Raw genomic sequence first — 56179 nt, 5'->3', positions numbered from 1 at the left:
GCCTGGAACCAGGCCTTGAGGCCGAGGGGCACGACGAAGAGGGGGCTGCCGCCGGGCTGGTGGGCCAGCGTGCGGCAGGAGGGCAGGTCGAGGTGGTCGTAGTGGTTGTGCGAGACGACGACGGCGTCGATGTGGGGCAGCTCGGCCAGGGCGACGCCCGGCGGCTGCTCGCGCTTCGGGCCGGCGAAGGAGAAGGGCGAGGCGCGCTCGGAAAAGATCGGGTCGGTCAGCAGGCTCAGGCCACCGAGCTGGGCCAGCACGGTGGCGTGGCCTATCCAGGTCACGGCCGGCTGCTGGGTGGCGCCGTGGTTGGCGTGGATGAAGGCCAGGTCGGCCGGCTGCGTCGGGATGGGTGCCAGCGGCCGCTTGGGCAGGCCCTGCCGCGCGGCATGCCACTTCCAGCGGATCACCTCGGCCAGGGACTTGGGCTCGAAGTCGCCGCGGTTGTTCTGGAAATGCCCGTCGCGGTGATGGGCCGGCTTGCTCACTTCGTCACGATGTCGCGATGGAAGAAGGCCATGCGAGCCAGCAGCTGGTTCTGCGTGGCGAAGGGGACGTTGGCCTTGTCCATGGCGCGCTGCAGATGCTCGACCAGGGTGTTGAAGTCGCCCTTGCCTATGCCCAGGTGGGCATGCGCGTCCTTCATGCCGACACCGTCGTAGATGCAGGGGCCACCGGCGACGACGCAGAAGTAGTCGGCCAGCACGCGCTTGAGGTGCTTCATGTTGATGCCGTCGAAGAAGTGCGCGATGCGCGCGTCCTGCAGCATGCTGTCGTAGAAGTCGTTGGTGAAGGCCTGAATGGCCTCCCTGCCGCCAAGCTCGCGGTAGAGGCGGTCGTCGGCCGGGATGGGCGCCGTGCCGGGCATGACCGTGCCGGGCTGGGACTGCGCCTGGACCAGCGGTGTCGCCAGGACCAGGGCGAGGGCAGTGAGCAGCAGGCGGAACTTCATCGTTCGGGCGTTGGGAGGACGACGGGCCAGTCTAGCGACGGCGCCCCGCAAACGGGGGGCAGGTCGCCGGCTTTTCGTGCGCCGGTCACGGTCGCACCCGCCTCGATCCACCCTGGGTGGTCATGGGCTTGGCGCCCGCGGCATGATTCGCCCCATGGTCAAGGCGTGGCGTCGTTGGGAGCGATGGGGGCTGGGCGGCGTGTTCGCCCTGCTGCTGTCCACGCTCGCCCGCGGCGAGCCACCGCGGCCCCTGGTGATGCTGGTGGAGACCAGCGCGCTGATGCCCCAGGCCCGCATCGAGGGCGACCGTGTCGTCGAGGGCCTGCACCTGGACCTGGGGCAGGCCCTGGCCCGCCGCCTGGGCCGCGAGCTGGTCGCCAAGCCGGTGCCGCGCAAGCGCCTGGCCGAGGCCCTGCAGCGCGGCGAGGGCGATCTGCTGTGCGACTACCAGAGCGACTGGCTGCCCGGCGCCTTTGCCTGGAGCCGGCCCTTCATCCCCGACCAGGCCCTGCTGATCAGCGCGGCTTCGGCGCCGGCGCCGGTGGCGCTGACCGCGCTGGCGGGCCAGCCCATCGGTACCGTGCGCGGCTATGTCTATCCCGAGATGGCGGACGCGCTGCGTTCCGGTTTCCTGCGCGATGACGCCCCCGATGCCGTGGCCAATCTGCAGAAGCTGGAGCTGGGTCGCGTGCGCCATGCGCTGACGGGCCGGCGCGTGCTGGAGTACCAGCAGCGCATCGGTCGCTTCCACCTGCCCCTGCATCCGCCGCTGGTCGTGTCCGAGGTGATGGCCCAGTGCGCGCTGTCGCCGAGCAGCCCGGTGGGCCTGGCGACGCTGAACACGGCCATCCAGGGCCTGGTGTCCGAGGGCGAGCTCAACCGGCTGTTTTCCAGATATCGCTGACCCCGGCGACTTCGCAGCGGCTTTCTATGATGCCCGCCATGAGGCGATGGCGCGTGATGGGGATGCTTTTCTGGATGGCCGGTCTGGCGGGGACCGCAGCCGGCGAGACGCCCCTGGTCATGGTGGTCGACACCAGTGCCGTCATGCCGGAGGCGCGCATCGAGGGCTCGCGCGTGCTGGAGGGCCTGCATGCCGATCTGGGCGCGGCGCTGGCGCGCCGGCTGGGTCGGCCCGTGCAGGTCAGGGCCCTGCCGCGCAAGCGCATCGCCCAGGCCCTGCAGAGTGGCGAGGCCGATCTTGTCTGCGACTATCAAAGCGCCTGGCTGCCCGGTCCCTTTGCATGGACCCGCGCCTTCATCCCTGACCAGACCGTGCTGGTGACAGCGGCCATGACGCCGGCGCCGGCGAGCCTCATGGCCATCGCGGGCCAGCCCGTCGGCGCCGTGCTCGGTTATGCCTATCCCGAAGCGGCCGCGGCCCTGGGCACGGGCCTGGTGCGCGACGATGCGCCGGACGCCGTGGCCAATCTGCGCAAGTTGGAACTGGGGCGCGTCTCGCATGTGCTGACGGGGCGGCGCCTGCTGGACTACCAGCGCCGCATCGGCAGCTTCACGCTGGCCCTGCACCCGCCGCTGGTCGTGGCCGAGGTGCTGGGGCAATGCGGCCTGTCGCCGCGCAGCGAGGTGACGCTGAAGGCACTGAACACCGCCATCCAGGGCCTGATGGCCGAGGGCGAACTGAATCGTATCCTCGGCAAATACCGCTAGCCCTCGGCAATCCGCCTGGCCAGATGGGCCAGCGCCTCTTCCACCTGGTCCACCAGCACCAGGCAGAGGTCGCCCGGCTGCAGGCGTGACAGCGCGCGGTCGATGGCGATGAACTCGCCGACGATCTCCTCGATGTGCTTCGTCCTCGAAGCGCCTTCCAGGCCCGAACGCAGCAGGGCCACGACCTCGCCGGCCTCACGGCCGCGCTGGCAGGCGTCTTCGTAGAGGATGACCTCGTCGAAGGCCGCGCCGAGGATCTCGGTCTGCACGCGGATGTCCTCGTCGCGGCGATCACCGGCGCCGCTGATGACGACACTGCGCGTCTTGGCCGGCAAGGCCGCCACGGCGCCGACCAGGGCCTTCATCGCGTCGCCGTTGTGGCCGTAGTCGGCAATGACGGTCGCGCCGCGGTAGTCCATGACGTTGAAGCGGCCCGGCGCGTTGTCGGCGTCGTTGGCGAAGCTGGCCACGCCGCGGCGGATGGTGTCCCAGTCCAGGCCTACGCCCCAGGCGGCGGCGACGGCGGCCATGGCGTTCTCGACCTGGAAGCCGATGACACCGTTGCGCGTGATGGGGATGTCGCGCAGCGGGATGCTCTCGCGCCAGACGCCTTGCGCGGCGACGAGCTGGTCGCCGTCCACGTAGACGCAGCGCTTGCCCTGGGCACGGTGGGTGGCCATCAGCGGGTGGTGGCGGTCGGCGGCGAAGTAGATGACCTGGCCGGGGCAGATGGCGGCCATGCTGGCCGTCAACGGGTCGGTCGCGTTCAGCACCGCATAGCCGTTGGGAGCGACGTTCTGCACGATGACGCGTTTGACCAGCACCAGGTCTTCGGCCGTGTGCAGGAAGTTCATGCCGAGGTGGTCTCCCGCGCCGACATTGGTGACGACGGCGACCTGGCAGCGGTCGAAGCCCAGGCCCTCGCGCAGGATGCCGCCACGGGCGGTCTCCAGCACGGCGGCCTCGACGTCGGGGTGCATCAGCACATTGCGGGCGCTCTTGGGGCCGGAGCAGTCGCCGCTGTCGATCTGACGGCCGTCGACATAGACGCCGTCGGTGTTCGTCATGCCGACCTTGAGGCCGCAGCTGGCGAACATGTGGGCGATCAGGCGCGTGACCGTGGTCTTGCCATTGGTGCCGGTGACGGCGACAACCGGGATGCGGCCGTCCTCGGCGCCGCCCGACTTCTGGCTGCTGCCGAACAGGTGGCCGATGATGCCTTCGCCGACATTGCGGCCCTTGCCGAAGCTGGGGCTCAGATGCATGCGCAGGCCCGGCGCGGCATTGACCTCGACGATGCCGCCGCTGATCTCCTCCAGCGGGCGCAGCACGCTCTCGGCGACCACGTCCACACCACAGACATGCAGGCCAACGACCTGGGCCGCGGCAATCGCACGGGCGGCCACTTCGGGGTGCACGTCGTCGGTCACATCGGTGGCCGTGCCGCCGGTGGACAGGTTGGCGTTGTTGCGCAGGATGACGCGCTGGCCCTTCTCGGGCACGGACTCGGGCGCCAGGCCTTGCTGGACCAGGCGCGCGACGGCGATGTCGTCGAAGCGGATCTTGGTCAACGAGGTGGCATGGCCGTCGCCGCGGCGCGGGTCGGCATTGACCTTGTCGACCAGTTCCTTGACGGTGTGCGTGCCGTCGCCGATGACGTGCGGCGGGTCGCGGCGCGCGGCGGCGATGAGCTTGTCGCCGATGACCAGCAGGCGGTAGTCGGAGCCGGGCAGGAACTTCTCCACCATGACGGGACCGATCTCGTCGGCCGCCTTGTAGGCTGCCGCGATGCCCTCGCGCGTCGTCACATTGACCGTCACGCCCTTGCCCTGGTTGCCGTCCTGCGGCTTGACGACGACGGGCAGGCCGATCTCCTCGGCCACGGCCCAGGCGTCGTCCACCGACTCCACCGGGCGGCCGATGGGCACGGGCACGCCGGCGGCCTGCAGCAGGCGCTTGCAGAGGTCCTTGTCCTGGGCGATGGATTCCGACACGGCGCTGGTCGCGTCGACCTCGGCAGCCCAGATGCGGCGCTGCTTGGCGCCCCAGCCGAACTGCACCAGGCTGCCCTGCGTCAGGCGGCGGAAGGGGATGCCGCGGGCGATGGCGGCGTTGACGATGGAACCGGTGGAGGGGCCGAGGCGGATGTCCTCGTCCAGCTCGCGCAGCTGGGCCAGCACGGTATCGGCATCGAACTCGCCGCCGTTCAGCGCCGCGAGCACCAGCTTCAGCGCATGCTCGAAGGCCAGGCGGCCGACGTCTTCCTCGCTGTACTCGATGACGACCTGGTAGGTGCCGGCCTCGGGCGTGACATGGGTCTGGCTGAAGGTGACCGGGCAGCCGGCCTGGGCCTGCAGGGCCAGCGTGGCCTGCTCCAGCACCTGGGCCAGCGAGGTGTCGGCGCGCAGCTCGCCGATGGTGGGGAAGAGCTGGCGCAGGCGGGCCTCGAAGCCGGGCAGGCGTTCGAGCGAGCGCTCGGCATCCTGGCAGTGCACGACGGCCTCGATGGTCGTGTGGCGGCTCCACATATTGGGGCCGCGCAGGGCGCGGGTGCGGGAAACGTCCATGTTCTGTTTATGCGAGGTGGAGTTCGGGGACGAAGGTGTCGAGGCCGGCGGCGATGAGCTCGGGCGAGATGCCCAGGGCCCAGGCGGCGGCCACGGCGGCCAGCAGCGTGGAGGCGTCGGTGGCCGCGGCGCCGAAGCGGCGCAGCAGGGCCTCGATATTGGCGCCGGGCGTCTCGGCGGGGCCTTGGGCCAGCACGGCGGCGCCGCCGCGCAGGAAGACGGCGCGGCCGCCGCGGTCGCGGTGGTGCTGGATGGCCTCCAGCGCACCGTCTTCGGCATAGAAGACGACCTCGCCGTCGCTGAGCTCGGCCATGTCCACAAGGCGTGGGTGGGCGGCATTCAGCACGCTGGCGCCGTCGCTGAGCACGACGTCGATCTGGGTGCGCAGCACCTTGTAGAGCTGGTCGCTGTCCTGTACGTCGAACTCGGCCAGGGCTTCGATGCCGTCCATGTCGGTCACGACACCGACCGCGGCACGGTCATAGGCCAGGCCGTCGCGCAGGATGGACGCGGGGTCGTTCTCGACGACGACGGCATTGACGCCGCGGTTCATCAAGAGGCGATGGGCGGCGTCCCAGCGGGCGCTGTTGCGCTTCTCGACGCGGCGCGTGCCCAGGAAGAGGCCTTCCTTGCAGGCCAGGCCGACATGGCGGCCGTTCAGGTGCAGCAGCCAGGCGACCAGGCGCGAGATCTGGTGGCCGCCGCGCGAGCCGGCCACGCCGACGATGGGGATGCGGCCCGACTCGTCTTCGGCGAAGAGGTGGTCGATGATGGCCTGGCCCACGGGCTGGGGCGCGCCGCCGGCGGGCTTCAGATGCATCAGCAGGCCCGGGCCCGCATTGACTTCGACGATGGCGCCGCCGGTCTCGCTCAGGGGCTTGGAGATGTCCTCGGTGACGAGGTCGACGCCGGCGATGTCCAGGCCGATGGTGCGCGCGGCCAGGGACACGGCATGGGCCACCTCGGGGTGGACCTCGGGCGTGCAGTCGATGGCGACATTGCCGTTGCGCTGGATCAGCACGCCCTTGCCAGCGGCCGGCACGGTTTCGGGCGTGACGCCCTGCCGCTGCAGGTCCAGCAGCACGACGGGGTCTTCGCCCAGCGTGATGCGGTTGAGCGGGAAGTCCTCGGTCAGGCCACGGCGCGGGTCGGTGTTGATCTGCAGGTCGATCAGCTGGGCGACGGTGTGCGTGCCGTCGCCATGCACCCAGGCGGCCTCGCCGCGCGCGGCGGCCACCACCTGGCCACCGACGACGAGGACGCGGTGCTCGTTGCCGCGGATATAGCTCTCCACCAGCACCGACGAGCCTTCCTTGTCGGCGAGTTCGAAAGCGGCAGCGCAGTCGGCCTCGTTCTGGATGTCCAGCGTGACGCCGCGGCCGTGGTTGCCGTCGCTGGGCTTGATGACGACGGGCAGGCCGATGTCCTGGGCGGCGCGCCAGGCCTCGGCGGCGCTCTTGACCTCCTCGCCCGCGGGCACGGGCACGCCCACGGCCTTCAGCAGGGTCTTGGTCAGGTCCTTGTCGCCGGCGATGCCCTCGGCAATCGCGCTGGTCATGTCGGTCTCGGCCGTCCAGATGCGGCGCTGGCGGGCGCCATGGCCGAGCTGCACGAGATTGCCGTCATTCAGGCGGATGTGGGGGATGCGGCGGTCGGTCGCGGCGGCCACGATGGCGGCGGTCGACGGGCCGAGGTAGCAGTCGTCCAGCTTGTCCCGCACCCGGGCGACGGCAGCGGGCACGTCGAATGCCACGTCGTTGATCATGGCCATGATCAAGGCATGACCCTCAGCCAACGCAGCCCGCGCGACCTGCTCGTCCCGCGCCCGGAACACCATGCGGTAGACGCCCCGCTGGCTGGTGCTGCGCGTCTGTCCGAAGCCGGTGGGCATGCCGGACAGGTTGAGCAGCTCGATGACGATGTGCTCCAGCACATGGCCGCACCAAGTGCCTTCGCGCAGCCTTTCCAGGAAGCCGCCACGCTCGCCGACGCCGCAGTGGTGTTCGATGAGGTTGGGCAGGGCGGCCGTCAGGCGGTCGTTGAAGCCGGGCAGCTGGTGGCTGGGATGGTCTTCCAGTTCGCCGAGATCCAGCCAGACTTCCAGCACCGGCCGGTAGGTCCACATATTGGGCCCGCGCAGGTAGTTGACGCGCAGCAGGCGGATGTCTTCTTTTTTGCTCATGAGGTAGGGGGTAGGCAGGGCCAGCGCGTGGAATTGTGCGCCGAAGTCATGAAGGAGAATCGGCTGCGTCCGTAAGAGCAAACAACAACATGCAAGACCTTCCTTCCGTGACCCCGCCTCATCCACAAACGGCTGCCCTGCAGGGGCGGCTTCTTGCTGGCGAGAACGTGGTGGCCCTGCTGGAGGTTGACCTGGACGCCCAGGGCCACTTCGCCCAGGGGCTGATCGCGCTGACGAATTCACGCTTGCTGAGCTTCGAACCGCGTGGCGGCAGCTGGAGCGAGTTTCCGCTGGCGCCGGGGCAGTCGCTGAAGCTCAGCGACCATGGCGGACTGGCCTTCATGGAGCTGTTCGACAGCCAGCAGCGCCTGGCGCGCTGGCGCTTCACGCTGGCCTGCAACCCGCCAGCGGTGCGTTTTGCCGACACCTTCGCCCGCGAGGTGCAGCGCGTCTCCGGCCATGTGGTGCACGAAGAGGCCGACGAGGGCGAGGACTCGGCCTTCGATTTCGGCGAGGCCAGCAAGCCGCCCAGCACCTGGGTGCTGCTGCGGCTGTGGCGCTTTGCCCGGCCCTACCAGGGCCAGCTCCTGCTCGGCTTTGCGCTGATGCTGGGCGCGACCGGTGCGACGCTGGTCTCGCCCTATCTGACCATGCCCTTGATGGACAAGGTGCTCATCCCCTTCCAGAACGGCCAGGCCATCGACCCTGGCTTCGTCATGCTGCTGCTGGGCGGTTTGCTGGGCGCCGCGCTGTTCTCCTGGGCCCTGGGCTGGGCCAAGACCTATCTGCTGTCGCTGGTGTCGGAGCGCATCGCCGCCGACCTGCGCACGGCCACCTTCGAGCATCTGCTGGGCTTGTCTCTGGAGTATTTCGGCAACAAGCGCACCGGCGACCTGATGTCGCGCATCGGCTCCGAAACCGACCGCATCTCGGTCTTCCTGAGCCTGCATGCGCTGGACTTCATCACCGACGTGCTGATGCTGGCGATGACCTCCGTCATCCTGTTCAGCATCCATCCCGGGCTGGCGCTGGCCACCCTGGTGCCGCTGCCCTTCATCGCCTGGCTGATCCACCTGGTTCGCGACAAGCTGCGCACCGGCTTCGAGAAGATCGACCGCGTGTGGGGCGAGATCACCAATGTGCTGGCCGACACCATCCCCGGCATCCGCGTCGTCAAGGCCTTTGCGCAGGAAAAGCGCGAGGCATCGCGCTTCCGTGAGGCCAACCAGAAGAACCTGCAGGTCAACGACCGCCTCAACAAGACCTGGAGCCTGTTCACGCCCAGCGTCGCGCTGCTGACCGAAATGGGCCTGCTGGTGGTCTGGGGCGTGGGCATCTGGCTGATCTCGCACCAGAGCATCACCGTCGGCACGCTGACCGCCTTCCTGGCCTACATCGGCCGCTTCTACGGCCGGCTGGATTCCATGAGCCGCATCGTGTCGGTGACGCAGAAGGCCGCGGCCGGCGCCAAGCGCATCTTTGACATCCTGGATCACGTCTCCAACGTGCCCGATCCGGTCAACCCGCAGCCCTTCGAGAACGTGACCGGCGCGATCTCCATGCAGGGCCTGAACTTCCGCTACGGCTCGCGCTCCGTCGTGCGCAACCTCAATCTGGACATCCGCCCCGGTGAGATGGTGGGCCTGGTGGGCCACAGCGGCTCAGGCAAGAGCACGCTGGTCAACCTGATCTGCCGCTTCTACGACGTGACCGAGGGCAGCATCAAGGTCGACGGTGTGGACCTGCGCCGCATCAAGGTGACCGACTACCGCCGCCACATCGGCCTGGTGCTGCAGGAGCCCTTCCTGTTCTTCGGCACCATTGCCGAGAACATCGCCTACGGCAAGCCCGATGCGAGCCGCGACGAGATTGTCGCCGCCGCGCGTGCGGCCCATGCCCATGAGTTCATCTTGCGCCTGCCGCATGGCTACGACAGCCTGGTCGGCGAGCGTGGCCAGGGCCTCTCGGGCGGCGAGCGCCAGCGCATCTCCATCGCCCGCGCCCTGTTGATCGACCCGGCCATCCTCATCCTCGACGAGGCCACCTCGGCGGTCGACACCGAAACCGAGAAGGAAATCCAGCGCGCCCTGGACAACCTCGTGAAGGGCCGCACCACCATCGCCATCGCCCACCGCCTGTCCACGCTGCGCAAGGCCGACCGTCTCGTCGTCATGGACCGCGGCGAGATCGTCGAACTCGGGCCGCACGACGAACTGATCGCCCGCCAGGGCCATTACTGGCGCCTGTGGGAGGCCCAAGCTCGGCGCGTCGACCAGGAAGACCTGGAAGACCATGCCGTCACCCCCAACCCCAGCGCCCATACCGCCGATGCTTGATACCACCTTGCACGAACGTGACCGCGAGCTGGACGCCGCCAGCGCGGAACATGGCTTCGACCCCAACGTCCCCCTGCAGATCGGCGGGCGCTACAGCTCGCTGGTGCGCGATGGCCGGACGATCTATCTGAGCGGCCAGATTCCCCGCATCGGCGACCACGTCGCCGTGACGGGCGTCGTCGGTGCCGAAGTGAGCATGGAGCGCGCCAAACGCGCCGCGGCCATCTGCGCGCTGCGGGCCCTGACCCTGCTGCGCCAGGAGCTGGGCAGCCTCGACAAGCTTCAGGCCGTGCTGCGGATGACGGTCTTCGTGCATTGCGACGCCGGCTTCACCCAGCAGAGCGAGGTGGCCGACGGCGCCTCCGACCTGGTCTGGCGGGTGCTGGGCGCGGGAGGTGCGCACACGCGCACCTCCGTGGGCGTGCAGCAGCTGCCCAAGAATGCGGCGGTCGAACTCGACCTGATCGCCGCCTGCGTGGAGGCCTGAATGACGACGCTGCCTTTCCGCGACCTGCGCATCGACGCCCATGGCCGGCTGGTGCTGACCGACCTGAATGGCGACGCCCATGTGGCCGTCACGCCGGTGCGCGCCCACCCCATTTCGGCGCCTGACGAAGGCCTGTCCCTGGTCGGCTCCCACGGCCACGAGCTGGCCTGGGTGGAGCGGCTGTCGGCCCTGCCCGAAGGCCCGCGCCGCCTGCTGGAGGCCGAGCTGGCCGCCCGCGAGTTCCATCCGACGCTGAAGCGGCTGATCTCGGTCAACACCTTCGCCACGCCCAGCACCTGGCGCATCGAGACCGACCGCGGCGAGGTCGACTTCGTGCTGAAGAGCGAGGAAGACATCCGCCGCCTGGAAGAGGGCCGGCTGCTGATCACGTCCACCCATGGCGTGCAACTGCAGGTGGCCGACCGCTGGGCCCTGGACAAGCACTCCAAGAAACTGCTGGAACGCTTTCTGTGATGCAGCCCGTCGAGCTGCGCCACGCCAGCCGGCTCATCAACCACGGGCCGACGGTGCTGGTGGGAAGCGCCCACGGCGGGCGTCGCAACCTGATGGCGGCGGCCTGGTCCATGCCGGTGGAGTTCACGCCACCGCGGGTGGTCGTTGTCATCGACAAGAGCACCTTCACGCGCCGGCTGGTGCTGGATTCAGGTCATTTCGTGCTCAGCGTGCCGGGAAGGCTCCAGGCCGATCTGGTCTACACCCTGGGCAGCGAGAGCGGCCTGGAGGCCGACAAGTTCGAGCGTTTCGGCCTGCAGGCCGACGCCGGGCCCGTGCTGGGCCTGCCGCTGCTGCGCGGCTGCGTCGCGCATATGGAATGCCGCCTCATCGAGGAGCCGCATGCCCAGGCGGCCTATGACTGCTTCTTCGGCGAGGTGGTGTCGGCCCAGGCCGACGAGCGCATCTTCAGCGGCGGCCACTGGCTGGCGCCGACCGAGGCCAATGCCGACCTCCACACCCTGCACCACCTGGGTGCCGGCCTGTTCGGCATCGCCGCCCAGGCCGTGCAGGCGCGAAAGCTCGCTTAGCTCGCTTCGCCCATCTGCGATTGCAGATAGTTCTGCTGGCCGACCGTGTTGACCAGCTCGAGCTGGGTCTCGAGGTAGTCGATGTGCTCCTCGGTGTCGTCCAGGATGGCGACGAACAGCTCGCGGGACACGTAGTCGCGCACGCTCTCACAGTAGGCGACGGCGTCCTTCAGGTGGGCGTAGCCGGTCTTCTCGATCTTGAGGTCGCACTCCATCGTCTCGACGGCGTTCTCGCCGATGTAGAGCTTGCCCAGGTCCTGCAGATTAGGCAGCCCGTCCAGGGTCAGCACGCGCTCGATGAGCTTGTCGGCGTGCTTCATCTCCTCGATGGACTCCTCGTACTCATGCTTGGCCATCTTCATCAGGCCCCAGTTCTTCAGCATGCGGGCATGCAGGAAGTACTGGTTGATGGCGGTCAGCTCGAGCTTGAGCTGGGCGTTGAGGTGGGCGATGACTTGGGGGTCGCCTTTCATGGAGGGCTCCAGATTCGTGAATTTGCCGCCAGTATCGCGAGCGAAAGCCCTTCGGCAAAACCGCTCTTTTTGCAAATGAGACCGATTCGCATTAGACTTCGCACCCATGATTGTCTGTGTCTGCCACCGCGTCTCCGATCGCGACATCGCAGTTGCCGCCTCCAGCGGCTGCCCGAATTTCGAGGCCCTGCAGGACGACCTGCGCGTGGCCACGGCCTGCGGTGCCTGCCGGGACTGCGCCTGCGAAGTCTTTGAGGAAAGCCGCGTCCAGGGCGGTGCCCGGGCCCGCCATGCGGCCGTCGCCATCCCCATGCTGATGCCGGCCTGACGACAGCCAGTCCGGGCGGACCGGTGGGCTGCCCCTACAATCCCATCCTTCGGTCGGCATCTGCCGCCGGCGCCCGTCCTGTCTGATCTTGTGTGTTGTGTTTTGCCGCAGCCGCTCGGGCTGAGGGCGAATTTGATTCAACAACACCAAGGAAACTCTCATGAGCACCATGCAAAACGGCATCGTCAAGTGGTTCGACGACGGCAAGGGCTTCGGCTTCATCACCCCCGCTGACGGCGGCAAGGACCTGTTCGCCCACCACAGCGAAATCAAGAACAACGGCGGTTTCCGCACCCTGGCCGAAGGCGCCCAGGTCGAGTTCGAAGTGAAGCAGGGCCCCAAGGGTCTGCAAGCCGCGAACATCCGCGCGCTGTAAATCCGTCACGGCTTCGGCCCTGATGTCCAAGCCCGCGCCCTGCGCGGGCTTTGTGCTTTCTGGGTCCGCCCCGACAATTGCCGGTTATGTCCGCACTGCCTGTTTCGCCGCCCAAGGCCCTGACCGCTTACCGCCCCTTCTGGGCCAAGCGTTTCGGCCCCGCGCCCTTCCTGCCCATGAGCCGGGCCGAGATGGAGCAGCTGGGCTGGGATTCGTGCGACATCATCATCGTCACGGGCGACGCCTACGTCGACCATGCCAGCTTCGGCATGGCCGTCATCGGCCGCACGCTGGAGGCCCAGGGCTTTCGCGTCGGCATCATTGCCCAGCCGGACTGGAACAGCGCCGACGCCTTCAAGGCCCTGGGCAAGCCCAACCTGTTCTTCGGCGTGGCCGCCGGCAACATGGATTCCATGATCAACCGCTACACGGCTGATCGAAAAATCCGCAGCGACGACGCCTACACGCCCGGCGGCGAAGGCGGCAAGCGCCCCGATCGCGCCACCCTGGTCTACACCCAGCGTTGCCAGGAAGCCTTCAAGGACGTGCCCATCGTCATCGGTGGCATCGAGGCGTCCCTGCGCCGCATCGCCCACTACGACTACTGGCAGGACAAGGTGCGCCGCTCGGTGCTGGTGGACAGCAAGGCCGACCTGCTGGTCTATGGCAATGCCGAGCGCGCCATCGTCGAGATCGCCCACCGCCTGGCCCGCCGCGAGCCCATCGAGGCCCTGACCGATGTGCGCGGCACCGCCTTCATGCGCCGCGACAACGACCCGACGGCCGAGGGCTGGTTTGAGCTGGACTCGACCGAGGTGGACCGCCCGGGCCGCATCGACGAGCTGATCAGCCCCTACCAGATCATCGAAGAGAACAAGGCCTGCGCGTCCAATGACGACGGCGCCAAGCCGATCAAGATCCACAAGACCGGCCGCATCGCCATGCCGCCGCGCGAGCGCACCGTGGTGCGCCTGCCGGCCTACGAGACGGTCAAGAGCGACCCGGTCCTGTATGCCCACGCCAACCGCGTGCTGCACCTGGAGACCAACCCCGGCAATGCCCGCGCGCTGGTGCAGCGCCATGGCGAGCGCGACCTCTGGATCAACCCGCCGCCCATCCCGCTGACGACGCCGGAGATGGACCACGTCTTCGACCTGCCCTATGCCCGCGCGCCGCACCCGAGCTATGCGGACGAGACCGGTGGCCACGACGGCGCGACCAAGATCCCGGCCTGGGAAATGATCCGCTTCAGCGTCAACATCATGCGCGGCTGTTTCGGCGGCTGCACCTTCTGCTCCATCACCGAGCACGAGGGCCGCATCATCCAGAGCCGCTCGGAAGACTCCGTGATCCGCGAGATCGAGGAGATGCGCGACAAGGTCAAGGGCTTCACCGGCATCGTCTCCGACCTGGGCGGCCCGACGGCCAACATGTACCGCATCGGCTGCAAGAGCCCCGAGATCGAGGCGGCCTGCCGCAAGCCCAGCTGCGTCTATCCGGGCATCTGCCCCAACCTGAACACCAGCCACGACCCGCTGATCAAGATGTACCGCCGCGCGCGTGCGCTGCCGGGCGTCAAGAAGATCCTCATCGGCTCGGGCCTGCGTTACGACCTGGCCGTGCAGTCGCCCGAGTACGTGAAGGAGCTCGTCACGCACCACGTCGGCGGCTACCTGAAGATCGCGCCGGAGCACACCGAGAACGGCCCGCTGTCCAAGATGATGAAGCCGGGCATCGGCAGCTACGACCGCTTCAAGCAGATGTTCGAGGCCGCCAGTGCCGCGGCCGGCAAGAAGCAGTACCTGATTCCCTATTTCATCGCCGCCCACCCCGGCACCAGCGACGAGGACATGATGAACCTCGCCGTCTGGCTGAAGAAGAACGGCTTCCGCGCCGACCAAGTGCAGACCTTCTACCCCAGCCCCATGGCCACGGCCACGGCCATGTACCACTCGGGCAAGAACCCGCTGAAGGGCATCAGCCGCGACGAGACGCGTGGCGAGAGCGTGGACATCGTGCGCGGCGAGCGCCGCCGCCGCCTGCACAAGGCCTTCCTGCGCTATCACGACGCCAACAACTGGCCGATGCTGCGCGAGGCCCTCAAGGCCATGGGCCGGGCCGACCTGATCGGCAACGGCAAGCACCACCTGATCCCGAGCTACCAGCCGGTCACCGACGGCAGTTACGAGAGCGCGCGCCGCAAGAACTCGACGCCCACCAAGCCCGCGGCCAAGGCGGCCACGCCGCGCAAGGGCCAGCTCTTGACCCAGCACACCGGCCTGCCGCCGCGGGTGACGGGGGCAAGTCGTAACAGCGCGCCGCGTCCGGGCAAACCCGGTAAGCGTTAAGGCGAGCAGCGGGACATTTGCCCGCGCTTTTCGTGGCGGCCGGCCTGAGGATGCCGTACGCTTGCGGCTCTTGACGAGAAGGGGCCACGGCGCCCCAGCCCCGGAGCCCTCGCCCCCATGCACGATTCGCCCGCCGTTGACGACGACCTGCTCGAGCTGCTCGACGAACCCGAGCATGCCGAAGGCGAGCATCGCCCGCACGATCGGCCCTGGCGCATCCTCATCGTCGACGACGACGGTGACGTCCACAAGGCCACCGAGCTGGCCATGCAGGGCCTGACTGTCGAAGGCCAGCCCCTCGTCTTCCTGCATGCCTCCTCCGCCGCCCAGGCCCGCCAGTTGCTGGCCAGCGAGGATGACCTGGCCGTCGTGCTGCTGGACGTCGTCATGGAGAGCGAGGACGCCGGCCTGCAACTGGTGCGCCACATCCGCGACGAGCTGCGCCTGAACGCCGTGCGCATCGTGCTGCGCACCGGCCAGCCCGGCTATGCGCCCGAGATCGAGACGGTGCAGGCCTATGACATCAACGACTACAAGACCAAGTCGGAGCTGACCCGCACGCGCCTGTACACGGTGCTGACCGCGGCCGTGCGCTCCTACCGCCAGATCTGCGCGCTGGAAGCCAACCGCCGCGGCCTGGAGATGATTGTCGAGAGCAGCACCTCGCTGTCGCGCATGCGCGGCCTGAGCCGCTTTGCCGAGGGCGTCGTCACCCAGCTCTGCGCCCTGCTCGGCATCCTGCCCGAAGGCCTGGTCTGCGCCCATGTCGGCGGCGAGACCGGTGACGAGGTGCGCATCGTCGCGGCCGCCGGCCAATACAGCGGCCTCATCGACCGCCCGCTGGCCCAGGTCAAGATCGCCACCGTGCGCGACCGCCTGGAGCGCTGCCTGCGGGAAGAGCACAACCTCTACGACGACGGCACGGTGCTGTACTTCGGCATGGGCCAGGGCCGCGCGATGGCGGCGCTCGTCGACGTCGGCCGCGAGCTCGACGAGCTCGACCAGCAGTTGCTCAAGGCCTTCTGCTCCAACATTTCGGTCGGTTTCGAGAACGTGGTGCTGTACAGCCAGCTGCTGGACCAGGCCTACAACGACCCGCTGCTGCGCCTGCCCAACCGCAACCGCTTCGTCGAGCTGCTGGACAAGAACCTGAAGGACCCGTCGGGTGTCACGCTGGCGCTGATCGACATCGACGACTTCTCCGACATCAACGACGCCTTCGGCCACCACTTCGGCGACCAGGTGTTGCAGGCCGTCGTGCACCGCATGAGCGAGATGCTGGGCCTGAACACGGCCATGGCCCGCGTCGGTGCCGACACCTTCGGCGTGCTTGGAGAGCATGGCAAGGTCTGCCCCGAGACCGTCAACACGGTCTTCGCCGATCCCTTCATCGTCGCCGGCGAGCGCCTGCAGCTGTCGGCCACGACGGGCCTGGTGCGCCTGGGCGAATCCAAGGCCGTCGGCTCCGAGCTGCTGCTCGACGCCCAGATCGCGTTGAAGCGCGCCAAGCAGCAGCAGCGCGGCTCATCCCAATACTTCTCGGCCGCCATGGGCAGCGATGCCCGCGAGCGCTTCAAGCTGCTCAAGGGACTGCGCACCGGCTTCGAGGAGAGCCAGCTCTTCGTCGTCTACCAGCCCCAGGTCAGCCTCGAGACCGGTCGCGTCATTGGCGCCGAAGCCCTGCTGCGCTGGAAGACGCTGGACGGCCGCTTCATCCCGCCCGACCAGTTCATCCCGCTGGCCGAGCAGAGCGGCCTCATCATTCCCATCGGCGAGTTCGTCATGCGCACCGCCTGCGCCCAGCTGAAGAAGATGCAGGCCCTGGGCCACGCCGACTTCCGCATGGCCGTCAACGTGTCCATGGCCCAGTTCCGCCATCCCGGCTTCATCGACATGCTGGCGGGCGCGCTGCAGGACTGCGGCGTCAACGGCCAGCACATCGAGCTCGAGATCACCGAGTCCATGGCCATGGAAGACGCCGACCTCGTGCTGCGCGTGCTGGCCGAGATCAAACGCCTGGGCTTCAGCGTCGCCATCGACGATTTCGGTACCGGCTTCTCGTCCCTCAGCCAGCTGCGCCGGCTGCAGGTCGACCGCCTCAAGATCGACCGCGCCTTCGTGCAGGAGGCGCAGACCTCGTCCGCCGGTTCCACCATCGCGCAGATGGTCGTCAACCTCGGCCGTGGCCTGGGCCTGACCGTCATCGCCGAAGGCATCGAGACCGAGGAGCAGCGCCAGTACCTGATCGGCCTGGGCTGCCACGAGGGCCAGGGCTGGCTGTTCGCCAGGCCCATGCCGGCGGAGCAGCTGGAAACCTGGATGCCGCGCTGACGGGCCCCTCGCCCAGCTTGCCGCGCTGAAAGCGGGCAAGTCTGGTCGGTCCCCCGGGGGGACGGCGATGCTTGCCGGATTGACCGGCAAGCACATCGCCCAACGCGAGCCGGCTAGGGGCGGCCCGGCGCTTGGCCCGCAAATGCACACGCGCCGCTGTGCGCTCAGGAGCCCGGCAGCACGACGACATTGCCGATCTGACGGCCGGCTTCCACCATCTCGTGGGCTGCGGCCGTGTCCACCAGCGCAAAGCGTGCCGCGATCTTCACGTCCAGGCCTGCCGCCAGGGCTGCATGCACGCCCGCGATGCCAGCATCCAGCTGCTGCGCATTCAGCTCGTAGACGATGAAGAAGCGCAGCGCCAGGCCGTGGATGAGGTAGTCCACCAGCGGCAGCACGGCCGCCCAGTTGTCCGAGCCGTAGACGGTGACGCGGCCGCTGGGGCGGACGATGCGGGTGTAGGTCGCGGCATTGGCCGACAGGTTGACCTCGATGACGCGGTCCACGCCGCGCCCGCCGGTCAGCTCGGCGATGCGGGCGGCGACATCCTCCTGGCGATAGTCGATGACCGCTGCGGCCCCGGCGCCCAGGGCCAAAGCGGCCTTGTCGGCCGAGCTGACGCTGGCGATGACGCGCTTGCCGGCGCGCGCCGCGAACTGCACGGCCAGATGCCCGACGGCGCCGGCGCCGCCCTGGATCAGCAGGGTCTCGCCGTCCGCGGCATCCTCGCCATGCACTGCCTCCCAGGCCGTCAGCGCCGGGATGCCCAGGCAGGCGGCGGTCTCGAAGCTCACGCCTTCGGGCAGGGGCACGGCCAGCCGGGCTGGCAGCACCACGCACTCGGCGGCCGTGCCGAAGGGGCGCTTCCATTGGCTGTTGAACAGCCACACCCGCTCGCCCACGCGGCTGGCCGGCACGCCTTCGCCGACGGCGTCGATGACGCCGGCGCCATCGCTGTGCGGCGTGACCTCGGGGTGGCGCATCTGCGGCGCGCGGCGGCTCTTCACGTCCGACGGGTTGACGCCCGAAGCGTGGACGCGCACGCGCACCTCGCCGGGGCCGGGTTGGGGCAGGGGCACGGCCTCCAGGCGCAGCACCTCGCGGGCGGGGCCGGTGCGGTCATAGCGGATGGCGCGCATCGTCGGCAGATCGGAACTCATTGGGCACTCCTCAAGAAAGGTCGTCAGCCTCCCACGCGGCGCCGTCGCTGTGAAGTACGCACAATCTTCTGCCTCGGTATCACGGAGGACACCTTGGACGCCCCGCTCGAAGACGCTGCGCCGGCCTGGCGCGCCTGCACCGTGTCGACCACGCTGGAGGTCATCGGCGGCCGCTGGAAGGCCGTCATCCTCTTCCATCTGCTGCATGGCATGCGGCGCTTCAACGAGCTGCAGCGCGAGCTCGGCAGCGTCACCCAGCGCGTGCTGACGATGCAGCTGCGCGAGCTCGAGGCCGACGGCATCGTCGAGCGCACCGTCTATGCCGAGGTGCCGCCGCGCGTGGAGTACCGCCTCACGCCCTTCGGCGAGAGCTTGAAGCCCGTGCTGCTGAGCCTGCGCGACTGGGGCGAGCGCCATCGCAGCGAGGTGGCCGCCCTGCGCGCTTGAAACCGGCATGAAACTCCGACGCCCCTAAACTGCGCGCCGTCGATTGACGACAGCCCAGGAGCGTTCATGAGTCTCGCCAAGATCCTCGTCGCCCAAGGTGGCGGCCCCACCGCCGTCATCAACCAGAGCCTGGTCGGCGTCGTGCTGGAAGCGCGCCGCCAGGCCGGCGTGGGGGCCGTCTACGGCGCGCGCCACGGCGTGCGCGGCATCGTCAACGAGGACTTCGTCGACCTGCTGCAGGAGACCAGCCACAACCTCGAGCTGGTGGCCAACACGCCCTCGTCGGCTCTCGGTTCGACGCGCGACAAGCCCGATGCCGCCTACTGCCGCGAGATCTTCAAGGTGCTGCAGGCCCACGGCATCACCCACTTCTTCAACATCGGCGGCAACGACTCGTCCGACGTCGTGCGCATCGTTGCCGAGGAGGCCGCCGCGGCAGGCTTCCCGCTGCGCTGCATCCACATCCCCAAGACCATCGACAACGACCTGGTCGGCAACGACCACACGCCCGGCTTCGCGTCGGCCGCGCGCTTCGTGGCCCAGGCCTTTGCGGGTGCCAACCTCGACAACGCGTCGTTGCCGGGCGTCTATGTCGGCGTCGTCATGGGGCGCCATGCCGGCTTCCTGACGGCCGCCGCGGCCCTGGGCAAGAAGTTCGATGACGACGGCCCGCACCTGATTTACCTGCCTGAGCGGGCCTTCGATACCGAGCAGTTCCTGCGCGACGTGAAGGCCACCTACGAGCGCTACGGCCGCTGCGTCATCGCGGTCAGCGAGGGCATCCATGACGCGGCCGGCACGCCCATGCTGTCCAAGCTGGCCGGCGACCTCGAGCGCGACTCGCACGGCAATGTGCAGCTCAGCGGCACCGGCGCCCTGGCCGACCTGCTGTGCGAAGAGATCAAGACCAAGCTGGGCATCAAGCGCGTGCGTGGCGACACCTTCGGCTATTTGCAGCGCAGCTTCCTGGGCTGCGTGTCCGACGTCGACCAGCGCGAGGCCCGCGAGGTCGGCGAGAAGGCCGTGCAGTTCGCCTTCCACGGCGACCGCGACGGCTCCGTCGCCATCAAGCGTGTCGGCTATTACTCGGTGAACTACGAGCTGCTGCCGCTGGTCACCGTCGCCGGCAAGACGCGCACGATGGAGGACGAGTTCATCAACGACGCCGGCACCGACGTGACCGACGCCTTCCGCCTCTATCTGCGCCCGCTGCTGGGCTCGGGCATGCCGGACGCGTACCGGCTGAGGCCGAACCCTGTGCCCAAGGTACTGAAGAAGGGCTGATCAGCGCGCGGTGCGCCGCCGCCAGGCCAGCAACCCCGCCGCGCCCGCCAGCATCAGCGCCCAGCTCGCCGGTTCCGGGATCGGGTTGGCGACATTGCCGTTGTCGCCCAGGATCAGCGTGCCGTGGACGCCGTTGGCCAGGGTCACCGTCGGGTCCACGAAAGCACTCGCCACGCCGGGATAGGGCGTGAACGTGGCGCCCGCCGTGCCCGCATTGGCGCTGGCGTACAGCGAGATCGTGCTGACGAAGCTCAGCGAGTCACCGCCGACCATGCCTGCCGTCGGCGCGAAATAGATCGGCAGGCTGAAGCTGCCGCCGCCGCAACCGGGTGTCGTGGGCGTGGCCTCCACGCCGTAGCTGCCGCAGCTCTGGTGGGCCGACGCCATCTGCGACGCCCCCAGCCCCGGCACGCTCGCACCGGTGACGGCGGAGGCCGAGCTGTAGGCCCAGCCATCGGCCGTCAGGTTCCAGCGGCCGTTGACACTGGCCAGGAAGTCGCCGTTGGCGATGCGCGCGTTCAGGTCGTCGGCCGCGGCCTGGTCGGAAGCGACCAGCAGCACGCGGTAGCCGAGCGCGCCGCCGGCTTCGGAGCGCCCGCGCGTCACTTGCGTGGCGCTGGCGTAGATGCTGGCGTCGGGCGTCAGCAAGCCCTGGATCTGCGCGAGCGAGCTGCTGGCATCGCCCCAACTCGCCAGTTGACCGTTGTAGGGCGTGCCGAGGCCGCCGCCGAAGGTGTAGATCTGGCCGTTGGCAATGCCGCCCTGCACCACATTGCCGTTGGGGTAGGCGAAGCTGTTGCCGCTGATCGACACGCCGCCAGGCAACTGCGGCTGCTGGGGCGGGCTGGGTGGCCCGCTCTCTTCGGCCCACACGGACGTCGACAAGGCGGCCGACAGGCCGATGGCGATGACTGCACGCATCTTGGATCTCCCCGGGGTTGTGACGGGGCGGATGCTAGGAGGGCTGTCTGCGGCGCGCTGCCCCTGGGACCGGGGTCAATGGCGATGTCCGGTTTTCCGGGACGGGCGCGCCTTCCCATGAAGCGGTGCCTCGGCCGGACGGATGTCACTGCCTCGGCTTCACGGAGCTTTACGCAAGGACGGCCGTCAGGGCTTGGGCTTGATCAGCCGGTTGTGCTGGTCGTTGACGCCGACCAGGGCGGCCGAGCCGTAGTGCCTGTGCAGTTCGGCCACCATCTCGCCGTTGACGACGACCGGATCGGTGTCGACGGCCTTGCGCACGAGGTCCTGGTCGGCGCTTGCGAAGATGAAGAGGCCGCGCCAGCCGTCCACACCGTCCAGCGGGCCCGCATAGACCAGCAGGCCTTCCTTGGCCAGGCGCTGGATGTTGGCGAAGTGGCCCTTGAACATCGCGTCGCGCTCGGGCCCGTCGGGCATGCGCTTGGGGCCGGTCTTCAGCAGCACGAAGGTGTAGCTTCGCATCCCCTGGTCGTTGGCGCCCCAGGCCTGGGCCTTGGCGGCGTCGTAGGTGGCAGGGGCTTCCTGGGCATGGGCACCCAGGGCGCAGAGCAGGGCGAGGGCGCAGGCGGCGATGCGGTTCATGGTGTGGCGGCGCGGTGGTCCGGATGCGAGGATTGAACCGCACCCCAGCCTTGCGGAGACCACGATGAAACCCACCCCACCCGGCTGGCCGCGACTGTCGTCGGCCCTCTACTGCGAGAACGCCCGCGCGGCCATCGCCTGGTACCAGAAGGCCTTCGGTTTCACGGTCGAGATCATCGTCGACGGGGCCGATGGCGGCGTCGAGCACAGCGAGCTGCGCTATGGCGAGGCCCTCATCATGGTGGCGGAGGGCAGTGCCGAGCGCGAGGTGCGTTTCGGCGCGCCGCTGCGCTCGCCCAGGGCCGCAGGCGGCGCCAACACCCAGAGCCTCTTCCTCTACGTGGACGATGCCGATGCCCATTGCGCCCAGGCCGTGGCCGCAGGCGCCCGCGTGACCTACGAGCTCACCAACAACGACTACGGCCCCGACTACTGGACCGACCGCAGCTATGGCTGTGTCGACCCCGACGGGCATCTGTGGTGGTTCAGCCAGCGGCTGCGCAACCCCGGGGAATGAAAACCTCAGCCTGAACCCTGCCAAAAGGCACTTGTCGCCCTTCGACTGAATCTTCTACATTTGTAGTACGACAACTGTAGAAGATCGTCATGGACGAGGACATCGGTGGTGGCGGCGACGTGTCGCTGAGCGAGCTGCAGCTCAGCCTGATGCGGGTGCTGTGGGCACGCGGCGAGGCCAGCACGGCCGAGGTGGCCGAGGCCCTGCGTGGCGAGCGCGACCTGGCGCATACGACGGTGGCGACGCTGCTGACCCGCCTGGAAAAACGCGGCCTGCTCGCCAGCCGGCGTGAAGGCCGCGCGCTGCTCTATCAGGCCCTGGTGACTCAGGCCGACGTGCAGCGCTCCATGGTGGGCAGCCTGGTCGACAGCCTGTTCGCCGGCCGCGCCAGCGCCCTCGTCAGCCATCTGCTGGATGCGCGCGGCGTCGACGCCAAGGAGCTGGCCGAGCTGCAGGCGCTGCTGAAACAACGCAAGGGAGAGGCACGATGAATGCGATGACCGATGTGCTGCTGACCTGGCTGTGCAGCTATCTGCTGCACAGCAGCCTGTTGATTGGCGCGCTGTGGGCGGCCGAGCGCGCTCATCTGCTGGCGCGCCTGGCCACGGCGACGCAGGAGACGCTGTGGCGCCTGGCCCTGCTGGGCGGCCTCGTCAGCGCCAGCCTGCCGCTGCTGACCCCGCTGCTGACTCCGCCGCAGGCCGCGCCCGCCAACGTGGCGCCGCTCGTCATCGCCGTGCAGGAGCCTGTGCCGGGCGACGTGCGCCCCGCCGTGATGGATGCGCCGGTGGCCGCGCCGCCCAGCGCCCAGCTCGGTGCCTTGCCGATCACGACGCTGCTGGCTCCCAAGGCCCATGACCTTGCCATCGGCTTCGTGCTCGCCTGGCTGGCAGGCGCCCTGCTGATGGCGCTGGGACTGGCCCTGCAATGGGCCTGGCTGCGCCGCACGGTGCGCCGCCTGCCCGGGCTGGCCGATGACCGCTGGCAGGCCATGGCCACCCAGCTCGCGGCCGACATGGGCCTGCCCCAGCCGGCCCTGCGTCGGGCCCGCGCCGGCTGGGCCAGCCCGCTGCTGGCGCCGGGCCGCGTGCTCTGCCTGCCGGCCTGGTGCCTGGACTTGCCCGACGACGAGGCGCGCGCCGTGCTGGGCCATGAGCTGGCCCATCTGCGCCGCCGCGACCCCGCCTGGCGCCTGCTCGCCGCCGTCATCAAGGCCCTGCTGTGGCCCCAGGCCCTGAACCGCATCGCGCTGCGGCGCCTGGACCTGCTGGCCGAGCTGGCCTGCGATGCCGCGGCCGCCGCGCCCTCGGGCCAGCGCCTGGCCCTGGCGCAGAGCCTGTTGCGCTGCGCCGAGGCCTTGAAGGCTCAGGGCGTCCGCCACGGCCCGGCCCTGGCATGCGGTGCCGCCAGCGCAGGCTCGCCGCTGTTTGCCCGTGTGCGTCGCCTGCTGAAGAGCGATGACGAGGCGCCCCGCGAGCGCCGCGGCGTGCGCTGGGGCCTGGTGGGCGTGATCCTGGTCGCCCTGGTCGCGATGCCGGCCGTCGTCGTCAGCCATACCGATGGGCGCGGCCTGCTGGACCGCTTGGACTTCGGCGGCCTGGGCGACGGCATGGCCTTCTCGGTGCGTGGCACGCGCATCTACAGCCGCTACCCGGGCGGCAGCTTCGCCGTGGTGCTGGATGGCAAGGCGACCTTCACCGACGCCGACGACGAGGTGCAGACGCTGACCGGCACCCTCACCGTGAAGGAGCGCGAGGGCGGGCTGCTGCGCGAGATGGTGCTGAAGTCCATGGGCGAAGGCCGCATCGAGCGCGAATACCGCGTCGGCGGCCACAGCCTGCCCCTGGATGACGCCGGCCGCCAGTGGTGGGCCAAGGCCGTGCAACGCATGTCCGAGAGCCTGACCGACCCGGCGGTGAGAGCGAAGAAGTTGTTGGCCAAGGGTGGCATCGATGCCGTGCTGGCCGATGTGGATCGCGCGACGGAGGACTACCAGCGCCGTCGCCGCATCGAAGCCACGCTCAAGCTCGACACGTCTCTCACCGCAGCGGTCATGCAGCGCCTCATCGCCGCGTCTGCCGGTTTGCAGGGGGCGTTCGAGCGCCGTGAAGCCTTGAGCGCCATCGCCCGCCAGCCGCTCACCGAGCCTCTGCAGCTGAGCTGGCTGGCCGCGGCCGCCGGCATCGACGGCGACTTCGAGCGCCGCGAGGCCTTGGGCGCACTGGCGCCGCGCCTCCTCAGCAGCCCGGCCGTGCTGGCGGCCTGGGGGCAGGCGGTCGGCCACATCGGTGGTGACTTCGAGCTGCGCTCGGCCATCGAAGCCCAGGTGTCGGCCACGCCCCAGCCCGCCGTGCTCGCGGCGGCCGTGCAGGCGGCGACACACATTCATGGTGACTTCGAGAAGCGCGAGGCCTTGAGCGCCGTTGCCCAGCGCCTGCAAGGCGACGAGGCCGAACTGGTCGATGCCTACGCCCGCGCCGCCGGCAGCATCGGTGGCGGCTTCGAGCGGCGCGAGGCGCTCAACCAGCTGCTGGACCGCCCGCGGCTCGGCACGGCCGGCCTGGAGAAGGTGCTGACCAGCGCCGAGGGCATGGAGGGCGGCTTCGAGCGCCTGCAGGTGCTGCTGCGCGTGGCAGAGAAGCTGGGCCAGGCCAAGCCCGTCGACGCTGCCCTCATCGAGCGTGTTCGCCGCGCTGGCCGCGGCATGGGCGACCATGAGCGCGGCCAGATCGAGAACGCGCTGGACAAACTCGGCTGAACTTTTGACGAGTCGAGGTCTTGCGGGCCGAGCGCCGGGCCGCTCCCTAGCCGGCCCGCGTAGGGCGATGTGCTTGCGGTTCGATGCCGCAAGCATCGCCGTCCCCTCGGGGGACCGACCAGACGCGCCCGCGTTCAGGGCGGCGCGACTGGGCGAGGGGCGTCCTCAGTCGGGGACGGCCTGGATCAGCTTTTCCAGGCCGACGCGGACTTTCAGGCCGGCCAGCGGCACCACGGCCTGGATGCCGAACTCCGCCTTGGCGGTGTCGCGCTTGGCAGGTTCCATGCGCAGATTGCCCTGGCGGTCCGTCAGCACGGCCACGACGGGCGTGTTGGCGCTTTCGCCGCGCTTCATGACCATGCCCACTTCGCCCGACTTCAGCCGCACCGTGCAGCCCGGCGGGTAGAGGCCGAACTCCTTGATGAGGGCCGCGGTCAGCGCATCGCCCTTGGCCGCCTGGTACTGCAGCCGCGCCGCCGCATCGGCCAGCAGCGGCTGGCGCTTCAGCCGCGGGCTGAGCTTGGCGGTGAAGCAGTCGGCGCTGTGGATGAGCTGGGCCACTTCATTGATCTTGGCCGGCCGCTTGGGATAGCCCGTGCCGTCGTGCTCCTCGTGATGCTGGCGCACCGCCTCCAGCCAGTCGTTGTCGGTCACGCCGGCCATCTCCAGCATGGCCGCGCTGCGCTCGGGGTGGGACTCGATCTCGGCACGCTGCATGGTCGTCACCGGCGACACCTGGGTCACCAGCTTGTTCTGCAGCTCGGCCATGGAGATGTTCATCGTCAGCGCTGTGCGCAGCACGCATTGCTTCTGTGCCGTGGACCAACCCAGCCGCGCGGCCGCCAGGCAGGCGGCCGTGGCCGTGTGCACCGCATGGCGGCTGGCATAGGCGGTCGGGCCGCCATCGACGGCCTCGGTGCGCACGGCCTGCAGGATGGCGAGATCGGGATCACGCTCGATCAGCGCCAGCAGGGGCCGCGAAGCCTCGTCCAGCGAGGCCGTGAAATCGCCCGTCGGGCTGGCGCGCAGCAGCCTGCCGACTTCGCCCATGCTCTCGTCCCAGTAGGCCGGCAACTGGTCACGTCGCGCGTTGGCGATCTTGCGCGCGGTGTCGTCGAACTCGCGCACATCCACCGTCGCTTCGCGCTCGATCAGCTTGTCCAACTGTTCGCTGCTTTCGAACTGGTGGCCACGCGCCAGCAGCAGGCGCCCGCTGACATCGAAGATGCCGAACGGCGTGGGCTTGCCCGCCTGGAAGCGGGTCTTGTGCAGACTCAGTGGCTGAAAACTCATGGCCTACCGCGAGTGGCCCGCATCGTCTCCAATGCGCCCCGGCCAACCCAACGTCCTTGTTATGTGTGACGGGGCGGATTACAGCGGGGGAGGCCGCGCTTGGGTAAGTTTTCAGTAAGCCGGGATGTGACAACCGACACGGGAGCGTCGGTGTAAACGAACATCACGGGCCGCCAAGCCCGTTGCCATCGGGGTGAAAGCCCGTTTCAGTTTCAGCCGGCGCGCTTGGCGAGCACCGCCCGCGCCACGCGCGACACCGGCGGACGGCCCAGCACGCTCGAGATGAAAGCGCCCGCATCGACGAGCTTGTCGAGGTCGATGCCGGTCGCGATGCCCAGGCCGTTCAGCATGAAGACGACATCTTCCGTCGCCACATTGCCGGTCGCGCCCTTGGCATAGGGGCAGCCGCCCAGGCCCGCCACGCTGGCGTGGAAGCTGTGCACGCCCAGCTCCATGCTCGCGTAGACATTGCTCAGCGCCTGGCCATAGGTGTCGTGGAAATGGCCCGACACCTCGGCGAGCGGGAAGTGCTTGAGCGCGCGCTCCATGGCCGCCTGCACCTTGCGCGGCGTACCGACGCCGATGGTGTCGGCGATGTCGATGGCGTCCACGCCCAGCTCGCGCAGCGGCTTGACGACGCGCTCCACCTGGTCGGCCGTGATCTCGCCTTCGTAGGGGCAACCCAGCGAGCAGGACAGCGCCGCGCGCACCTTCACGCCCGCCGCATGTGCGCCGGCGATGACGGGTGCAAAGCGCTCCAGGCTCTCGGCGATGGAGCAGTTGATGTTCTTCTGCGTGAAGGCTTCGCTGGCCGCCGTGAAGACGAGGATCTCGTCGGGCTTCGTCGCCAGCGCCGGCCCCAGGCCCTTGGTGTTGGGCACGAGGACCGAATAGCGCACGCCGGCGCGGCGCTCGATGGCCGCCATGACGGCTGCGTTGTCGCCCATCTGCGGCACCCATTTCGGGCTGACGAAGCTGGTGACCTCGATCTCCTTCAGGCCGGCGTCCTGCAGCATCGCGACGAGCGTTGCCTTGTGCTCGGTGGCGACGTTCTCCTTCTCGTTCTGCAGCCCATCTCGGGGGCCGACGTCGAGGATCTTGACGTGCGAGGGCAGGGCCATGATCAGGCCTCCAGTTTCAGCAGCTCGGCGCCGTCGGTGACCTGGTCACCAATCGCGAACAGCAGCTCCGCCACCTTGCCGTCGCGCGGCGACGAGATGGTGTGTTCCATCTTCATGGCCTCCATGACGGCCAGGGGCTGGCCCTTGGTGACGGTGTCGCCGGCCTGGGCCAGGAAGGCGATGAGCTTGCCGGGCATGGGCGCGGTCAGACGGCCGCCTTCGCTCGGGCCGTCGCCGGCATGGGCGATGACGTCGACCTCGGTCAGCACGGCCGAGCCGTTGGCGCCGAAGACAGCGACGCGTTCGCCCTGGGCATAGGTCTTCACACGGATGCGCTCGCTTCCCAGGAAGAGCTCATGCGTCTCGGCGTTGGCCGACTGCACAGCGAATTCGATGGCTTCGCCTTCGACCGTCAACGTCATGCCACCGCGGTGATGGCGGGACAGCAGCACCTCGTGATGCGTGCCGCCGGCTTCCAGGTCGAAGCGGCGCGTGGCCGAGCCGAACAGGCGGAAGCCGTCGCGGGCGCTCCAGGGATCGGTGCCTTGCGTCGCGCCTTCGATGGCCAGCGTGTGAGCGACGACGGCGGCGGCGCTGACGCGCAGCGGCAGGCCGGGCTGGTCGAACAGGACCGCCTTCTCACGCTCGATGAGGCCGGTGTCGAGGTCGGCGCCCGAGAAGGACTTCGTCGCGGCGCAGCGGCGCAGGAAGGCGACGTTGGTGTGCAGGCCGACGATGTGGGTGTCGCGCAGCGCCGTGTCCAGGCGGGCCAGCGCCTGGGCGCGGTCCTCGCCCCAGACGATGAGCTTGGCGATCATCGAGTCGTAATAGGGGCTGATGGCATCGCCCTCGCGCACGCCGGCGTCGATGCGCACGTTGCCGCGCTGGAAGGCCACGTGGGCCGGCCAGCGAGCCACGTCCAGCGAGCCGGTGGCCGGCAGGAAGCCGCCGTCCGGGTTCTCGGCGCAGATGCGGGCCTCGATGGCGTGGCCGTGCATGCGCAGCTCCGATTGCTTCAGCGGCAGCGGCTCGCCGGCGGCCACGCGCAGCTGCCACTCGACCAGGTCCTGGCCGGTGATGGCTTCCGTCACCGGGTGCTCCACCTGCAGCCGCGTGTTCATCTCCATGAAGTAGAAGCGGCCGTCCTGTTCAGCGATGAACTCGACGGTGCCGGCGCCGACATAGCCCACGGCCTTGGCAGCAGCCACGGCGGCCTCGCCCATCTGGGCGCGGCGCTCGGGCGTCATGCCCGGCGCGGGCGCTTCCTCCAGCACCTTCTGGTGGCGGCGCTGCACCGAGCAGTCGCGTTCGAACAGATAGACGCAGTCGCCGTGCGAGTCGCCGAAGACCTGGATCTCGATGTGGCGGGGCTTCTGCACATAGCGCTCGATCAGCACCGCGTCGTCGCCGAAGCTGTTGATGGCCTCGCGCTTGCAGGAGCCCAGGGCGGCGTCGAACTCGTCGGCGCTGTAGACCGCGCGCATGCCCTTGCCGCCGCCGCCGGCGCTGGCCTTGATCAGTACGGGGTAGCCGATGCGGTCGGCTTCCTTCTTCAGCAGCACGGGGTCCTGGTCGGCACCGTGATAGCCCGGCACCAGCGGCACCTGGGCGGCTTCCATCAGCCGCTTGGACTCGGCCTTCAGGCCCATGGCCAGGATGGCGCTGGGCGGCGGGCCGATGAAGACGACGCCGGCGTCGGCGCAGGCCTGGGCAAAGGCTTCGTTCTCGCTCAGGAAGCCATAGCCGGGGTGGACGGCCTCAGCGCCCGTGGCCTTGGCCGCGGCCAGGATGCGCTCCCACTGCAGATAGGAGTCGCGCGGCGCCGGGCCGCCGATCAGGATGGCTTCGTCGCAGGCCTTGACGTGCTGGGCGTCGGCGTCGGCTTCGGAATAGACCGCGACGGTCTGGATGCCGAGGCGCTTGGCGGTCGCTGCCACTCGGCAGGCGATCTCACCTCGATTGGCGATCAGGATCTTCTTGAACATCTTGTCTATCTCCTCAGCCGTCTTCTTGTGGATTCAGGATCGGGGCGCGCCGTCAGTCGATGGACCTTTGGCGCGCGAACTTGCAGGGATCAGTGCGTGCAGACCTGCACCTTGGCCGCGGCGTCGGACGGCGTCAGCTCGGCCTCGGTCGAGCAGCGCATGCCCAGGCGCTCCAGCAAGGCGCGGTCCTTTTCGGCCTGCGGGTTGCTGGTCGTCAGCAGCTTGTCGCCATAGAACATGGAGTTGGCGCCGGCCAGGAAGCACAGCGCCTGCATGGTTTCCGGCATCTCCTCGCGGCCGGCCGACAGCCGCACCATGGCACGCGGCATGGTGATGCGGGCGACCGCAATCGTGCGGATGAACTCCAGCGGGTCCAGCGGCGCGGTGCCGGCCAGCGGCGTGCCTTCGACCTGCACCAGGTTGTTGATGGGCACGCTCTCGGGGTAGGGGTCGAGGTTGGCCAGCTGCACGATGAGGCCGGCACGCTGGCGGCGCGTCTCGCCCATGCCGACGATGCCGCCCGAGCAGACCTTGAGGCCTTGCTGGCGCACGCGCTCCAGCGTGTCCAGGCGGTCCTGGTAGGTGCGCGTCGTGATGATCTGCCCGTAGAACTCGGGGGCCGTGTCGAGGTTGTGGTTGTAGTAGTCCAGGCCCGCGGCGGCGAGCTGCTCGGCCTGGCCGTCTTCCAGCATGCCGGCCGTCAGGCAGGTCTCCAGGCCCAGGGCCTTGACCTCGGCGATCATCTCGCCGATGGCTTCCAGGTGGCGCGGCTTGGGCGAGCGCCAGGCAGCGCCCATGCAGAAGCGAGTCGCGCCGTTCTGCTTGGCGGCGCGGGCGGCTTCCATGACTTCTTCGAGCGGGATCAGCTTCTCGGCCTTCAGCCCCGTGTCGAAGTGGGCCGACTGCGGGCAGTAGGCGCAGTCCTCCTCGCAGCCGCCGGTCTTGATGGACAGCAGCGTGGACAGCTGCACCGCATTGGCATCGAAGTGCTCGCGATGCACCTGTTGGGCGCGGAAGATCAGGTCGTTGAAGGGCAGGTCGAACAGGGCCACGACGTCCTTGACGGTCCAGGGGGTGGCCTGGCGGCGGTCGGCGTCGGTCGTGGGGGTGAGGGTCTGGATCTGGTTCATGCGGAGGCAACCAAGGGGGAAATGTCGAGACGCGCCGGCGCGGCCAGCGGGTCGGAAAGTCGGGGGATGTGTCCCAGGCAGGGCGCTTTCAAGCCGGCCTGCAGAGAGGCCAGATTGTCGGCGACATGGGGTTGATCGGGGTCCACCGTGTTGGCCACCCAGGCCGCCAGCCTCAGGCCGCGGGCACGGATGGCCTCGGCCGTCAGCAGCGCATGGTTGATGCAGCCCAGGCGCAGGCCGACGACGAGGATGACGGGCAGGCCGAGGTCGACGGCGAGGTCGGCGGTGTCCCAGGTCTCGGTCAGCGGCACGCGAAAGCCACCCACGCCTTCAACCAGCGCGGTGTCGGCCTTGGCCGCGGTGGCGCGAATGGCGGTGAGCAGCGCATCGCGATCGATCGTGCCGCCTTCGAGCTTGGCGGCAATGTGCGGCGCGCAGGGCTCGCGGAACTGCAGCGGGCCGATCTCGGCGTCGCTCAGTCCGAGGTTCTGGGCTTCGAGCAGCTCGGCGACGTCCTCGTTGATCCAGCGGCTGTTGCGCCAGGTCTGGCCCGCGGCCAGTGACTTGATCGGCGCGACGCGCAGGCCGGTGGCGGCGAGTGCGCGGGTCAGCGCGGCGGTGACAAAGGTCTTGCCGATCTCGGTGTCGGTGCCGGTGATGAAGAAGCCTTTCATCACGCGGCCTGCTCCTGTGCCGCCGCAGCGCGTTCCAGCGCGCTGAGCAGCGCGTCCACGTCGGCGGCCGTGTGCGTTGCGCACAGCGTGATGCGTAGCCGTGCCGTGCCGGCCGCGACCGTGGGTGGGCGGATGCCGGGTACGCGCAAGCCAGCGCTCTCCAGCGCGGCGGCCAGGGCCATGACCTCGGCATTGCCGCCGACGATCAGCGGCTGGATGGGCGTGGCCGAGTCGGTCAGCGACCAGCCGAGGCGCGGGTGGTGGTCGATCAGCGCCAGCAGGCCGTCGCGCAGCTGCGATTGCAGGGCGACGAGGTTGGCGCGGCGGGTGGTGCCGAGCGGCCCTTCGATGAGAGCAAAGCTGGTCAGCAGTGCATGCTCGATGGCCGGCGGCGAGGCGGTCGAGAAGATGAAGTTGCGGGCCGCCTGCAGCAGGTAGTCGACGATGGTGGCGTGGGCCGCGACAAAGGCGCCCGCCAGGCCCGCGGCCTTGCCCAGGGTGCCGACGAGGATGAGGCGTTCGCTGTTCAGGCCGAAGTGTTCCAGCGAGCCGCGGCCGTTCTCACCCAGCACGCCAAAGCCATGGGCGTCGTCGACGATGAGCCAGGCGTCGAACTCGTTCGCCAGCTTCAGCAGCTCGGGCAGCGGCGCCAGGTCGCCGTCCATGCTGAAGACGGCGTCGGTGACGATGAGCTTGACCTTGGCCGTGCTGGCCGCAAGCAGCGTGCGCAGGCCGGCCACATCGGCATGGCCATAGCGCGTGACCTGGGCCTTGGCCAGGCGCGCCGCGTCGATCAGCGAGGCATGGTTGAGCTGCTCGGAGAAGATCTCGGTGTGTTCGTCGCCCAGGGCCGTGACGACGGCGAGGTTGGCCATATAGCCGGTGCAGAAGCCAATGGCGCGGGCCTGCGGGATATGCGGCGCATACCAGCGGGCGAGCGTGTCGGTGACGGCCTCATGAGCGGCGCTGTGGCCGCTGACCAGCGGCGAGGCGCCCGATCCGCCGCCCCACAGGCGCGCGCCTTCCGCGATGGCTGCCGCAATCGCGGGCTCGGCGGCCAGGCCGAGATAGTCGTTGGAGCAGAACATCAGCAGCTCGCGGCCGTTGAGGGTCTGGCGCGGCGCCGTGCCGTTGTCGGCGGTGCGCAGTTTGCGCGTCAGGCTCTGGGCCGCAATGGCCGAGAGCTTGGCGCTGAGGTGATCAAGCAAGGACATCGTTCAAGGTCGCCGTCACGGCCCGGGCCAGGAAGGCCGCGGTCGCGTCGTCGATCAGATAAGGGGGCATCAGGTAGACGGTGGCGCCGATCGGTCGGATCAGCAGTTCGTGTGCGCGGGCCTTGAGATGAAAGGCTTCGGCGAAGCGGGGTGGTGCTTCAGGCACGTCGAAGGCCAGGATCATGCCGCGTTGGCGCAGATGCTTCACACGTGGGGCCAAGGGCGCGAAAGCGCGGGTCAGCCGCTGCGCCTGCGCCTGGTTGTCTTCGAGCTGGCCGGCGTCAAAGCGGTCTAGCACTGCGTTGGCCGCCGCGCAGGCCAGCGGGTTGCCGGTGTAGGAGTGCGAATGCAGGAAGCCGCGGGTGACGTCCTCGCTCCAGAAGGCGGCGAAGACATCGTCCGTCGTCAGCACCAGCGACAGCGGCATCGTGCCGCCGGTGATGCCCTTGGACAGCAGGATGAAGTCAGGCCAGTCCGCGCCCGTCTGTTCCCACGCGAAGAAGGTGCCGGTGCGGCCGCAGCCGACAGCAATCTCGTCGGCGATGAGGTGGACGCCGAACTCATGCGTCAGCTCGCGCAGGCCCTTCAGATAGGCCGGCGAGTACATGACCATGCCGGCCGCGCCCTGGATCAGCGGCTCGACGATGACGCAGGCGATCTGCTCATGCCGTTCCGCGAGCAGCGTGCGCATGGCCTCCAGCGCCTCGGCCTCGTTGGCCAGCCGGCCGTCGGGCGACGCGACGATGTGGGCGCGCATCAGCAGCGGGTCATAGGCGTCGCGGAAGACCTGCACGTCGGTCACGCTGAGCGCGCCCAGGGTCTCGCCGTGATAGCTGTTCTTCAGGCAGACGAACTCGCGCTTGGTCGTCAGGCCGCGGTTCTTCCACGAGTGGAAGCTCTGCTTCAGCGCGATCTCGACGGCGCTGGCGCCATCGCTGCCGAAGAAGGCATGGCCCAGCGCACCGCCGGTGCGTGCCGACAGCCTCTCGGCCAGGCGCACGGCGGGCTCGTGGGTGCAGCCGGCCAGCATCACATGGGGCAGGGTGTCGAGCTGGGCCTTGATGGCGTCGTGCAGTGGCTTGTCGCTGTGGCCGAAGAGGTTGACCCACCAGGACGAGTTGGCGTCGAAGTAGCGCCGGCGCTCGGTGTCGAACAGCCAGGGGCCCTCGCCGCGGGCGATGGGCAGGGGCGGCACGGCCTCGAGGCGCGCCATCTGCGTGCAGGGGTGCCAGACGGCCTGGCGGCTGCGGTCTTGAAGGGAAGTCATGCGGGAGAGGGGCCGCGCACGCGCCGGACCAGCGCGCGCAGGAATTTGAAGCACAGCCAGATCAGCATGGCCATGACGGCCAGCGACAGCGCCAGCAGCGGGAAGAAGACAAAGGGGTGGGCCACCGCAAGCCACAACATGGTGGGCACGGCCACATCGCCCAGCAAAGACAGGCCGATGTTGGAAAAGGGCTCGGGCGAGGTGTTGGCCGCCGCGCGTGTGCTGGCCTTGGCGGCGTGGGCGGTTGCGGCCAATCCGCCGCCAGCCAAGGCCGCGACGACACCCCAGGCCTGGCCATGGTCACCGGCCCAGCCGCTGACGAGCCCGGCCACCAGGGCCGCGCCGGCGGGGATGCGGATCAGCGTGTGCAGCGCATCCCAGGCGCTGTCGACGAGGGGGACCTTGTCGGCCAGGAACTCGATGCAGGTCAGCACCGCGGCGGCGCCCATCACCAGCGGCGAGGCCAGCACCTGCAGGCCCGGCGGCAAGGCGATCCAGCCCCAGTGCCCGGCGATGCCGACCAGCAGCACCGTCAGGTACAGGCGCAGCCCGCTGGCCCAGCCGAGAGCGGCGGCCAGGGCGAGCAGCTGCAGGGCGTCGAGATTCATCGGCCCTTGGGGATGTAGCCCTGGCGCAGCAGCAGGGCGCCGAACACGGCTTCGATGAGGGCGCCCGTCATGGCGCCAAGGAAGGGGCCCATGGCCTTCAGCTCGGGCGACGGCGCCGCCAGCACGCCGCCCAGCACCAGGCCGGCCGCGGCCAGGGCGAAACCGACGGCCCAGTAGATGCGCAGGCCATAGACGGCGGTGAACACGAGGTAGCGCCCGCCGATGACCAGCAGCATGGTCGGGAAGAACCATTCCAGCTTCTGCGTCGCCACGCCCAGGGCCAGCGCACAGCCGGCCAGCAGGCCGAAGGTGCTGAACATGGCGAGGCGGCCGAGCGGGTTGGTCTTCTGGTGCATGCCGGCGCGGCCGAACAGCTTGGCCAGCCCCATGCTGACCGGGAAGATGAACATGCCGCCGATCAGCAGCACCCAGACGGCCTGCTGGGGCTTGGCCACCGCGGCGGTGCCGGCGGCGATGCTCCAGGCGAAGGCCGAGGCCAGCACGCCGAAGGCGCCATGCCAGTAGGCCGTGCGCATGTCGGCCTGGGCCTGAGAGAGGGTCTGAGCGGACATCAGGCCTGCGTCCAGGGAGCGAGCGTCTTGGAAAGGAAGCTCTGCACGCCGGCGCGGCCTTCTTCGCTGGCGCGGATGTCGGCGATGCGGCGGGCGGTGTTGTCGCGCAGCTGAGGCGTGATCTCGCGGCTGGCGACATCCTTGACCAGCTGCTTGCAGGCGCGTGCGGCGGCCGGGCCGTTGGCCGTGATGGCGGCGACCAGTTCGTCGACCTTGGCGTCCAGCGCCTCGGCCGCGACGACTTCGTGCACCAGGCCCAGGCGCTTGGCCTCGGCGGCGGAGAAGCGCTCCGCCGTCACGAAATAGCGCCGCGACGCCTGCTCGCCCAGGGCCTTGACGACATAGGGGCCGATGGTGGCGGGCAGCAGGCCGAGCTTGCCTTCACTGAGGCAGAACCCGGCGGCCTCGACCGACACGACGATGTCGGCGCAGGACACCAGGCCCACGCCGCCCGCATAGACGTCACCCTGGACGCGCGCCACGACCGGCACCGGGCAGGAATAGATCGCCCACAGCATGTCGGCCAGCCGGGTGGCGTCGGCATGGTTCTCGTCCCAGCTGTAGCCGGCCATGGCCTTCATCCAGTTCAGGTCGGCGCCGGCACAGAAGGCCTTGCCTTCAGCGGCCAGCACGATGGCGCGCAGCTCGCTGCGCTGGCCCAGCTCGGTGAAGGCGGCCGTCAGCTCGGCGATCAGCACCTCGTTGAAGGCGTTGCGGACCTCGGGGCGGTTCAGCGTGACGCGGGCGACATGGCCCTGGGTGGTGATGGTCAGGCAGGTGCTCATGGCGATGCGGGGTCAGGGATGGGATTGTCCGGCCGCGCCCAGATGGCGGGTCAGGAACTCGGCCAGCCGGGCCCGGGAGGCGCCGTAGGCCTCGGAGTTGCCGCCGAGATGGACGCCGGCGGCATTGCGGCCATTGGGGACGTCGCTGCGAAAGCGCACGGCCGAATCCGAATCGAAGCCGTGATACGCGCCGGCATAGACGTCCAGCACCACGTCATGGCCGGCGGCCTGCCAGCGGCGCGCCAGGCGTTCGCAGGGCTCGGGCGGTGTCCAGTCATCCGCGCCACCGAGCTGCATCAGCACGGCTTTGGCCGCCGGGTCCGCGGCCTGTTCGCGGCCGCAGCCGGGATAGAAAAGCACGACGGCAGCCAGGGGCGGGGCCGGCGGCTGCTGGTGCGCATTCATGGTGCTCAGCGCCGTCGTCGCGCCATTGCTCCAACCCATCAGCGCGATGTGGCCGGCATCCACGCGCGGCTGAGCGCGCAGCCAGGCCAGCGACTCCAGCACATCGGCGCGGCGGTCGGCGATGTCGACGCTGCGCGTGCCATAGCGCTGGGTGCAGACCGAGGCCAGGCCGCGCGAGCCGAAGCTGTCGGGCAGCAGCACGTGATAGCCCAGGGCATGCAGGCGTTCGACGTAGTTGGGATAGCGGGCTTCCAGCGTGTGGCCGTCGCGCTTGTACAGGCCGCCGCAGCCGTGCAGGGCCACGACGGCAGGATGGGGCCTGTCATCGTCCAGCGGCGCCCAGTGCAGGGTCAGGGCCGGCCGGCGCAGCGTGGCCGGCAGGGTGGCGACCTCCATGGCCTGGGCAAGGCCGGCGAAGGCCAGGCAAGCCGCCAGCAGCAGGGCAGTCGTGTGGCGCATCAGACGCCGGCGGTGAGGGGTTTGCACATCAGCACCGACGCATAGGTCTTGCCCTGCCATTGCACGCCGCCGACCTCGGTGTAGCCGCGGCGCAGGTAGCGGGCGCGCAGGGCGGCGGCAGGCTCGGCCGTGTCCAGGGCGAGCTGGTGGAAGCCCTGCTCGCGCGCCCAGTTCTCGGCGATGTCCATCAGCTGCTCGCCCAGGCCCAGGCCACGGCAGTCGGGGTGGACGGCGAACTGCGACAGGATGGCCGTGCCGGGCGTCGTGTACAGCGGCGGGGGCGGGTCGGCGATATAGGCCTCGCCCGCGTGCTTGGGGCCGCGCACGGCGACGGTGCCCACAAAGCGCCCACCCATTTCGGCGACGAAACCCTGGGCGCCGGCCAGGCGCTCGCGCGTCACGTCCACGCTCTGGTCGACGGCGGTGAAGTTCCAGCCCTGCTCGGCCAGCGAGGCGTAGGAGGTGTGCAGCAGCGCGGTCAGGGCCTGCAGGCAGTCGTCGCTGGAGAGGGGGCGGATGGCGAAGTCGGGCATGGTCAGTCCGTGATCGTGAAGCCCTGGCGGCGCAGGAAGTCGGCGACGACCGGCTGCCAGGCCTGCGGGAAGCGAGCGAACAGCAGGTGACCGTCCTCGCCATGCGGCGGGAACTGCTTGAATTCGGCGACGCCGCCGGCATCGCGAAAGGCCTGTACCCAGTCGCGTGGCAAGGCCGGTCCGAAGTAGCGATCGTTCTCGGCATAGACCCAGAGCATGGGCATGCGCGCCGTCTGGCCGTAGCTGGCGAACAGGCGCTTGAGCGCCGGGGCCGAGCAGGGCTGTTCGGGATGTTCCTTGGGGTTGCCGCCACCGCCGCCGGCGAAATTGATGGCGGCGACGACACCGGGCGGGTTCAGCGAGGCCAGGGTGACGGCCGTGGCGCCGCCAAAGGACTGGCCCATGACCACGATGCGGTCCTTCGCGACATCGTCGCGTTGGCGCAGGTTGTCGAGCAGTTGCAGGCTTTCGTCGGCCGCGGCACGGTAGGCGGCGGGATAGAGGCGGTTGTTGCAATTGCCCGAGTCCTCCACGTCCTCGCCGCCGGTGACGCCATAGCCGATGCGCGTGGGCAGGGCGACGAGAAAGCCGCGTTCGGCCAGCCAGCGCGAGGCGTCGGCAGATCGTGCGCGGCCCAGGGCCGCACGCCCCGCCGCATCGACGGCGCGGCCATGGTTGAGCAGCAGCAGGGGCCGCGGCGCCGGCGTGGCGTCGTCGAAGAACAGCGTCACGCGCATGGGATGTTCGACGGCCTTGCCCCAGGCATTGGTGACGCGCACGGGCAGATCGAACTGCTGCTCGACCAGCTTGGCGTGAACGTTGAAGGACAGGGCTGCGGCCAGCAGCCAGGCGAGGCGCATGACCGTCACATCCGGAACACGCCGAACTTGGTCTCGGGAATCGGCGCGTTCAGCGAGGCCGACAGGCCCAGGGCCAGCACGCGGCGCGTGTCGGCCGGGTCGATGACGCCGTCGTCCCAGAGGCGGGCCGACGCGTAATAGGGATGGCCCTGGTCCTCGTACTGCTGGCGGATGGGGGCCTTGAAGGCCTCTTCCTCGTCGGCCGACCAGGCGCCGCCCTTGGCCTCGATGCCGTCGCGGCGGATGGTGGACAGCACGCTGGCGGCCTGTTCGCCGCCCATCACCGAGATGCGTGCGTTCGGCCACATCCACAGGAAGCGCGGCGAGTAGGCGCGGCCGCACATGCCGTAGTTGCCGGCGCCGAAGGAGCCGCCGATGATGACGGTGAACTTGGGCACCTGGGCACAGGCCACGGCCGTCACCATCTTGGCGCCGGCGCGGGCGATGCCGTCGTTCTCGTACTTGCGGCCCACCATGAAGCCGGTGATGTTCTGCAGGAACACGAGCGGGATCTTGCGCTGGCAGCACAGCTCGATGAAGTGGGCGCCCTTGTTGGCGCTCTCGGCGAACAGGATGCCGTTGTTGGCGACGATGCCGACCGGCATGCCCTCGATATGGGCGAAGCCGCAGACCAGGGTGGCGCCGTAGCGGGCCTTGAACTCGTCGAACTCCGAGCCGTCGACGATGCGGGCAATGATCTCGCGGATGTCGAAGGGCTTGCGCGTGTCGGTGGGGATGACACCGTGCAGCTCGCTGGCGTCGAACAAGGGCGCGCGGGGCTCCTGCATCGCCAGCGGGTTGGCCTTGCTCCAGTTCAGGCGCGCCACCGAGTTGCGGGCGATGGCCAGGGCATGGGTGTCGTTGTTGGCGAGGTGGTCGGCCACGCCCGACAGGCGGGTGTGCACGTCGCCGCCGCCGAGGTCCTCGGCCGTGACGACCTCGCCGGTCGCGGCCTTCACCAGCGGCGGGCCGCCCAGGAAGATGGTGCCCTGGTTCTTGACGATGATGGTCTCGTCGCTCATGGCCGGCACATAGGCGCCGCCGGCGGTACAGGAGCCCATGACGACGGCGATCTGCGGGATGCCCTCGGCCGACAGATTGGCCTGGTTGAAGAAGATGCGGCCGAAATGGTCGCGGTCCGGGAAGACCTCGTCCTGGTTGGGCAGGTTGGCGCCGCCGCTGTCCACCAGATAGATGCAGGGCAGGCGGTTCTGCTGGGCAATCTCCTGGGCGCGCAGATGCTTCTTGACGGTGATGGGGTAGTAGGTACCGCCTTTCACCGTGGCGTCGTTGCAGACGATCATGCAATCCACGCCCGACACGCGGCCGATGCCGGCCACGACGCCGCCGCCCGGGGCCGCGTTCTCGTACATGTTCAGCCCGGCCAGCGGCGCCAGCTCCAGGAAGGGCGTGCCCGGGTCCAGCAGCATCTCGACGCGGTCGCGCGGCAGCAGCTTGCCGCGGGCGGTGTGCTTGGCGCGTGCGGCATCGCCGCCGCCCTGGGCGATCTTCTCGAGCTTGGTGTTGAGGTCGGTGATCAGCCCGCGCATCGCGTCGGCGTTGGCCTTGAAGTCGGCCGAGCGGGGGTTGAGCTGGGTGTTCAGGACCGGCATGGTGTCTCCGGGCGGGCCCCGCCTGAATCAGCGATTAAGCAGGGCTCAATTTATGGATGGACGGCCTCGTGAGCCGTCTGGGGGGCGCCAGAATAAACGAGGGTGAACCCGGATGCAATGCCGACTTGAGTGTTACTCAAGAATTGCGCAGAATGCGCTCCCATGCCTGCCGCCACCGCCGCTTCGCGCCGCCGCTCCCCTGCCGGCCCCAAGGCCGAGCAGCGCGTGCGCGACATCCTGCGGGTGGGCCGCGAGGTGTTTGCCGAGCGGGGCTACGAGCGTGCCACAACCACCGAGATCGCCCAGCGCCTGGGCATCTCGGAAGCGACGGTTTTCACGTATTTCCGCGGCAAGCGCGAGCTGTGCATGCGCGTCATCCAGGACTGGTACGACGAGATCATCGCCGCCATCGAGACCGAGCTGCCGCGCGACCTCTCGGTGCGCGAGCAGCTGGAGTTCCTGGTGCTGATGCATCTGCGCCTGTTCCTGATCCAGGGCACGGGGCTGTGCGCCCTGGTGCTGTCCGAGGGCCGGACCAAGGGACAGGATCTCGGCGAAGGCTTTGTCGAACTGCAGCGCCGCTACACGGCGCCGCTGATGGAGCTGCTGGCCCGCGGCCAGGAGATCGAGGAGATCCGGCGCGACATCCCGCTGCGCCTGCTGCGCTCCCTGGTCTTCGGCCCCATGGAGCACATGCTGTGGGAAGTGGTCATGACCGGCCGCCAGATCGACGTGGAAGCCAGTGCGCGCGACCTGGTCGAGTTGCTGTGGCCGGCCCTGCAGGCGCCCGACGAGGAGCTGAAGCAGCTGCGCCAGCTGCGCGGGCGGCTCGAAAAAGCGCTCGCTGGTGCCTAGACAGACGCTCAGCGCGTCCAGGACTGCACCAGCACCGTCTCGCAGACCTTGAACAGCAGCCAGGCCGCCATGGCTGCCAGCGTGGAAGCCAGCAACTCCAGCAACTGGCGCAGGCCGCCGTCCTGCAGGCCCTGCCAGCCATAGTCCGACAGCAGAGCCGCGTTGGCGCTCACCAGCCGCACCAGGTCCAGGGTCAGCAGCCCGAAGGCGATGAAGCTCAGCACCATGACGCCGAAGCAGGCGATGCGATGGCGGCGCAGCCAGCCGATGAAGCCTGAAATCGTCAGCATGACGCGGACTCCTCCTGTATTCGGCATTCTGCTGCATGGCTACGATCCAAGCTCCTGCGAGGGAAGGGAGGCTTCGATGAAAGCACTGAGAGTCTGGCTCGCCATGATGGGCCTGTTGCTGGCTGCCGCCGCTGCGCATGCGCAAGGCGAGGCGGCCGATGCCGACTGGCGCTACCGCATCCAGCCCGGCGACACCCTGATCACGCTGACCGACGCCTGGCTGGCGCCACCCAGGACCTGGCGCGACCTGCAAAAACTCAACCGCGTGCCCGACCCGTTGCGGCTGATGCCGGGCTCCAGCCTGCGCATGCCCGTGGCCTGGCTGCGCCGTGAGGCCAGCGTGGCCGAAGCCGTGTTCGCACGCGGCCAGGTCACGCGCCAGCGCGATGCGGCCACCGACGCCTTGACTGCCGGCGCCACGCTGCAGAGCGGCGACCGCATCCGCACCGGGGCCCAGTCCAGCGCCAGCCTGCGTTTCGCCGATGGCTCGCGCCTGCTCATCCCACCCGACAGCGATGTCACGCTCGAACAGCTGCTGGTGCTGGGGCGGGGCGCCATTCCCGCCGTGCGCATCGGCGTGCAGCAGGGCGGGGCGGACAGCCGCGTGACGCCCAATGCCCAGCGCGTACCGCTTTACGAGGTGCGAACGCCCCACGTGAACCTGGGCGTGCGCGGCACCGAGTTCCGCGTGCAGACCGCCGGGGCGCAAAGCCGCATGCAGGTGCTGTCCGGCGCCGTGCATGCCGATGGCCTGGGCGCCGACGTCGCCACCGGCCAGGGCCTGCTGGCGGAAGGCGCGGCCCGCAGCGTTGCAGCCCTGCTGCCCGCCCCTGACCTGAGCGGCCTGGCGGCCGTGGCGGAGCGCCTGCCGCTGCATCTGGCCTGGGTCGGCGGCCCCACCGGCGCCGCCACCTGGCGCGCCCAGCTCTATGTCCGCGGCGACTTCGACCGCCTGCTGCTGGACGATGTCGTGGGCGAGCCCGCCACCACCTGGGCCGAGGCGCGCGATCTGGCCGATGGCGACTACACCCTGCGCGTGCGCGCCATCGATGCGCGCGGCCAGGAGGGCGTCGCGGCCGACAAGGACATCCGTCTGCAGGCCCGGCCCGAGCCGCCCTTCATCCAGGCGCCCCCGCCCAACGCCGTCGTCTACAGCGCCAGCAGCAGCGTCATCATGGCCTGGACGCGCAATACCCAGGCGCCTCGGGTGCGCCTGCAGGTGGCGCGCGACGCCACCTTCCGCGATGTCGTGCGCGACTCGCCCGCGCTGAGCGACAACGGCGCGCAGGTCGAGCTGCCCTATGGCGACTATCACTGGCGCATCGCGTCGGTTGAGGCCGGTGGCCGGGTCGGCCCCTTCAGCGACGCGCAGAGCTTCGTGCTCGCGCCCCCGCCCCCGGCCCCACCGCCGGCCGAACCCGAGGTCGACGGCGACCAGCTCAAGCTGCGCTGGCGTGCTGACCCCGGCGTCGTGCGCTATGAGCTGGAGTGGGCGAAGAACGAGGCCTTCGAGGGCGCCGACGTGCAGCGCTTCTCGACCGACAAGGCCGAACTCGCCATGCCGAAACCGTCGGCCGGCAAATACTTCCTGCGCGCGCGTGCCTTCAATGCCGCCGGCGCGCCCAGCCCCTGGGGGCAGACGCAGATGATCGAACAGCCCTATCCGCGTTGGCTCTGGCTGTTGCCGCTGCTGCTCGTGCCCCTCCTTTGAAAAGCCGGGTTTGAAACGCTGGCCCTGGCTCTCCCTTCCCGGCGCATTGGTGCTCTGGGTGCTGCTGAGCCTGACCGGCGCGCAGCCGCGCGTCGACCGGGCGATCGGCGACCTGCTGCTGCGTGCCGCCGCGCCGCCGCCGGCCCCCGCCACCAGCGTCATCGTCGACATCGACGATGCCTCGTTGCGCGCCCTGCGCCAGCCCCTGGGCGAGTGGCCGTACTCGCGCGAGGTCTACGCGCTGATGCTGGACTATCTCGGCCAGGCGGGCGCGCGCCTGGTCGTCATCGACATCGTCTTTTCCGGCCCGCGCGAGGGCGACGCTCGACTGGCCGCAACGCTGGCGGCCGGGCCGCCGACCGTGCTGGCCGCGGCGGGCCTGCACCAACGCGCGGCCGTCGAACTGGCGCCGGCCAGCGCCGCCGAGCAGCGTGTGCTGAACCGCCTGGGCGCCGCCCATGCGCCGGGCCTGGACTGGGATGCGCTGACCGCGCCCACCGATGCCCTGCTGGACGCGCTGACCGAACCCTCCAGCCTCGGCGTCATCTCCGTGGCCCTGGACGACGATGGCCTGCTGCGCCGCCTGCCGCTGCTGCACCGCGTGCAGGGGCGCAGCCTGCCCAGCCTGGCCTTTGCGGCGCGGCTGCGTGCCGATGGCGCGCTGGCCTGGCGGCGGGAGGGCGACGAACTGTTGGCCGGCACGCGCCGTTGGCCGGTGGACGAGTCGGGCCAGTTGCGGCTGCGCCTGCCCTTGGACGGTGGCGAGCCGCCGCGCGTGTCCTGGCAGCGCCTGATGCGGGCGGCCCTGGGCGAGACCGAGGACCCCGAACTGGCCCGGCTGCTGGCCGGCCGCAGTGTCTTTGTCGGCAGCAGCGCTTTCTTTGCCGACGAGGTCATGACGCCCCAGGGCCGGCTGTCGGGCACGACGCTGAACGCGGCCGTCTTCGAGGCGCTGGGCGGTGAGCCGCTGCCGCTGCTGCGCGACAGCGGTGCGGCGGTCTGGGCCGTCGATGCCGGCCTGCTGGTGCTCGGGCTGCTGCCGCTGCTGCTGCGCCGCCAGGCTGTGGCCGCGGGGCTGGCCATGGCCGCCATGGCGATCACGGCCTGGTCGGCCGTGGGCGCGGGCCTGCTGCCCATGCCGGCGCCGGCCCTCTATGTGCTGGGCCTGGCCCTGCTGTTCACGGCCGTCGAGCACGAGCGCGCGCATCGCCAGCGCGAGCGCGAGCTGACGCGCGAACGCGAGCTGGCCGATGCACGCAGCCGGGCCAAGACCGAGCTGCTGGCCCAGGTCAGCCACGAGATGCGCACGCCGATGAATGCCGTGCTGGGCTTCTCCGACATCCTCGCCCGCTCGCCGCTCAAGCCCGACCAGGCACATTTCGTGGAAGTGCTGGGCCATGCCGGGCGCCAGGTCTTTGCCCTCATCAACGACCTGCTCGACAACGCCCGCATCGAGAGCGGCCGCCTGGAGCTGGCCTCGCATCCCTTCAACCTCGTCGACCTGGTCGAGCTGCAGCTGGAGCTGCTGCGTTCGCGCGCCCAGAGCCAGGGCCTGTGGCTGCGCGTGTTCGCGCGCACCGAGGCCACGGGCTGGGTGCTGGGCGACCAGCAGCGCGTGGCCCAGATCGTCACCAACCTGGTCGGCAATGCCATCAAGTTCACCAAGACGGGTGGCGTCACGGTGGAGCTGGCGCGCAACGCCGATGGCCTGGCCCTGATCAGCGTGCAGGACACCGGCATCGGCATCGCGCCGGACAAGCTGGAGCGCATCTTCCAGCCCTTCGCCCAGGCCGACGCTGCCATCGCCCAGGAGTTCGGCGGCACAGGCCTGGGCCTGGCCATCACGCGCAGCCTGGCGCGGCTGATGGGCGGCGATGTCAGCGTGCAGAGCCGCCCCGGCGAGGGCAGCCGCTTCGAGGTCCGCCTCGATCTGCCCGACTCGCGGCCGCCGCACGACGACCTCATCGAGCCGCGCGCCGAGCGCATCGCGCCAGGCCGGCCGCTGGCGCTGCTGCTGGCCGAGGACAACGACGTCAACGTGCTCGTCATCGACGGCATGCTGCAGCCGCTGGGCCACCACATCACCCGGGTGCGCGACGGCGAACAAGCCCTGGCGGCGCTGCGTGAGGGCGACTTCGACCTGGTGCTGATGGACATGCTGATGCCGGGCACCGACGGCCTGTCGGCGACGCGCCGGTGGCGTGCCATCGAGGCCGCCGAAGGCCGCCCCCGCCTGCCCATCGTCGCGCTGACGGCGAACGCCTTCGACACCGATGTGCAGCAGTCGCTGGCGGCGGGCTGCGATGCCCACCTGACCAAGCCGCTCAGCCTTGCGGCGCTGCTGCAGGCCCTGGCCAAATACGCCCGCTCATGAAGACCGCCCTGCTCAACGGCGTGCTCGCCGCGGCCTTGATGGCTGGCGCGGCATCGGCCTGGGGCGCGGAAGAAGTCGTGACGGCCTGTTTCGACGAGGCGGATCGTTCAGGCTACGGCTACCTGGATACCGACGGCGTCTGGCGCGGCGCCGCGGTCGACCTGGTCAAGGCGATGGCACAGCAGGCGGGTTTGCGACTCGTGCTGCAGCCCCTGCCCTGGGCGCGCTGCCTGCGCCAGGCGAAGGCGACCGGCCCCGAAGCGGTGGACTTCGCCTTCTACGCCAGCGTCAACCCGCAGCGGCTGGCCGACTACGCCTTCCTCGGGCCCATCCATCAGCTCACGGGCGGGGTCTGGTTCGTCACGGCGCGCAGCGACCTGCCGCACACGCTGACGTCGTATCAGGTGCTGGGCCAGCATCGCATGTGCGGCGTCTCGGGGTCCAACTACGCCTGGCTCGAGGGCGTGGGGGTCAGCAAGAGCGTCGATGCCGGTGCGCACAGCCTGCGCGCGGTGGTGACCAAGCTGCTGCTGGGGCGTTGCGACTATCTGCTCTCGACCGCCGAACTGCGGGCCTCGGCCGAGCGGCATGGCATCGCGCGGGCCGACATGGAGGCGCTGAGCTTCGCGCCCTATCCGGAGGCGTCCGTCGTTGGCTACTACCTGCTCTTCAACAAGGGTCAGGCCCGGCATGCGCCGGTGCTCGAGGCCTTCACGGCCGCGTTCGCGCAGCTGTCACGCACGGGCGCGGTAGAGCGCATCTACCGGGAGTACGGTTTCAAGCCCTGAGTGGCGACGCAGGTACGCGCGAGTTTGGGCCGTTAGGGCGTGGAGCGCCCGTGAGGAAAGTCAGTCCCTAGTTCATGGTGCGGCGATGGCGCCACAGCCTGACTTCCCGCAGGGGAAACGGCGTGAAGTGGCCCTCACACTTCTTTGCACGAGGGCAACACGCCGCGCCGCGGCGGGGGGTCGGGGCGACCCCTTCACAAAGCCCCAATGACCAGGAGTTCGCTTCCATGCAACACCGCCACACCCGACTGGCGCTGGCCTTGCTGGCCGCCGGCATCGCCGGCACGGCCGCCGCGCAGAACGCGCCGGGCCAGCAGCAGCTTGAACGCATCACCATCACCGGCTCCTCCATCAAGCGGGTCGAATCCGAGACGGCCCTGCCCGTGTCGGTGATGACGCGCGACCAGATCGAGAAGACCGGCGCCACCAACGTCGAGGACATCCTGCGCCGCATCGGTGCCAACACGGCCATGCAGTCCGACTCGACGCAGGGCGCGGGCTACTCCCAGAGTTTTGCCAACCTGCGCGGCCTGGGCCCCAACTCGACGCTGGTGCTGCTGAACGGCCGGCGCCTGGCCAATTTCGCCTTCGGCTCCATCGGCGGCAACTCGTCGGTCGACCTGAACAGCATCCCCTTCGCGGCCATCGACCGCATCGAGGTGCTGCGTGACGGCGCCTCGGCCGTGTACGGCACCGACGCCGTCGGCGGCGTCATCAACTTCATCACGCGCAAGGACTACGACAAGGGCGCCATCACCCTGAAGTACGGCGCCCCCGAGAAGAGCATCGGCGGCAAGGAAACGAGCGCCTCCATCGCCTTCGGCATGGGTGGCCTCAAGACCGACGGCTACAACCTGCTGGTCACCGGCAACGTCAAGAAGCAGACCAAGGTCAGCTCCCTCGACCAGAAGTGGTATCTGCGCGGCATCGACGAGATCCCCGGCTCGGATCCCCCGACCTCGGGCCGCTCCTTCCCTGGCCGCCTCGTGGACTTCAATATCACGCCGGGCGCCTATGCCAACGCGGGTGCGGCCTTCAGCCCCTGCGACCCCAACTTCAACACCATCCAGACGCTGACCACGACGACGCCCAACGGCACGCCGATCAAGCGCTGCCGCTTCATCTATCCGGCCATGCAGGAAAACCTGCCCGACTCCAAGAAGGCCGATGCCTTCGGTCGGTTCACGCTGGACACGGGCGCCGATTCGCAGGTCTTCTTCGAGGCCAGCTACGCGCGCAACGAATCCATCGGCCGCACCGCCGCCGTGCCCATCGACTCCACAGCGGGTCATGTGAAGGCCGACGGCACCTACCCGTCCTTCGCGCTGCCGATCTCGAGCAAATACTTCCCGCGCGACCTGCTGCTGAGCCTGGGCTACACGCCGGCCCAGTTCGACACGCTGGGCGGCGGTTTCACCGAGATCGCCATGCGCTCCGTGCCGGTCGGCCCGCGTACCAACAACGTGCTGAACGAGCAGACCCGTTTTGTCGCGGGCGCAACCGGCATCATGGCCGGCTGGGACTACGACGCCGGCCTGACGATGTCGCAGGCCAAGGGCTCGCTGGACTACTACAACTATCTGCATGAAGGCCGCTTCATCGCCGAGCTGGCGACGGGCGTCATCAACCCCTTCGGCCCGCAGGACGCCGCCGGCCTGGCCGCGCTGGACCGTGCGCGCATGGAAGGCCCGATGCGCCGTTCCAAGAGCACGACCTATGCGTTCGATGCCAAGGCCAGCAAGGAGCTGATGAGCATGGCGGGCGGCCCGATGATGCTGGCCGTCGGCACCGACCTGCGCAAGGAAAAGGCCGACGACCACGCCGTCAACCCCGACTATGAGCTGGGTCTGCACATCGGCGGCGAAGGCACCGTGCCCAAGACGGTGGCCTCGCGCACCATCTACGCGGTCTTCAGCGAGCTGTCCATGCCTTTTGCCAAGGGCTGGGAAGCGACCGTCAAGGCCCGCTATGACCACTACAGCGACTTCGGCTCCACCTTCAACCCTGGCGTGACGCTGCGCTTCCAGCCCAGCAAGGAAATCCTGCTGCGCGGCAGCGCCGGCACCGGCTTCCGCGCACCGACGCTGTGGGACGTGAACAGCCCGACGGCTTTCACCAACACGGCCAACTCCCTGGTCGACCCGAACTGCCCGGCCGGCCAGGCGGGCGACCCGCGCTGCGAGACGCAGTTCAATGTGCGCCTGTCCAGCGATCCCACGCTCAAGCCCGAGAAGTCGCGCCAGTACTCCATCGGCGCGGTGTTCGAGCCGGTGCGTGACCTGTCCATCGCCCTGGACTACTGGCACATCCAGAAGAAGGACCAGATCGGCACCATCGGCGGCGACGCCATCATGTCCGACCCGATCCTCTACCAGCGCTACAACGCCCGCGTCCATCGCCTGACCAGCGGCTTCATCAGCTACATCGAGACGCCGGTCGAGAACCTGGGCGACCTGAAGACCAACGGCATCGACGTGGACGTAAAGGCCAGCTGGCCGCTGGGCGAAATGGGCCGCCTGGGCGCCAGCTTCACCGGCAGCTACATCAACCAGTGGAAGCAGCAGAACGGCAAGGGCACGCCCTTCGTGTCCTATGAGGGCACGGCCGGTGACGGCGCCGGCGTGCAGCCGGTGCCCAAGTGGCAGCACACCCTGGGCCTGGACTGGAACCTGGGCAACTGGAACGTCACGCTGGAAAACAACTTCATCAAGGGCTGGACGGAGTCCGCGGGCCTGGTGGAGGCCAACGTCGGCCCGTCCGTCGAGCACAAGGTCAAGGACACCAGCCGCTGGAACATGTCGGTCGGCTGGAAGCCGATGTCGACCCTGTCCCTGCGCCTGGGCGCGCGCAACCTGCTGAACCAGGATCCGCCGTTCACCGCCGTGTCCAGCTATGGCTCGCACGTGACCGGTTATGCCGGCTCCTTCGTCGACCCGCGCGGCCGCTTCTGGTACGCCACGGCCAGCTATCAGTTCAAGTGAAATGACCCGCGCCCACGGCGCGGCAGCAAGGGGCTCTTCGGAGCCCCTTTTTTATGGGCCGAAGCCATCGTGGGCGACAGGTTGGCGCTATCGTCGCGCCGCATGAGCCTGCCCGCGCCCCGCGACTTCGACACGTCCTCCTTCATGGCCGGCGGGGGCGAGCTGGGCGAGTTGATGCGGGCCCACGACTGGAGCGCCACGCCGCTGGGCGATCCGGCCGGCTGGCCGCGCAGCCTGAAGACGGTGGTGCGCATCATGCTGACCTCGCGCCAGCCGATCTGGATCGGCTGGGGGCCGGAGCTCATCTACCTCTACAACGACGCCTACCAGTCCATCATCGGTGGCCGCCATCCCTGGGCCCTGGGGCAGCCGATCGCCATGGTCTGGCGCGAGATCTGGCCTGAGATCGCCCCGCTGCTGGAGACGGCGATGACGGGCGACGGCATCTTCGCGGAGAGCCAGCTCCTCATCATGGAGCGCAACGGCTACCCGGAGGAGACTTACTACACCTTCTCCTACAGCCCCATTCCCGGCGACGACGGCGTGCCGGCCGGCATCATCTGCGCCAACTCCGACGAGACGCTGCGCGTCGTCGGCGAACGCCAGCTCGACCTGCTGCGCGAGCTCGCGGCCCGCGCCGCCGACGCCCGCACCGTGGTCGACGCCGTGCAGCGCTGCACCGAGGCGCTGGAGACCAACCGCAAGGACGTGCTGTTTGCCGCCGTGCTGCTGCGCGAGCACGGCAAATCGGCCTTCTCCTTGGCCGGCACGGCGGGCGGTGGCGGCAACTGGCTGGACGTGATGTCGACCGTCGACGTGCGTGGCGAACCCTGGCGAGCGGACGAGGTGCTGCGCTCGCAGCGCCCCTGGGTGGTGGATGCCCTGCCGGCAGGGGTGGCCTGGCCCCGCGGCGACTGGAAGGAGGCCGCCGCCAAGGGTGTGGTGCTGCCCATCCGCCCCAGTGGCGACGCGGGCCAGGAGGGCGTCCTCATCGTCGGCCTCAACCCCTATCGCCTGCCGCAGGACCACTACACCGACTTCCTGGGCCTGGTGGCCCAGCAGCTCGCCGCGGCCATCGGCAACGCCGAGGCCTATGAGATGCAGCGGCGCAAGGCCGAGGAGCTGGCGCGCCTGGACCGCGCCAAGACCGTGTTCTTTTCCAACATCAGCCATGAGTTCCGCACCCCGCTGACGCTGATGGCGGGGCCGTTGCGAGAGGCCCTCGATCACGCCCAGCTGCCGCCGGCGGCGCGCAGCCGCCTGCAGATGGTGGAGCGCAACACGCTGCGCCTGTCCAAGCTGGTCAACGCGCTGCTGGAGTTCTCGCGCATCGAGGCCGGCCGCGTGACCTCGGTCTTTCGGCCCACCGACCTGGCCTCCCTGACCGGCGAACTGGCCAGCAGCTTCCGCTCGGCCATGGAGACGGCCGGCCTGGCCTACCGCGTCGCCTGCGCGCCGCTGCCGGCGCCGGTCTATGTCGACCGCGACCACTGGGAGCGCATCCTGCTGAACCTGCTGTCCAACGCGCTGAAGTACACGCTGCAGGGCAGCGTCAACGTGCGTGTCGGCGTCGAGGCGGGCTGGGCCGTCGTCGAGGTCGAGGACACCGGCATCGGCGTCGCCGCAGAGGAGCTGCCGCGCCTGTTCGAGCGCTTCCACCGTGTCGAGGGCGTGCAGGCGCGCACCCACGAGGGCAGCGGCATCGGCCTGGCCCTGGTGCAGGAACTGATGCGCCTGCATCACGGCCGCATCGATGTGGACAGTGAGCTCGGCCGCGGTACGCGCTTCACGCTGCGCCTGCCCTTCGGCCATGCCCATCTGCCGGCCGAGCAGCTCAGGCATGAGCAAGCCCAGTCGCCGGCCGCCAGCCAGGCCTCGTCCTATGTGCAGGAAGCGCTGCGCTGGCTGCCTCAGCCCGAGGCGCACGACGAGGCGCCGAGCGGCAAGCTGGCCGAGATCGGCGATCGCTACCGCGCGACGCTGGGCGCCCGCGTGGTCATCGCCGACGACAACGCCGACATGCGCCAATACCTGCGCAGCCTGCTGGCGCCTCATTTCCGCGTCGAGGAGGTGGCCGACGGCGAACAGGCCCTGGCCGCGGTGCGGCGCGAGCGGCCGGCCCTGCTGCTGTCCGACGTCATGATGCCGCGGCTTGACGGCTTCGGCCTGTTGTCGGCCCTGCGCGCCGACGATGCCCTGCACACCCTGCCCGTCATCCTGCTGTCGGCCCGCGCCGGCGAGGAGGCGCGCATCGAGGGCCTGAGCGCCGGTGCTGACGACTACCTCATCAAGCCCTTCACGGCGCGCGAGCTGCTGGCGCGGGTGGCCGCCCTCATCGAGCTGGACCTGGCGCGCCGCTCGGGCGAGCAGCAGCTCCATCTCTTCCTGGCCAACGCGCGCATGTTCACATGGGAGATCGATCTGCCCACGCGCGTGCTGCGGGTGTCGGACAACGCCGTCGACGTGCTGGGCGCCTCGCTGCGGCATCTCGAGGATGGCTTTTCCGTCGTGCATCCCGACGATGTCGATGCGATACGCGCCAGCATCGACCAAGCGGCGCAGGATGGCGGCGGCTTCACGCTGGAGCAGCGCATCGTTCGCCCCGACAACGGCGAGGTGCGCTGGCTGGAGACCCGTGCCCAGGCCTTGTGCAACGATGCCGGCGAGGCCGTGCGCCTCAGCGGCATCTCCTTCGACATGACGGAGCGCAAGCGCATGGAGGAGAGGCTGCGCGAGACCGACCGCCGCAAGGACGAGTTCCTGGCCATGCTGGCCCATGAGTTGCGCAACCCGCTGGCGCCCATCCGCAACTCGGCCGAACTGATGCTGCGCACGACGCCATCCGGCGCGCCGCAGCGCCGCGCGGTGGAGATCATCGACCGCCAGGTGCAGCAGATGAGCCGCATGGTGGACGACCTGCTGGACGTGTCGCGCATCACCCATGGCCGCATCGAGCTCGAGCGCGAGCCGGTCGAGTTGCACGGCGTTGTCGCCGCGGCGGTCGAGGCGGTCGGGCCGGCGATGCAGGAGCGCGGCCATCATCTCCAGGTGGTGGCGGGGCCGACCCTGAGCGTGCGCGGCGACGCGGCGCGGCTGCAGCAATGCCTGGTCAACCTGCTGTCCAATGCCGCCAAGTACACCGACTCCGGCGGCGAGGTGCGCCTGGAGCTGGCGCGCGAGGGCGAAGAGGCTGTCATGCGGGTGCAGGACAGCGGCGCCGGCATCGCGCCGGACATGCTGCCTGTCGTCTTCGACCTTTTCGTGCAGAGCGCGCGCACGTTGGACCGTTCCCAGGGTGGCCTCGGCATCGGCCTGTCGGTGGTGCGCCGTCTCGTCGAGATGCATGGCGGCCGCATCAGCGCCAGCAGTGCCGGCATCGGCCAGGGCTCGACCTTCGAGATCCGCCTGCCGCTGCTGCAGCAGCCCCTCGCGGCCATGCCGCCGCCGGCCAGCCAGGTCGAGCCGCCGCGGCGCGTGCTGCTCATCGACGACAACGAGGACGCCGCCGAATCCCTGGCCATGATGCTGCGCGCCGACGGCCATGAGGTGCGCACCGGCTTCGGGCCCCAGGACGCCTTGACCATGGCGGCAGACTGGCAGCCCGACGTCGTACTGCTGGACATCGGCCTGCCGGGCATGGACGGCTACGAGGTCGCCCGGCGCCTGGGCGCCACGCCGGCCCGCCGGTTGATGCGCCTGGTCGCGCTGACGGGCTATGGTCAGCCCGAGGACATCCAGCGCTCGGCCGCAGCGGGTTTCGACGGCCATCTGGTCAAGCCCGTCGCCCTGGCCGCCCTGGCCCAGGCCATCCGTCCGTCGGGCGGCAATGCCTGAGTGATGTACTGGGCTGCTGCTTCTGGCTAGAGTCGCCCGCGGCTCATCTCGGAGGACGCCATGATCAATCTGACCGTCAACGGTCGCGCCGTCTCGCTGGACGCAGACCCCGACATGCCCCTGCTGTGGGCGGTGCGCGAGGAACTGCAGCTGACCGGAGCCAAGTTCGGTTGCGGTGCTGCCCAGTGCGGCGCCTGCACCATGCATGTGGGCGGCACGCCCATCCGCGCCTGCCTGACACCGATCTCCTCGGTGACCGGCCCGGTGACCACCATCGAGGGTGTGGCGGGCGACAAGGTCGGCCAGGCCGTGCAGGCGGCCTGGGTCGAGCATGACGTGGCCCAGTGCGGCTACTGTCAAAGCGGCCAGGTCATGAGCGCCGTGGCCCTGCTCAAGGGCAACCAGAAGCCCAGCGACGCCCAGATCGACGCGGCCATGGCCGGCAATATCTGCCGCTGTGGCACCTACACCCGCATCCGCGCCGCCATCCACGCGGCCGCGGCCCAACTCGCCTGAGGAGGCCGCCATGCTGAACCCACGTCGCATCGACCAGCTTGTCTCCGGTGGGCTGTCCCGCCGCAGCTTTGTCACCACCACCTTCGGCGGCGCCGTCGGCCTGGCCTTGCTGCCGGGCGTCGCCTCGGCCCAGGCGCCCAAGCCCGGTTCCAAGCCGACCGAACAGCCGCTGGCCTTCGTCAGCATCGCCAGGGACGGCACCACCACCATCCTGTGCAACCGCATGGACATGGGCCAGGGCATCGAGACCGGCCTGGCCATGATCTGCGCCGAGGAGCTGGACGCCGACTGGAGCCGGGTGCGCACCGGCTTCGGCGACCAGAAGGCCGCCTATGTGGATCCGCTGTTCGGCATCCACCTGACCGGCGGCTCCAACTCGGTCAAGAACAGCTACCAGCAATACCGTGAACTCGGCGCCCGCACCAAGGCCATGCTGGTGGCCGCCGCGGCCGAAAGCTGGGGCGTGCCGGCCTCGTCACTGAAGGCCGAGAACGGTGTCATCTCGGGCGGTGGCAAGAGCGCCGGCTATGGCGAGTTCTTCGACGCCGCCATGAAGGGCACGGTGCCCGAGGCCGTCACGCTGAAGGACCCCAAGAACTTCAAGCTCATCGGCCAGCCGACCGGCCTGGTTGTCAGCAAGGCCAAGAGCACCGGCACCCAGGCCTATGGCATGGACGTGCAGCTGCCCGGCATGGCCGTGGCCGTCATCCAGCGCCCGCCGGTCTTCAACGGCAAGATCGCCAAGCTGGACTCCAGCGAGGCGCTCAAGGTCCAGGGTGTCAAGGCCGTGCTGCCGGTGCCGCTGGACCGTGGCGGCCAGGGCGTGGCGGTGGTGGCTAGCGGCTACTGGGCGGCCAAGAAGGGCCGAGATGCGCTGAAGGTGGACTGGGACCTGGCCGGCGTGGCCAGGCCCGACACGGTGGCCCTGACCAAGCAGTACCTGGCCCTGGCCAGGACGGCCGGCACGCCGGCGCCCAAGCCCGAATTCCAGGCCGATGTCGGCGCCTGGAGCAAGGCACCCAAGAAGATCACGGCCGACTTCGTCTTCCCCTACCTGAACCATGCCCAGATGGAGCCGCTGGCCTGCACGGTGGACCTGAAGGCCGACCGCTGCGATCTCTATTACGCGGCCCAGATGCCCGGCATCGACGCGATGAACCTGGCCAAGACGGTCGGGCTCAAGCCCGAGCAGGTGCAGATCCACGTGCAGATGGCCGGCGGCGGCTTCGGCCGGCGCGCCACGCCCGCCACCGAGTGGCCGCGCGAGGCGGCGGCCGTGGCGGTGGCGCTCGCGCAGGCGGGCAAGCCCATGCCGGTCAAGGTGATCTGGAGCCGCGAGGACGATGTGAAGTCGGGCTACTACCGGCCCATGACCGTGCACCGCGCCGAGATCGGCTTCGACGCGACCGGCAAGATCGCCGGCTGGCAGCACCGCATCGTCAGCCAGAGCATCCTCAAGGGCTCGCCGCTGGAGGGCTTCGGCTACCAGAAGGGCGTGGACGGCACGACGACAGAGGGCATGCGCGAGCCCTACGAGTTCCCGATGAACCTCAGCGTGCATCACCCCGACGTCAATGTGCCGGTGCTGTGGTGGCGCTCGGTCGGCTCCACGCACACGGCCTATGTGATGGAGACCCTGGTTGACGAGATTGCGTTTGCCACCAAGCAGGACCCGGTGGCCTACCGGCTCAAGTTGATGGAGGGCAACGCCAAGGCCGAGCGCCATCGCCTGGCGCTGCAGGCGGCCGTCGACAAGAGCGGCTATGGCAAGCGCAAGCTCAAGCCCGGCCAGGCCTGGGGCGTGGCCGTGCACGAAAGCTTCGAGTCCGTCGTCGCCTATGTCGTCGTGGCCAGCATGAAGGGCAAAGGCAAGGACCGCCAGCCGGTGCTGCAGGAAGTGCATGCCGGCGTGCATTGCAATCTCTGCGTGAATCCCAAGGCGGTCGAGACCCAGGTGCAGGGCGCGGCCATCATGGCCCTGGCGACGACGATGCCGACGCACCGCGTCACCTTCAAGGATGGCGCCGTCGAGCAGAACAACTTCTACGACATGGCCATGCCGCGCATCACCGATGCGCCCAAGGTCATGACGGTCAGCATCGTGCCCAGCAACGACCCGCCCAAGGGCATGGGCGAGCCCGGCTTGCCGGCCCTGGCGCCGGCTCTCGCGAATGCGGTGGCGCGCCTGACCGGCCAGCGCCAGCGCGAGCTGCCTTTCCGCTTCGCTTAAGCGGGGTTCGGGGCCGGCGGATAGCCGGCCTCGGTCAGTGCGGCGGCGAGTGTGGCGCGGGGCAGGGCGCTTTCGACGCTGGCCGTCCTGGCTTCGCGGTCGATGTCGATCCGGGCCTGGTCGTCGGCGGCCTTCAGCGCCTCGGTGATGGCGGCCACGCAATGGCCGCAGCTCATGTCGGGCAAGATGAAGCTGTGCATGCTGGCATCATGCCCCGTATTCGTTCCAGCCTCCGGTTCGCCGTCCTGCCATGCACATCATTGCCCTCAGCGGCGCGCTGCGCCGCGCCTCCTACAACACCGCCCTGCTGCGCGCCGCCCTCGCGATGGCGCCCGAGGGCGTCACCATCGAGCTGCGCACCCTGCACGGCATCCCGCTGTACGACGGCGACGTCGAGGCCCAGGGCATCCCCGCGGCGGTGACGAAGCTGCGCGAGGAGATCCGTGCCGCCGACGCCTTGCTGGTCAGCACGCCCGAGTACAACAACAGCATTCCCGGCGTGCTGAAGAACGGCCTGGACTGGCTGTCGCGGCCCAGCGGCGAGGGCGCCAAGTTGTTCGGCGGCAAGCCGACGGCCTTGATCGGCGCCACGCCCGGTGGCTTCGGCACCGTGCAGTCCCAGGATGCGCTGCTGTCGGTCTTCCGCACCTTCGGCAGCGACTTCTGGATGGGCGGGCGGCTGATGGTGTCCAAGGCCGGCACGGTCTTCGATGCCGACGGCCACCTGGTGGACGACAAGATCCGCGAGCAGCTGCAGCATTTCGTGCAGGGCTTTGTCGACTTCGTGAAGAAGAGGGTCTCATGAGCCTGCACGTCGAGCGCATCACCAGCCATATCGGCGACGTCGGCGGCATCCCCATCCAGCGGGCGCTGCCGAACAAGGGCCGCCGCGTCATCGGTGCCTGGTGCTTTGCCGACCACGCCGGCCCGGCCACGCTGCCGCCCGAGAGGCGCATGAATGTTGGCCCCCATCCGCACACCGGGCTGTCGACCTTCAGCTGGATGATCGAAGGCGAAATCCTGCACCGCGACAGCCTGGGCTCGGAGCAGGTGCTGCGGCCGGGGCAGGTCAATCTGATGACGGCCGGTCATGGCATCTCGCACAGCGAGGAGTCGCTGTCCGACCGCATCCACCTGGCCCAGCTGTGGATCGCGCTGCCGGACGCCGAGCGGGAGAGGGCGCCCAGCTTCCAGCATTTCGCCGAGCTGCCGCGCTGCTCGGTGGGCGGCTTCGACGGCACGCTGCTGGTCGGTGATT

General features: G+C 69.4%; 49 protein-coding genes (2 of these 49 running past the window's edge). 25 read left to right on the top strand and 24 right to left on the bottom strand.

Going from position 1 to position 56179, the window contains the following annotated elements:
- Together ACS5PN_RS29700 and ACS5PN_RS29695 are read right to left on the bottom strand one after the other, a co-directional pair.
- On the bottom strand, positions 1-488 hold the beginning of the coding sequence (locus tag ACS5PN_RS29700) for an MBL fold metallo-hydrolase (RefSeq protein WP_439467627.1). It extends 520 nt beyond the left edge of the window; only the first 488 of its 1008 coding nucleotides appear in the window; its start codon is at positions 486-488; the stop codon falls past the left edge of the window.
- Positions 485-952 carry a group I truncated hemoglobin gene (locus ACS5PN_RS29695; protein ID WP_439467626.1) on the bottom strand — a complete coding sequence of 156 codons (468 nt, stop codon included), beginning with the start codon at positions 950-952 and terminating at the stop codon, positions 485-487. The genes ACS5PN_RS29700 and ACS5PN_RS29695 overlap by 4 nt, the downstream gene beginning before the upstream one ends.
- 142 nt (positions 953-1094) lie before the next feature.
- On the opposite strand from ACS5PN_RS29695, the gene ACS5PN_RS29690 reads away from it, so the two are divergent.
- Positions 1095-1856, top strand: a complete 762-nt coding sequence (locus ACS5PN_RS29690; protein WP_439467625.1) for a substrate-binding periplasmic protein — start codon at positions 1095-1097, stop codon at positions 1854-1856.
- A 38-nt stretch (positions 1857-1894) separates the two neighbouring features.
- Complete coding sequence (locus ACS5PN_RS29685) at positions 1895-2623, top strand: substrate-binding periplasmic protein (RefSeq protein ID WP_439467624.1); 729 nt, start codon at positions 1895-1897, stop codon at positions 2621-2623.
- Here the strand turns inward: ACS5PN_RS29685 and cphA are convergent.
- Both cphA and ACS5PN_RS29675 read right to left on the bottom strand, forming a co-directional pair.
- The gene (gene cphA, locus ACS5PN_RS29680) at positions 2620-5190 is read right to left on the bottom strand and encodes a cyanophycin synthetase (RefSeq protein WP_439467623.1); all 2571 of its coding nucleotides are present in this window, start codon (positions 5188-5190) and stop codon (positions 2620-2622) included. The genes ACS5PN_RS29685 and cphA overlap by 4 nt on opposite strands.
- 7 nt (positions 5191-5197) lie before the next feature.
- Entirely contained in the window at positions 5198-7372 is a 2175-nt protein-coding gene (locus ACS5PN_RS29675) for a cyanophycin synthetase (RefSeq protein ID WP_439467622.1), read from the bottom strand.
- 89 nt (positions 7373-7461) lie between these two features.
- Between ACS5PN_RS29675 and ACS5PN_RS29670 the strand changes: the two genes are divergently transcribed.
- The 4 genes from ACS5PN_RS29670 to ACS5PN_RS29655 are packed head-to-tail and all read left to right on the top strand — an operon-like array spanning position 7462 to position 11238.
- The gene (locus tag ACS5PN_RS29670) at positions 7462-9708 is read left to right on the top strand and encodes a cyanophycin metabolism-associated ABC transporter (protein WP_439467621.1); all 2247 of its coding nucleotides are present in this window, start codon (positions 7462-7464) and stop codon (positions 9706-9708) included.
- Entirely contained in the window at positions 9701-10195 is a 495-nt protein-coding gene (locus ACS5PN_RS29665; RefSeq protein WP_439467620.1) for a RidA family protein, read from the top strand. The genes ACS5PN_RS29670 and ACS5PN_RS29665 overlap by 8 nt, the downstream gene beginning before the upstream one ends.
- The gene (locus ACS5PN_RS29660) at positions 10196-10669 is read left to right on the top strand and encodes a cyanophycin metabolism-associated DUF1854 family protein (protein ID WP_439467619.1); all 474 of its coding nucleotides are present in this window, start codon (positions 10196-10198) and stop codon (positions 10667-10669) included.
- The gene (locus tag ACS5PN_RS29655; protein ID WP_439467618.1) at positions 10669-11238 is read left to right on the top strand and encodes a flavin reductase family protein; all 570 of its coding nucleotides are present in this window, start codon (positions 10669-10671) and stop codon (positions 11236-11238) included. Before ACS5PN_RS29660 ends, ACS5PN_RS29655 begins: the two co-directional genes overlap by 1 nt.
- Here the strand turns inward: ACS5PN_RS29655 and bfr are convergent.
- Positions 11235-11711 carry a bacterioferritin gene (bfr, locus tag ACS5PN_RS29650; RefSeq protein WP_439467617.1) on the bottom strand — a complete coding sequence of 159 codons (477 nt, stop codon included), beginning with the start codon at positions 11709-11711 and terminating at the stop codon, positions 11235-11237. The genes ACS5PN_RS29655 and bfr overlap by 4 nt on opposite strands.
- Before the next feature lie 106 nt (positions 11712-11817).
- Between bfr and ACS5PN_RS29645 the strand changes: the two genes are divergently transcribed.
- From ACS5PN_RS29645 to ACS5PN_RS29630, 4 genes are all read left to right on the top strand, one after another.
- Positions 11818-12039, top strand: a complete 222-nt coding sequence (locus ACS5PN_RS29645; RefSeq protein ID WP_439467616.1) for a (2Fe-2S)-binding protein — start codon at positions 11818-11820, stop codon at positions 12037-12039.
- A gap of 169 nt (positions 12040-12208) precedes the next feature.
- The gene (locus ACS5PN_RS29640) at positions 12209-12415 is read left to right on the top strand and encodes a cold-shock protein (RefSeq protein WP_293504209.1); all 207 of its coding nucleotides are present in this window, start codon (positions 12209-12211) and stop codon (positions 12413-12415) included.
- 86 nt (positions 12416-12501) lie between these two features.
- The gene (locus ACS5PN_RS29635; protein ID WP_439467615.1) at positions 12502-14763 is read left to right on the top strand and encodes a YgiQ family radical SAM protein; all 2262 of its coding nucleotides are present in this window, start codon (positions 12502-12504) and stop codon (positions 14761-14763) included.
- A 117-nt stretch (positions 14764-14880) separates the two neighbouring features.
- Positions 14881-17094, top strand: coding sequence for a putative bifunctional diguanylate cyclase/phosphodiesterase (locus ACS5PN_RS29630; RefSeq protein WP_439467614.1), 2214 nt, complete (start codon positions 14881-14883; stop codon positions 17092-17094).
- A gap of 164 nt (positions 17095-17258) precedes the next feature.
- Here ACS5PN_RS29630 and ACS5PN_RS29625 read toward each other — a convergent pair whose 3' ends face one another.
- Complete coding sequence (locus tag ACS5PN_RS29625; RefSeq protein ID WP_439467613.1) at positions 17259-18254, bottom strand: NADPH:quinone reductase; 996 nt, start codon at positions 18252-18254, stop codon at positions 17259-17261.
- A gap of 93 nt (positions 18255-18347) precedes the next feature.
- Between ACS5PN_RS29625 and ACS5PN_RS29620 the strand changes: the two genes are divergently transcribed.
- Positions 18348-18701 (top strand): winged helix-turn-helix transcriptional regulator, encoded by a 354-nt coding sequence (locus ACS5PN_RS29620; protein ID WP_439467612.1) that lies wholly within the window; start codon positions 18348-18350, stop codon positions 18699-18701.
- Between the two features lie 66 nt (positions 18702-18767).
- Positions 18768-19985, top strand: a complete 1218-nt coding sequence (locus tag ACS5PN_RS29615) for a 6-phosphofructokinase (protein WP_439467611.1) — start codon at positions 18768-18770, stop codon at positions 19983-19985.
- On the opposite strand, the gene ACS5PN_RS29610 is transcribed toward ACS5PN_RS29615, so the two are convergent.
- Together ACS5PN_RS29610 and ACS5PN_RS29605 are read right to left on the bottom strand one after the other, a co-directional pair.
- Positions 19986-20906, bottom strand: a complete 921-nt coding sequence (locus ACS5PN_RS29610) for a PEP-CTERM sorting domain-containing protein (protein ID WP_439467610.1) — start codon at positions 20904-20906, stop codon at positions 19986-19988.
- Positions 20907-21092: 186 nt separating this feature from the next.
- Positions 21093-21548 (bottom strand): YciI family protein, encoded by a 456-nt coding sequence (locus tag ACS5PN_RS29605; protein WP_439467609.1) that lies wholly within the window; start codon positions 21546-21548, stop codon positions 21093-21095.
- A gap of 64 nt (positions 21549-21612) precedes the next feature.
- Between ACS5PN_RS29605 and ACS5PN_RS29600 the strand changes: the two genes are divergently transcribed.
- From ACS5PN_RS29600 to ACS5PN_RS29590, 3 genes are all read left to right on the top strand, one after another.
- Complete coding sequence (locus tag ACS5PN_RS29600) at positions 21613-22065, top strand: VOC family protein (protein WP_439467608.1); 453 nt, start codon at positions 21613-21615, stop codon at positions 22063-22065.
- Positions 22066-22154: 89 nt separating this feature from the next.
- Complete coding sequence (locus ACS5PN_RS29595) at positions 22155-22556, top strand: BlaI/MecI/CopY family transcriptional regulator (RefSeq protein ID WP_439467607.1); 402 nt, start codon at positions 22155-22157, stop codon at positions 22554-22556.
- Positions 22553-24823 carry a M56 family metallopeptidase gene (locus ACS5PN_RS29590; protein WP_439467606.1) on the top strand — a complete coding sequence of 757 codons (2271 nt, stop codon included), beginning with the start codon at positions 22553-22555 and terminating at the stop codon, positions 24821-24823. The genes ACS5PN_RS29595 and ACS5PN_RS29590 overlap by 4 nt, the downstream gene beginning before the upstream one ends.
- A gap of 165 nt (positions 24824-24988) precedes the next feature.
- Here ACS5PN_RS29590 and ACS5PN_RS29585 read toward each other — a convergent pair whose 3' ends face one another.
- The 14 genes from ACS5PN_RS29585 to ACS5PN_RS29520 form a co-directional block, all read right to left on the bottom strand.
- Positions 24989-26116, bottom strand: coding sequence for an HD-GYP domain-containing protein (locus ACS5PN_RS29585; protein WP_439467605.1), 1128 nt, complete (start codon positions 26114-26116; stop codon positions 24989-24991).
- A gap of 212 nt (positions 26117-26328) precedes the next feature.
- Positions 26329-27237 carry a hydroxymethylglutaryl-CoA lyase gene (locus tag ACS5PN_RS29580; protein WP_439467604.1) on the bottom strand — a complete coding sequence of 303 codons (909 nt, stop codon included), beginning with the start codon at positions 27235-27237 and terminating at the stop codon, positions 26329-26331.
- Positions 27238-27239: 2 nt separating this feature from the next.
- Positions 27240-29222: a biotin carboxylase N-terminal domain-containing protein gene (locus ACS5PN_RS29575; RefSeq protein ID WP_439467603.1), complete on the bottom strand. Its 1983-nt coding sequence runs from the start codon at positions 29220-29222 to the stop codon at positions 27240-27242.
- Between the two features lie 89 nt (positions 29223-29311).
- A complete protein-coding gene (gene bioB, locus ACS5PN_RS29570) occupies positions 29312-30352 on the bottom strand; it encodes a biotin synthase BioB (protein ID WP_439467602.1) in 1041 nt (346 codons plus the stop codon).
- The gene (gene bioD, locus ACS5PN_RS29565; protein ID WP_439467601.1) at positions 30349-31026 is read right to left on the bottom strand and encodes a dethiobiotin synthase; all 678 of its coding nucleotides are present in this window, start codon (positions 31024-31026) and stop codon (positions 30349-30351) included. Before bioD ends, bioB begins: the two co-directional genes overlap by 4 nt.
- Complete coding sequence (bioF, locus tag ACS5PN_RS29560) at positions 31026-32240, bottom strand: 8-amino-7-oxononanoate synthase (protein ID WP_439467600.1); 1215 nt, start codon at positions 32238-32240, stop codon at positions 31026-31028. Before bioF ends, bioD begins: the two co-directional genes overlap by 1 nt.
- Entirely contained in the window at positions 32227-33507 is a 1281-nt protein-coding gene (gene bioA / locus ACS5PN_RS29555) for an adenosylmethionine--8-amino-7-oxononanoate transaminase (RefSeq protein WP_439467599.1), read from the bottom strand. The genes bioF and bioA overlap by 14 nt, the downstream gene beginning before the upstream one ends.
- Positions 33504-34115 carry a DUF4126 domain-containing protein gene (locus ACS5PN_RS29550; RefSeq protein ID WP_439467598.1) on the bottom strand — a complete coding sequence of 204 codons (612 nt, stop codon included), beginning with the start codon at positions 34113-34115 and terminating at the stop codon, positions 33504-33506. Before ACS5PN_RS29550 ends, bioA begins: the two co-directional genes overlap by 4 nt.
- Positions 34112-34687, bottom strand: coding sequence for a DUF7010 family protein (locus tag ACS5PN_RS29545; protein WP_439467597.1), 576 nt, complete (start codon positions 34685-34687; stop codon positions 34112-34114). Before ACS5PN_RS29545 ends, ACS5PN_RS29550 begins: the two co-directional genes overlap by 4 nt.
- The gene (locus tag ACS5PN_RS29540; RefSeq protein WP_439467596.1) at positions 34687-35472 is read right to left on the bottom strand and encodes an enoyl-CoA hydratase/isomerase family protein; all 786 of its coding nucleotides are present in this window, start codon (positions 35470-35472) and stop codon (positions 34687-34689) included. Before ACS5PN_RS29540 ends, ACS5PN_RS29545 begins: the two co-directional genes overlap by 1 nt.
- Before the next feature lie 12 nt (positions 35473-35484).
- Positions 35485-36336, bottom strand: coding sequence for a dienelactone hydrolase family protein (locus tag ACS5PN_RS29535; RefSeq protein WP_439467595.1), 852 nt, complete (start codon positions 36334-36336; stop codon positions 35485-35487).
- Entirely contained in the window at positions 36336-36869 is a 534-nt protein-coding gene (locus ACS5PN_RS29530; RefSeq protein ID WP_439467594.1) for a GNAT family N-acetyltransferase, read from the bottom strand. The genes ACS5PN_RS29535 and ACS5PN_RS29530 overlap by 1 nt, the downstream gene beginning before the upstream one ends.
- A gap of 2 nt (positions 36870-36871) precedes the next feature.
- Positions 36872-37729: a dienelactone hydrolase family protein gene (locus ACS5PN_RS29525; RefSeq protein WP_439467593.1), complete on the bottom strand. Its 858-nt coding sequence runs from the start codon at positions 37727-37729 to the stop codon at positions 36872-36874.
- 5 nt (positions 37730-37734) lie between these two features.
- The gene (locus tag ACS5PN_RS29520) at positions 37735-39342 is read right to left on the bottom strand and encodes a carboxyl transferase domain-containing protein (protein ID WP_439467592.1); all 1608 of its coding nucleotides are present in this window, start codon (positions 39340-39342) and stop codon (positions 37735-37737) included.
- Positions 39343-39504: 162 nt separating this feature from the next.
- Here ACS5PN_RS29520 and ACS5PN_RS29515 point away from each other — a divergent pair, with 162 nt between their 5' ends.
- On the top strand, positions 39505-40197 hold the full coding sequence (locus tag ACS5PN_RS29515; protein WP_439467591.1) for a TetR/AcrR family transcriptional regulator: 693 nt from the start codon (positions 39505-39507) through the stop codon (positions 40195-40197).
- An 8-nt stretch (positions 40198-40205) separates the two neighbouring features.
- Here ACS5PN_RS29515 and ACS5PN_RS29510 read toward each other — a convergent pair whose 3' ends face one another.
- Positions 40206-40487 (bottom strand): hypothetical protein, encoded by a 282-nt coding sequence (locus ACS5PN_RS29510; RefSeq protein WP_439467590.1) that lies wholly within the window; start codon positions 40485-40487, stop codon positions 40206-40208.
- 76 nt (positions 40488-40563) lie between these two features.
- Between ACS5PN_RS29510 and ACS5PN_RS29505 the strand changes: the two genes are divergently transcribed.
- The 7 genes from ACS5PN_RS29505 to ACS5PN_RS29475 all read left to right on the top strand — a co-directional run bounded on the left by ACS5PN_RS29505 (position 40564) and on the right by ACS5PN_RS29475 (position 54921).
- The gene (locus ACS5PN_RS29505; RefSeq protein ID WP_439467589.1) at positions 40564-42198 is read left to right on the top strand and encodes a FecR domain-containing protein; all 1635 of its coding nucleotides are present in this window, start codon (positions 40564-40566) and stop codon (positions 42196-42198) included.
- A gap of 10 nt (positions 42199-42208) precedes the next feature.
- Positions 42209-44572, top strand: a complete 2364-nt coding sequence (locus ACS5PN_RS29500) for a CHASE2 domain-containing protein (protein WP_439467588.1) — start codon at positions 42209-42211, stop codon at positions 44570-44572.
- A complete protein-coding gene (locus ACS5PN_RS29495) occupies positions 44569-45360 on the top strand; it encodes a substrate-binding periplasmic protein (protein ID WP_439467587.1) in 792 nt (263 codons plus the stop codon). The genes ACS5PN_RS29500 and ACS5PN_RS29495 overlap by 4 nt, the downstream gene beginning before the upstream one ends.
- A gap of 227 nt (positions 45361-45587) precedes the next feature.
- Entirely contained in the window at positions 45588-48341 is a 2754-nt protein-coding gene (locus ACS5PN_RS29490; protein ID WP_439467586.1) for a TonB-dependent receptor plug domain-containing protein, read from the top strand.
- Positions 48342-48443: 102 nt separating this feature from the next.
- Complete coding sequence (locus tag ACS5PN_RS29485; RefSeq protein ID WP_439467585.1) at positions 48444-52175, top strand: ATP-binding protein; 3732 nt, start codon at positions 48444-48446, stop codon at positions 52173-52175.
- A 60-nt stretch (positions 52176-52235) separates the two neighbouring features.
- Positions 52236-52691 carry a (2Fe-2S)-binding protein gene (locus ACS5PN_RS29480; RefSeq protein WP_439467584.1) on the top strand — a complete coding sequence of 152 codons (456 nt, stop codon included), beginning with the start codon at positions 52236-52238 and terminating at the stop codon, positions 52689-52691.
- Between the two features lie 10 nt (positions 52692-52701).
- Positions 52702-54921, top strand: coding sequence for a molybdopterin cofactor-binding domain-containing protein (locus ACS5PN_RS29475; protein WP_439467583.1), 2220 nt, complete (start codon positions 52702-52704; stop codon positions 54919-54921).
- On the opposite strand, the gene ACS5PN_RS29470 is transcribed toward ACS5PN_RS29475, so the two are convergent.
- The gene (locus ACS5PN_RS29470; protein WP_439467582.1) at positions 54918-55121 is read right to left on the bottom strand and encodes a heavy-metal-associated domain-containing protein; all 204 of its coding nucleotides are present in this window, start codon (positions 55119-55121) and stop codon (positions 54918-54920) included. The genes ACS5PN_RS29475 and ACS5PN_RS29470 overlap by 4 nt on opposite strands.
- 50 nt (positions 55122-55171) lie before the next feature.
- Between ACS5PN_RS29470 and ACS5PN_RS29465 the strand changes: the two genes are divergently transcribed.
- Together ACS5PN_RS29465 and ACS5PN_RS29460 are read left to right on the top strand one after the other, a co-directional pair.
- Positions 55172-55726: an NADPH-dependent FMN reductase gene (locus tag ACS5PN_RS29465; RefSeq protein ID WP_439467581.1), complete on the top strand. Its 555-nt coding sequence runs from the start codon at positions 55172-55174 to the stop codon at positions 55724-55726.
- A protein-coding gene (locus tag ACS5PN_RS29460) for a pirin family protein (RefSeq protein WP_439467580.1) crosses the window boundary here: on the top strand, positions 55723-56179 show its 5' portion. 443 nt of this gene lie beyond the right edge of the window; only the first 457 of its 900 coding nucleotides appear in the window; its start codon is at positions 55723-55725; its stop codon lies beyond the right edge, outside the window. Before ACS5PN_RS29465 ends, ACS5PN_RS29460 begins: the two co-directional genes overlap by 4 nt.

Origin of the sequence: Roseateles sp. NT4 (assembly GCF_051857475.1) — a bacterium.
In the GTDB taxonomy this organism is placed as follows: domain Bacteria; phylum Pseudomonadota; class Gammaproteobacteria; order Burkholderiales; family Burkholderiaceae_C; genus Pelomonas.
This window is presented reverse-complemented; position numbering and strand designations above follow the sequence as displayed.

Coding starts and splice junctions, on each gene's coding strand:
- ACS5PN_RS29695 (WP_439467626.1), bottom strand. CDS start 952: ATGAAGTTCCGCCTGCTGCTCACTGCCCTCGCCCTGGTCCTGGCGACA.
- ACS5PN_RS29690 (WP_439467625.1), top strand. CDS start 1,095: ATGATTCGCCCCATGGTCAAGGCGTGGCGTCGTTGGGAGCGATGGGGG.
- ACS5PN_RS29685 (WP_439467624.1), top strand. CDS start 1,895: ATGAGGCGATGGCGCGTGATGGGGATGCTTTTCTGGATGGCCGGTCTG.
- cphA (WP_439467623.1), bottom strand. CDS start 5,190: ATGGACGTTTCCCGCACCCGCGCCCTGCGCGGCCCCAATATGTGGAGC.
- ACS5PN_RS29675 (WP_439467622.1), bottom strand. CDS start 7,372: ATGAGCAAAAAAGAAGACATCCGCCTGCTGCGCGTCAACTACCTGCGC.
- ACS5PN_RS29670 (WP_439467621.1), top strand. CDS start 7,462: ATGCAAGACCTTCCTTCCGTGACCCCGCCTCATCCACAAACGGCTGCC.
- ACS5PN_RS29665 (WP_439467620.1), top strand. CDS start 9,701: ATGCTTGATACCACCTTGCACGAACGTGACCGCGAGCTGGACGCCGCC.
- ACS5PN_RS29660 (WP_439467619.1), top strand. CDS start 10,196: ATGACGACGCTGCCTTTCCGCGACCTGCGCATCGACGCCCATGGCCGG.
- ACS5PN_RS29655 (WP_439467618.1), top strand. CDS start 10,669: ATGCAGCCCGTCGAGCTGCGCCACGCCAGCCGGCTCATCAACCACGGG.
- bfr (WP_439467617.1), bottom strand. CDS start 11,711: ATGAAAGGCGACCCCCAAGTCATCGCCCACCTCAACGCCCAGCTCAAG.
- ACS5PN_RS29645 (WP_439467616.1), top strand. CDS start 11,818: ATGATTGTCTGTGTCTGCCACCGCGTCTCCGATCGCGACATCGCAGTT.
- ACS5PN_RS29640 (WP_293504209.1), top strand. CDS start 12,209: ATGCAAAACGGCATCGTCAAGTGGTTCGACGACGGCAAGGGCTTCGGC.
- ACS5PN_RS29635 (WP_439467615.1), top strand. CDS start 12,502: ATGTCCGCACTGCCTGTTTCGCCGCCCAAGGCCCTGACCGCTTACCGC.
- ACS5PN_RS29630 (WP_439467614.1), top strand. CDS start 14,881: ATGCACGATTCGCCCGCCGTTGACGACGACCTGCTCGAGCTGCTCGAC.
- ACS5PN_RS29625 (WP_439467613.1), bottom strand. CDS start 18,254: ATGAGTTCCGATCTGCCGACGATGCGCGCCATCCGCTATGACCGCACC.
- ACS5PN_RS29615 (WP_439467611.1), top strand. CDS start 18,768: ATGAGTCTCGCCAAGATCCTCGTCGCCCAAGGTGGCGGCCCCACCGCC.
- ACS5PN_RS29610 (WP_439467610.1), bottom strand. CDS start 20,906: ATGCGTGCAGTCATCGCCATCGGCCTGTCGGCCGCCTTGTCGACGTCC.
- ACS5PN_RS29605 (WP_439467609.1), bottom strand. CDS start 21,548: ATGAACCGCATCGCCGCCTGCGCCCTCGCCCTGCTCTGCGCCCTGGGT.
- ACS5PN_RS29600 (WP_439467608.1), top strand. CDS start 21,613: ATGAAACCCACCCCACCCGGCTGGCCGCGACTGTCGTCGGCCCTCTAC.
- ACS5PN_RS29595 (WP_439467607.1), top strand. CDS start 22,155: ATGGACGAGGACATCGGTGGTGGCGGCGACGTGTCGCTGAGCGAGCTG.
- ACS5PN_RS29590 (WP_439467606.1), top strand. CDS start 22,553: ATGAATGCGATGACCGATGTGCTGCTGACCTGGCTGTGCAGCTATCTG.
- ACS5PN_RS29585 (WP_439467605.1), bottom strand. CDS start 26,116: ATGAGTTTTCAGCCACTGAGTCTGCACAAGACCCGCTTCCAGGCGGGC.
- ACS5PN_RS29580 (WP_439467604.1), bottom strand. CDS start 27,237: ATGGCCCTGCCCTCGCACGTCAAGATCCTCGACGTCGGCCCCCGAGAT.
- ACS5PN_RS29575 (WP_439467603.1), bottom strand. CDS start 29,222: ATGTTCAAGAAGATCCTGATCGCCAATCGAGGTGAGATCGCCTGCCGA.
- bioB (WP_439467602.1), bottom strand. CDS start 30,352: ATGAACCAGATCCAGACCCTCACCCCCACGACCGACGCCGACCGCCGC.
- bioD (WP_439467601.1), bottom strand. CDS start 31,026: ATGAAAGGCTTCTTCATCACCGGCACCGACACCGAGATCGGCAAGACC.
- bioF (WP_439467600.1), bottom strand. CDS start 32,240: ATGTCCTTGCTTGATCACCTCAGCGCCAAGCTCTCGGCCATTGCGGCC.
- bioA (WP_439467599.1), bottom strand. CDS start 33,507: ATGACTTCCCTTCAAGACCGCAGCCGCCAGGCCGTCTGGCACCCCTGC.
- ACS5PN_RS29550 (WP_439467598.1), bottom strand. CDS start 34,115: ATGAATCTCGACGCCCTGCAGCTGCTCGCCCTGGCCGCCGCTCTCGGC.
- ACS5PN_RS29545 (WP_439467597.1), bottom strand. CDS start 34,687: ATGTCCGCTCAGACCCTCTCTCAGGCCCAGGCCGACATGCGCACGGCC.
- ACS5PN_RS29540 (WP_439467596.1), bottom strand. CDS start 35,472: ATGAGCACCTGCCTGACCATCACCACCCAGGGCCATGTCGCCCGCGTC.
- ACS5PN_RS29535 (WP_439467595.1), bottom strand. CDS start 36,336: ATGCGCCACACGACTGCCCTGCTGCTGGCGGCTTGCCTGGCCTTCGCC.
- ACS5PN_RS29530 (WP_439467594.1), bottom strand. CDS start 36,869: ATGCCCGACTTCGCCATCCGCCCCCTCTCCAGCGACGACTGCCTGCAG.
- ACS5PN_RS29525 (WP_439467593.1), bottom strand. CDS start 37,729: ATGCGCCTCGCCTGGCTGCTGGCCGCAGCCCTGTCCTTCAACGTTCAC.
- ACS5PN_RS29520 (WP_439467592.1), bottom strand. CDS start 39,342: ATGCCGGTCCTGAACACCCAGCTCAACCCCCGCTCGGCCGACTTCAAG.
- ACS5PN_RS29515 (WP_439467591.1), top strand. CDS start 39,505: ATGCCTGCCGCCACCGCCGCTTCGCGCCGCCGCTCCCCTGCCGGCCCC.
- ACS5PN_RS29510 (WP_439467590.1), bottom strand. CDS start 40,487: ATGCTGACGATTTCAGGCTTCATCGGCTGGCTGCGCCGCCATCGCATC.
- ACS5PN_RS29505 (WP_439467589.1), top strand. CDS start 40,564: ATGAAAGCACTGAGAGTCTGGCTCGCCATGATGGGCCTGTTGCTGGCT.
- ACS5PN_RS29495 (WP_439467587.1), top strand. CDS start 44,569: ATGAAGACCGCCCTGCTCAACGGCGTGCTCGCCGCGGCCTTGATGGCT.
- ACS5PN_RS29490 (WP_439467586.1), top strand. CDS start 45,588: ATGCAACACCGCCACACCCGACTGGCGCTGGCCTTGCTGGCCGCCGGC.
- ACS5PN_RS29485 (WP_439467585.1), top strand. CDS start 48,444: ATGAGCCTGCCCGCGCCCCGCGACTTCGACACGTCCTCCTTCATGGCC.
- ACS5PN_RS29480 (WP_439467584.1), top strand. CDS start 52,236: ATGATCAATCTGACCGTCAACGGTCGCGCCGTCTCGCTGGACGCAGAC.
- ACS5PN_RS29475 (WP_439467583.1), top strand. CDS start 52,702: ATGCTGAACCCACGTCGCATCGACCAGCTTGTCTCCGGTGGGCTGTCC.
- ACS5PN_RS29470 (WP_439467582.1), bottom strand. CDS start 55,121: ATGCACAGCTTCATCTTGCCCGACATGAGCTGCGGCCATTGCGTGGCC.
- ACS5PN_RS29465 (WP_439467581.1), top strand. CDS start 55,172: ATGCACATCATTGCCCTCAGCGGCGCGCTGCGCCGCGCCTCCTACAAC.